General features: G+C 66.4%; 43 protein-coding genes (1 of these 43 running past the window's edge). 24 read left to right on the plus strand and 19 right to left on the minus strand.

Annotated features, from left to right (window positions below):
* Positions 1-193: 193 nt before the first annotated feature.
* Positions 194-6,217: an MG2 domain-containing protein gene (locus KYG_RS21180; RefSeq protein WP_050813914.1), complete on the plus strand. Its 6,024-nt coding sequence runs from the start codon at positions 194-196 to the stop codon at positions 6,215-6,217.
* 58 nt (positions 6,218-6,275) lie between these two features.
* On the opposite strand, the gene KYG_RS21185 is transcribed toward KYG_RS21180, so the two are convergent.
* Entirely contained in the window at positions 6,276-6,959 is a 684-nt protein-coding gene (locus tag KYG_RS21185; RefSeq protein ID WP_008906984.1) for a hypothetical protein, read from the minus strand.
* A gap of 201 nt (positions 6,960-7,160) precedes the next feature.
* On the opposite strand from KYG_RS21185, the gene KYG_RS21190 reads away from it, so the two are divergent.
* From KYG_RS21190 to KYG_RS21205, 4 genes are all read left to right on the plus strand, one after another.
* The gene (locus tag KYG_RS21190) at positions 7,161-7,799 is read left to right on the plus strand and encodes a DUF937 domain-containing protein (RefSeq protein ID WP_008906985.1); all 639 of its coding nucleotides are present in this window, start codon (positions 7,161-7,163) and stop codon (positions 7,797-7,799) included.
* A gap of 42 nt (positions 7,800-7,841) precedes the next feature.
* A complete protein-coding gene (pbpC, locus tag KYG_RS21195) occupies positions 7,842-10,088 on the plus strand; it encodes a penicillin-binding protein 1C (protein ID WP_034695776.1) in 2,247 nt (748 codons plus the stop codon).
* Positions 10,089-10,174: 86 nt separating this feature from the next.
* Positions 10,175-12,448, plus strand: a complete 2,274-nt coding sequence (locus tag KYG_RS21200; RefSeq protein WP_008906987.1) for a diguanylate cyclase domain-containing protein — start codon at positions 10,175-10,177, stop codon at positions 12,446-12,448.
* Between the two features lie 226 nt (positions 12,449-12,674).
* Positions 12,675-13,838 (plus strand): alpha-hydroxy acid oxidase, encoded by a 1,164-nt coding sequence (locus tag KYG_RS21205; RefSeq protein ID WP_008906988.1) that lies wholly within the window; start codon positions 12,675-12,677, stop codon positions 13,836-13,838.
* Between the two features lie 226 nt (positions 13,839-14,064).
* Here KYG_RS21205 and KYG_RS21210 read toward each other — a convergent pair whose 3' ends face one another.
* The 5 genes from KYG_RS21210 to KYG_RS25310 form a co-directional block, all read right to left on the minus strand.
* Positions 14,065-15,270, minus strand: coding sequence for an ABC transporter permease (locus tag KYG_RS21210; protein WP_008906989.1), 1,206 nt, complete (start codon positions 15,268-15,270; stop codon positions 14,065-14,067).
* Positions 15,270-16,046: an ABC transporter ATP-binding protein gene (locus KYG_RS21215; RefSeq protein WP_008906990.1), complete on the minus strand. Its 777-nt coding sequence runs from the start codon at positions 16,044-16,046 to the stop codon at positions 15,270-15,272. Before KYG_RS21215 ends, KYG_RS21210 begins: the two co-directional genes overlap by 1 nt.
* Entirely contained in the window at positions 16,043-17,404 is a 1,362-nt protein-coding gene (locus KYG_RS21220) for an efflux RND transporter periplasmic adaptor subunit (RefSeq protein ID WP_034695754.1), read from the minus strand. The genes KYG_RS21215 and KYG_RS21220 overlap by 4 nt, the downstream gene beginning before the upstream one ends.
* Before the next feature lie 155 nt (positions 17,405-17,559).
* Positions 17,560-18,912: an efflux transporter outer membrane subunit gene (locus KYG_RS21225; protein WP_008906992.1), complete on the minus strand. Its 1,353-nt coding sequence runs from the start codon at positions 18,910-18,912 to the stop codon at positions 17,560-17,562.
* A 166-nt stretch (positions 18,913-19,078) separates the two neighbouring features.
* A complete protein-coding gene (locus KYG_RS25310) occupies positions 19,079-19,375 on the minus strand; it encodes a hypothetical protein (protein WP_008906993.1) in 297 nt (98 codons plus the stop codon).
* Between the two features lie 138 nt (positions 19,376-19,513).
* On the opposite strand from KYG_RS25310, the gene KYG_RS21235 reads away from it, so the two are divergent.
* From KYG_RS21235 to KYG_RS21255, 5 genes are all read left to right on the plus strand, one after another.
* Positions 19,514-20,089 (plus strand): RNA polymerase sigma factor, encoded by a 576-nt coding sequence (locus KYG_RS21235; protein WP_008906994.1) that lies wholly within the window; start codon positions 19,514-19,516, stop codon positions 20,087-20,089.
* Between the two features lie 7 nt (positions 20,090-20,096).
* Complete coding sequence (locus tag KYG_RS21240) at positions 20,097-20,888, plus strand: anti-sigma factor domain-containing protein (RefSeq protein WP_008906995.1); 792 nt, start codon at positions 20,097-20,099, stop codon at positions 20,886-20,888.
* Between the two features lie 157 nt (positions 20,889-21,045).
* Positions 21,046-21,990 carry a DUF3034 family protein gene (locus KYG_RS21245; RefSeq protein WP_008906996.1) on the plus strand — a complete coding sequence of 315 codons (945 nt, stop codon included), beginning with the start codon at positions 21,046-21,048 and terminating at the stop codon, positions 21,988-21,990.
* A gap of 10 nt (positions 21,991-22,000) precedes the next feature.
* Entirely contained in the window at positions 22,001-22,471 is a 471-nt protein-coding gene (locus KYG_RS21250; RefSeq protein ID WP_008906997.1) for a group 1 truncated hemoglobin, read from the plus strand.
* Positions 22,472-22,481: 10 nt separating this feature from the next.
* On the plus strand, positions 22,482-23,150 hold the full coding sequence (locus KYG_RS21255; protein ID WP_139019441.1) for a plastocyanin: 669 nt from the start codon (positions 22,482-22,484) through the stop codon (positions 23,148-23,150).
* On the opposite strand, the gene tsaD is transcribed toward KYG_RS21255, so the two are convergent.
* A complete protein-coding gene (tsaD, locus tag KYG_RS21260) occupies positions 23,147-24,193 on the minus strand; it encodes a tRNA (adenosine(37)-N6)-threonylcarbamoyltransferase complex transferase subunit TsaD (protein ID WP_008906999.1) in 1,047 nt (348 codons plus the stop codon). The genes KYG_RS21255 and tsaD overlap by 4 nt on opposite strands.
* A 60-nt stretch (positions 24,194-24,253) precedes the next feature.
* On the minus strand, positions 24,254-25,420 hold the full coding sequence (locus KYG_RS21265; RefSeq protein ID WP_008907000.1) for a branched-chain amino acid ABC transporter substrate-binding protein: 1,167 nt from the start codon (positions 25,418-25,420) through the stop codon (positions 24,254-24,256).
* 203 nt (positions 25,421-25,623) lie between these two features.
* Here KYG_RS21265 and KYG_RS21270 point away from each other — a divergent pair, with 203 nt between their 5' ends.
* From KYG_RS21270 to KYG_RS21285, 4 genes are all read left to right on the plus strand, one after another.
* Positions 25,624-26,250 (plus strand): ANTAR domain-containing response regulator, encoded by a 627-nt coding sequence (locus tag KYG_RS21270; protein WP_008907001.1) that lies wholly within the window; start codon positions 25,624-25,626, stop codon positions 26,248-26,250.
* Positions 26,251-26,656: 406 nt separating this feature from the next.
* Positions 26,657-27,901 carry a CmpA/NrtA family ABC transporter substrate-binding protein gene (locus KYG_RS21275; protein WP_008907002.1) on the plus strand — a complete coding sequence of 415 codons (1,245 nt, stop codon included), beginning with the start codon at positions 26,657-26,659 and terminating at the stop codon, positions 27,899-27,901.
* 62 nt (positions 27,902-27,963) lie between these two features.
* A complete protein-coding gene (gene ntrB, locus KYG_RS21280) occupies positions 27,964-28,926 on the plus strand; it encodes a nitrate ABC transporter permease (protein WP_034695759.1) in 963 nt (320 codons plus the stop codon).
* On the plus strand, positions 28,923-29,759 hold the full coding sequence (locus KYG_RS21285) for an ABC transporter ATP-binding protein (protein ID WP_008907004.1): 837 nt from the start codon (positions 28,923-28,925) through the stop codon (positions 29,757-29,759). Before ntrB ends, KYG_RS21285 begins: the two co-directional genes overlap by 4 nt.
* Before the next feature lie 225 nt (positions 29,760-29,984).
* Here the strand turns inward: KYG_RS21285 and KYG_RS21290 are convergent, their stop codons facing one another.
* The 5 genes from KYG_RS21290 to KYG_RS21310 all read right to left on the minus strand — a co-directional run bounded on the left by KYG_RS21290 (position 29,985) and on the right by KYG_RS21310 (position 34,063).
* Positions 29,985-30,422, minus strand: a complete 438-nt coding sequence (locus KYG_RS21290; protein WP_008907005.1) for a CBS domain-containing protein — start codon at positions 30,420-30,422, stop codon at positions 29,985-29,987.
* A 200-nt stretch (positions 30,423-30,622) separates the two neighbouring features.
* A complete protein-coding gene (locus KYG_RS21295; protein ID WP_008907006.1) occupies positions 30,623-31,642 on the minus strand; it encodes a TRAP transporter substrate-binding protein in 1,020 nt (339 codons plus the stop codon).
* Between the two features lie 74 nt (positions 31,643-31,716).
* Positions 31,717-32,994, minus strand: coding sequence for a TRAP transporter large permease (locus tag KYG_RS21300; RefSeq protein ID WP_008907007.1), 1,278 nt, complete (start codon positions 32,992-32,994; stop codon positions 31,717-31,719).
* Between the two features lie 7 nt (positions 32,995-33,001).
* Positions 33,002-33,499, minus strand: a complete 498-nt coding sequence (locus KYG_RS21305) for a TRAP transporter small permease (RefSeq protein ID WP_008907008.1) — start codon at positions 33,497-33,499, stop codon at positions 33,002-33,004.
* Between the two features lie 3 nt (positions 33,500-33,502).
* Positions 33,503-34,063, minus strand: a complete 561-nt coding sequence (locus KYG_RS21310) for a gluconokinase (RefSeq protein ID WP_008907009.1) — start codon at positions 34,061-34,063, stop codon at positions 33,503-33,505.
* Positions 34,064-34,232: 169 nt separating this feature from the next.
* On the opposite strand from KYG_RS21310, the gene KYG_RS21315 reads away from it, so the two are divergent.
* Positions 34,233-35,276: a LacI family DNA-binding transcriptional regulator gene (locus tag KYG_RS21315; protein ID WP_008907010.1), complete on the plus strand. Its 1,044-nt coding sequence runs from the start codon at positions 34,233-34,235 to the stop codon at positions 35,274-35,276.
* A gap of 693 nt (positions 35,277-35,969) precedes the next feature.
* Here KYG_RS21315 and KYG_RS21320 read toward each other — a convergent pair.
* Entirely contained in the window at positions 35,970-37,628 is a 1,659-nt protein-coding gene (locus KYG_RS21320) for a methyl-accepting chemotaxis protein (RefSeq protein ID WP_008907011.1), read from the minus strand.
* Between the two features lie 501 nt (positions 37,629-38,129).
* Here KYG_RS21320 and KYG_RS21325 point away from each other — a divergent pair.
* Complete coding sequence (locus KYG_RS21325; RefSeq protein WP_008907012.1) at positions 38,130-39,344, plus strand: nitrate/nitrite transporter; 1,215 nt, start codon at positions 38,130-38,132, stop codon at positions 39,342-39,344.
* Between the two features lie 166 nt (positions 39,345-39,510).
* Here the strand turns inward: KYG_RS21325 and KYG_RS21330 are convergent, their stop codons facing one another.
* Positions 39,511-41,262, minus strand: a complete 1,752-nt coding sequence (locus KYG_RS21330) for a bifunctional protein-serine/threonine kinase/phosphatase (protein WP_008907013.1) — start codon at positions 41,260-41,262, stop codon at positions 39,511-39,513.
* 332 nt (positions 41,263-41,594) lie between these two features.
* Between KYG_RS21330 and nirB the strand changes: the two genes are divergently transcribed.
* From nirB to cobA, 5 genes are all read left to right on the plus strand, one after another.
* On the plus strand, positions 41,595-44,042 hold the full coding sequence (nirB, locus tag KYG_RS21335; protein WP_008907014.1) for a nitrite reductase large subunit NirB: 2,448 nt from the start codon (positions 41,595-41,597) through the stop codon (positions 44,040-44,042).
* Positions 44,043-44,111: 69 nt separating this feature from the next.
* Complete coding sequence (gene nirD, locus KYG_RS21340; protein WP_008907015.1) at positions 44,112-44,495, plus strand: nitrite reductase small subunit NirD; 384 nt, start codon at positions 44,112-44,114, stop codon at positions 44,493-44,495.
* A gap of 925 nt (positions 44,496-45,420) precedes the next feature.
* On the plus strand, positions 45,421-48,258 hold the full coding sequence (locus tag KYG_RS21345; protein WP_008907016.1) for a nitrate reductase: 2,838 nt from the start codon (positions 45,421-45,423) through the stop codon (positions 48,256-48,258).
* 329 nt (positions 48,259-48,587) lie between these two features.
* Complete coding sequence (ybiB, locus tag KYG_RS21350) at positions 48,588-49,511, plus strand: DNA-binding protein YbiB (protein ID WP_008907017.1); 924 nt, start codon at positions 48,588-48,590, stop codon at positions 49,509-49,511.
* Positions 49,508-50,338, plus strand: coding sequence for a uroporphyrinogen-III C-methyltransferase (gene cobA / locus KYG_RS21355; protein ID WP_008907018.1), 831 nt, complete (start codon positions 49,508-49,510; stop codon positions 50,336-50,338). The genes ybiB and cobA overlap by 4 nt, the downstream gene beginning before the upstream one ends.
* A gap of 21 nt (positions 50,339-50,359) precedes the next feature.
* On the opposite strand, the gene KYG_RS21360 is transcribed toward cobA, so the two are convergent.
* Complete coding sequence (locus KYG_RS21360) at positions 50,360-50,848, minus strand: acyl-CoA thioesterase (RefSeq protein WP_008907019.1); 489 nt, start codon at positions 50,846-50,848, stop codon at positions 50,360-50,362.
* Positions 50,849-50,972: 124 nt separating this feature from the next.
* On the opposite strand from KYG_RS21360, the gene KYG_RS21365 reads away from it, so the two are divergent.
* Both KYG_RS21365 and KYG_RS21370 read left to right on the plus strand, forming a co-directional pair.
* Positions 50,973-52,106, plus strand: coding sequence for a sterol desaturase family protein (locus KYG_RS21365; RefSeq protein WP_008907020.1), 1,134 nt, complete (start codon positions 50,973-50,975; stop codon positions 52,104-52,106).
* 122 nt (positions 52,107-52,228) lie between these two features.
* Positions 52,229-53,404 carry an ABC transporter substrate-binding protein gene (locus tag KYG_RS21370; RefSeq protein WP_008907021.1) on the plus strand — a complete coding sequence of 392 codons (1,176 nt, stop codon included), beginning with the start codon at positions 52,229-52,231 and terminating at the stop codon, positions 53,402-53,404.
* 23 nt (positions 53,405-53,427) lie between these two features.
* On the opposite strand, the gene KYG_RS21375 is transcribed toward KYG_RS21370, so the two are convergent.
* Both KYG_RS21375 and KYG_RS21380 read right to left on the minus strand, forming a co-directional pair.
* The gene (locus tag KYG_RS21375; RefSeq protein WP_008907022.1) at positions 53,428-53,907 is read right to left on the minus strand and encodes a DUF4124 domain-containing protein; all 480 of its coding nucleotides are present in this window, start codon (positions 53,905-53,907) and stop codon (positions 53,428-53,430) included.
* Positions 53,908-54,115: 208 nt separating this feature from the next.
* Positions 54,116-55,816, minus strand: a complete 1,701-nt coding sequence (locus tag KYG_RS21380; protein WP_008907023.1) for a cation:proton antiporter — start codon at positions 55,814-55,816, stop codon at positions 54,116-54,118.
* A 264-nt stretch (positions 55,817-56,080) separates the two neighbouring features.
* On the opposite strand from KYG_RS21380, the gene KYG_RS21385 reads away from it, so the two are divergent.
* Positions 56,081-57,328: an NAD(P)/FAD-dependent oxidoreductase gene (locus tag KYG_RS21385; protein WP_008907024.1), complete on the plus strand. Its 1,248-nt coding sequence runs from the start codon at positions 56,081-56,083 to the stop codon at positions 57,326-57,328.
* Positions 57,329-57,449: 121 nt separating this feature from the next.
* Here the strand turns inward: KYG_RS21385 and KYG_RS21390 are convergent, their stop codons facing one another.
* Positions 57,450-57,671: the end of an EAL domain-containing protein gene (locus tag KYG_RS21390; RefSeq protein ID WP_008907025.1), read on the minus strand. 3,021 nt of this gene lie beyond the right edge of the window; the window shows 222 of its 3,243 coding nt (coding positions 3,022-3,243); the start codon falls outside the window, past its right edge; the stop codon is at positions 57,450-57,452.

Here is a 57,671-nt window from a genome sequence, read left to right on the forward strand (position 1 = left end):
TGAAAATGGCCTCCAGCGCTTACCCATAAAGCGCTGATAGCTATTATTTTTGCAGCATCTGATTCACATGGCCTGCAGCGGGGCAGCTGCAGCAATTTTTCACACTTTCGCCCTGTGGGCCGGCGGCGCGCGGTGGCCCCTGGGCGGGGGTATCAGCTACGCTCACACCCCTTGCAGGCAAGAGCAACACACAATGAAAACGATATCTTGGAGGAACGCCCCGGCGCGCATGGCCACGCTGCTGTGGGGCGGATTGCTGCTGGCCACCCCGGCGCAGGCATTGCAGATCGTCAGCTTCAGCCCCCAGGGCGAAGTGGCACGGGTGCGGCAGGTGGTGGCCAAGTTCGATGCCGCAGCGGTCAACTTTGGTGACCCCAAGGCGCCCGCGCCCTTCACCCTGAGCTGCAGCGACGCCGAGGCCACCAAGGGCACAGCCCGGTGGACGGGCGAGCGCGAATGGGTGTTTGACTTCGAGCGTGACCTGCCGCCCGGCGTGCGCTGCACCGCCACGGCCAGGCCAGGGTTCAAATCGGCCTCTGGCGCCGATCTGACGGGCGCCAAGAGCTATCAGTTCAATAGCGGCGGCCCGTTTGTGCAACACATCCGCCCGGGCACCTACCAGGCCATCGACGAGGAGCAGTTCTTTGTGCTGCAGCTCAATGGCCCGGCCACGCTGGCCAGCGTGCAGGCCAACATGTGGTGCACGGCCGATGGCGTTGGCGAGCGCATCCCCGTGCGCCTGATCGACGGCACCGAGCGGACCGACGTGCTCAAGGCACTGGGCCTCGACAAGCGGGCGGCGCAAAGTCCCCTGCAGTACCTTACGGTGGCCTGCAACCGCAGGCTGACCTCGGGCTCGCGCATGCAGCTGGTGTATGGCAAGGGCGTCGCCACGCCCAGCGGCGTGCCCAACGCCATCGAAAAACGCTACGACTACCAGGTGCGCGAGCCGTTTGCCGCCGAGTTCAGCTGCGAGCGCGAGAACGCCCAGGCCGCGTGCTGGCCCATCCTGCCGATGACGCTGTCGTTCAACGCCCCGGTGCCGCGCACGCTGGCCGAGGGCATACGCCTGAAGTCCGCCAAGGAAACGCTGAAACCCCGCCTGGACGGCGACACCCCCGGCCGCAAGGTGGACCCGGATGCGCTGTTGAGCAGCGTGCAGTTCGGCCCCGGCCTGGCCGAGAACACGGCGTTCAGCATCGAGCTGCCCAAGGACTTCCAGGACGCCTCGGGCCGCAAGCTGCGCAACGCCGACAACTTCCCGCTGAAAGTGTCCACAGGCGGCACGCCGCCGCTGGCCAAGTTTGCCGCCGCGCCCTTCGGCATCGTCGAGCGGTTTGCCGAAGGCCCGGCCGCCGACAAGCCACCCGCGCTGCTGCCCGTCACGCTGCGCAATGTGGAAGCCGCGCTGCGCGTGCAGGGCCTGCAGCCGGGCGCTGCGCCCGCTGGCAAGGTCAGCACGCTCAAGCCCCGCACCGACGCCGACATCATTGCCTGGTTCAAGAAGGTGCAGCGCTATGACAACCACACCGTGAGCCGCAAGCAGGCGCGCCAGGACGTGACCGGCCCGCTGCCCCGCGTGATCGACGACGAGCGCGAGCATGTGCAGTCGCGCACCGTCTCGCTGCTGGCCGGTAAGAGCGGCGTGAAGACGCTGGATTTGCCCCAACCTGCCAGCAACGATGTGCGGCCCTTCGAGGTGGTGGGCATCCCGCTCACGCCGGGCTTTCATGTGGTGGAGATCGCATCGCAAAAGCTCGGCGCGTCGCTGCTGGACGAGCGCCTGGGCGACAGCCGCACGATGTATGTGCGCACCTCGGCCCTGGTCACCAACCTGGGCGTGCACTTCAAGCTGGGCCGCGAGAACGCCATGGCCTGGGTGACCACACTGGACAAGGGCCAGCCCGTGCAGGGCGCCACGGTGCGCGTGAGCGACTGCAAGGGCAACGAGCTGACCAACGCCACCACCGATGCCAACGGCGTGGCCCGCATCGAGGGGCTGTCGTCCGACCCCACCCGCTGCAGCGAAGAGGGCTACTACGGCGACGGTGGCAACGCCTACTTTGTGAGCGCGCGGCACAACGGCGCCGATGGCGTGGAGGACATGGCCTTCACCTGGAGCGACTGGCAGCGCGGTATCGAGCCCTGGCGCTTCAACGTACCCACCAGCAGCGACCCACGCCCCGACGAGCGTGCCCACACCATCTTTGACCGCACCCTGTTCCGCGCGGGTGAGACCGTGTCGATGAAGCACCTGGTGCGCGCACAGACCCGCCAGGGCTTTGCGTTGCCGCAGGCCGTGCCCGAAACCCTTGTCATCACCCACGTGGGCAGCGGCCAGCAGTTCACACAGCCGCTGGTCTGGCGTGGCACCGCCACCGGCGGCCAGAGCGCGCAGAGCACCTTCGCCATACCCCCCGCGGCCAAGCTGGGCGTGTACCAGGTGGAGCTGCGCAGCGACACCGAGCGCGGCCGCAGCTTCAGCTCGGGCGAATTCCGCGTGGAGGAGTTCCGCCTGCCCGTGCTGGAAGGGCGCATCACGCCGGTAGACAAGAAGGCGCTGGTGCGCGTGCGCTCGGTGCCCACCGATGTGCAGGTCAACTACGTGGCGGGCGGCGCCGCGGCCAACCTGCCGGTGCGCGTGTCGGCCCTGGTGCGCGGCAAGTACCTGCAGTACGACGACTACGACACCTTCAGCTTCAACCCGCCGCGCAAGCGCGAGCAGAGCAACGCCAGCAGCGACGATGAAGAAGCCACGGCCAGCCAGGACGCCCGCGTGATCGCCGACAAGCTGCCGCTGACGCTGGACCGCAATGGCGCGGGCAAGGTCACCATCGAGAACGTGCCCCAGATACGCCAGCCGCAGGAGCTGGTGCTGGAGGCCACCTACGCCGACCCCAATGGCGAGGTGCAGACGATCCGCAGCACGCAGAACCTGTGGCCCGCGGGCGTCGTGGCCGGCATCAAGACCGAAGGCTGGGTGTCGGCGCGCCAGAAGATCCGCTTCCAGGCCCTGGCGCTGCAGCACAGCGGCAAGCCGGCGGCCGACACCTCGCTGCAGGTGCAAGCGATGGCCCGCATCACCACCAGCACGCGCAAGCGCATGGTGGGCGGCTTCTACAGCTACGACAACCAGACCGAGACCAAAGACCTGGGCACGCTGTGCAGCGGCAAGAGCGACGCGCGCGGCCTGCTGCTGTGCGAATCCAAGCTCGACGAACCCGGCGAGGTGGAACTGGTGGTGACGGCCACCGACAAGGACGGCAATACCAGCGTGGCCGCGTCGTCGGTATGGGTCACGCGCCAGGGCGAGCTGTGGTTTGGTGGCGAAGACCACGACCGCATCGACCTGCTGGCCGAGAAGAAAAGCTACCAGCCCGGCGAAACCGCCAGGTTCCAGGTGCGCATGCCGTTCCGCTTTGCCACCGCGCTGGTGGCGGTGGAGCGCGAGGGCATCATCGACACCCAAGTGGTGCAGCTCAACGGGCAGGACCCCACGGTGAGCCTGAAAGTGCAGCCCGACTGGGGCCCCAACGTGTACGTGAGCGTGCTGGCCCTGCGCGGCCGCCTGCGCGAGGTGCCGTGGTACAGCTTCTTCACCTGGGGCTTCAAGGCACCGCGCGAGTGGTGGACGTCCTTCTGGTACGAGGGCAAGGAATACCAGGCGCCCACCGCGCTGGTGGATCTTTCCAAACCCGCATTCCGCCTCGGCGTGGCCGAGATCCGCGTGGGCACGCAGGCCCACCAGATCGACGTGAAGGTGCAGGCCGACAAGGAAAGCTACGCCGTGCGCGGCAAGGCCCAGGTCACCATCACCGCCACCCTGCCCGGCGGCAAACCCGCCGCCAACGCCGAGGTGGCCCTGGCCGCCGTGGACCAGGCCCTGCTGGAACTGATGCCCAACACCAGCTGGAACCTGCTCGAAGCCATGCTGCAGCGGCGCAGCTGGGGCGTGGAGACCGCCACCGCGCAGATGGAAATCATCGGCCGCCGCCACTATGGCAAGAAGGCGGTGCCCGCGGGCGGCGGCGGCGGCAAGGCGCAGACGCGCGAACTGCTCGACACCCTGCTGCTGTGGGAGCCCGCCATCAAGCTGGACGCCAACGGCCAGGCCAGGGTGACGGTGCCGCTCAACGATGCACTGACCACGTTCAAGATCGTGGCTGTGGCCGATGCCGCCACCGGCCTCTTCGGCACGGGCAGCACCAGCATCCGCGCCACGCAGGACCTGCAGATCATCAGCGGCCTGCCGCCGCTGGTGCGCGAGGACGACCAGTTCCGCGCGCAGATCACGCTGCGCAACACCACCAAGACGGCGATGAAGGTGGAGGTGGCACCGCGCGCCACGCTGCTTCAGCTTTCGCCGCAGACCATCGACATCCCGCCCGAGGAGGCTCGTGAGGTGGCCTGGACGGTGACCGCGCCAGCGCAGCTGGCGCAGACCCGCGCCCAGGCCATCCTGTGGGAGATCGAGGCCAAGGACACTGTGGGCGGCGCGCGCGATGCGCTCAAGGCCAGCCAGAAGCTGATCCCGGCCGTTCCGCTCACGGTGCAGCAGGCCACGCTGGTGCAGGTGGACGGCAGCTTCAACCTGGACGTGAACCCGCCGGCGGACGCCATCCCCGGCCGGGGCGGCCTCAAGATGTCGCTGCAGCCCAAGCTGGGAGGATCAGGTGATGGGGGCCTGCCCGGCGTGCGCGACTGGTGGGCGCGCTACCCGTTTGCCTGCCTGGAGCAAAAAATCAGCAAGGCCGTGGGCCTGCGCGATGGCGCGTTGTGGCAGACCGTGGTGGCGCAACTGCCCACGTACCTCGACAGCGACGGCCTGGCCAATTACTTTCCGCCGCGCGATGGCGATGCCAATCGGGGCAGCGACACGCTCACCGCCTACCTGCTGGCCGCCACGCACGAAGCCGCCAGCATCAACCCCGCGTTTGCCTTGCCCGACGCCGCCCGCGCGCCCATGGAGCGTGGCCTGATCGCGTTTGTGGAAGGCCGCATCCAGCGCAGCTTCTGGAGCCCCCGCAAGGACCTGGACATGCGCAAGGTGGCCGCGCTCGAAGCGCTGTCGCGCTATGGCAAGGCCCAGGGCCGCATGGTCAGCAGCATCACCATCGCGCCCAACCAGTGGCCCACCCACACAGTGATCGACTGGGTGAATGTGCTCAAACGCGTGGCCGATGTGCCGCAGCGCGACCAGCGCTTGGCCGAGGCCATGCAGATACTGCGTGCGCGCCTGTCGTTCCAGGGCACCAAACTCATTTTCAGCACCGAGCAGGACGACTACTGGTGGTGGCTGATGCAAAACGGCGACGTGAACACCGCGCGCCTGATGCTGGCGGTGATGGACGACCCGGCATGGAAGGACGACATGGGGCGCCTGGCCAACGGCTTCATCAGCCGCCAGCAGGCGGGCGCCTGGCACACCACCACGGCCAACCTGTGGGGCGCTCTGGCGCTGGAAAAATTCAGCGCCAGGTTCGAGGCCACGCCGGTTTCGGGCACCACCCGCGCTGCGATGGGCGGCAACACCGCCAGCGTGGACTGGAACAAGGTTGAACGCGTAAAGGCAAGCGACGCCACGGGCGCCGCGCACCAGACCACCTGGTTCGGCGCGCCCGCGTCGCCCGGCAACTTGCGCAACAACGACATGTTCCTGGCCTGGGGCAAGGCGAGCGGCAAGGAGAACCTGGCGGTCACGCACCAGGGCCCGGGCAAGCCGTGGCTCACGCTGCAGTCGGTGGCGGCCGTCCAGCTCAAGGCGCCGTTCTCGGCCGGGTACACCATCACCAAGACCGTGACGCCCGTGGAGCAGGCCAACAAGTCGCTGCCCGCCGGCCAGCACACGCGCGGCGACGTGCTGCGCGTGCAGCTCACGGTCAACGCCAGCGCCGACATGACCTGGGTGGCCATCACCGACCCGATCCCGGGCGGCGCCACCATCCTGGGCAGTGGGCTGGGCCGCGACTCGCAGATCGCCACGCAGGGCGAGCGGCGCAGCGGCGCGGGCTGGCCCGCGTTCGAAGAGCGCAGCTTCGAGTCCTTCCGCAGCTACTACGAGTACCTGCCCAAGGGCACGGTCACCATGGAATACACCGTGCGGCTGAACAACGTGGGCGACTTCGCTCTGCCCCCCAGCCGCGTGGAGGCGCTGTACGCGCCCGAGATGTTTGGCGAGGCGCCGAACGCGCGGGTGAAGGTAGAGCCGGTGAAGTGAGCAGGCACCGCTGCGCAGCCCAATCCCTCCGCCCTGCCTAAGCCGCGTTGCCGTGGCCTCAGGGCCTGGCGTGCAGGCGCACCAGGGTGAACAGGTGCCACTGCGCAGCCAGCAGCGCACCATAGGCCGCGCACTCCAGCCACTCCTCCAGCACCAGGGCCGCCGTCCCCAGGCCCGGGGCGGCGGCATCGCGGGGCAGCTGACCCTCGAAATACGAAGCCGCCATGGCCGCAACCGCTGCCAGCACGAGCTCTACCCAGACAAACGGGGTTGAGCGCGCCAGTCTGTACAACATGGAAAGTGCCTTGGAGCGCACCAGCGCCACCCCGGCCGCCACCAGCAAGGCCCCGATGGCGGGGTACACGAAGGGCTTGTACCAGAGCACGGAAGACGAATAGATTGGACCCGACCAGCCCATCCCCAGCGGCGCAGCCCACAGCGTGGCACCCCAGCTGAGCTCGCGGGCGGCCAGTACCAGCCACACCATGACCGCGGTGTAGCCCAGGGCCGCATGGCCGGTGCGCGCAAACCACCACGCCAGCCCGGCGCCGGCCAGCAGCTGCACCAGCTGCAGGTTCTCCAGCACCCCGTTTTCCCAGCCCATGGTCACGGGCAGCCACGGGGCCATGGGATAGCCCAGCAGGGCCCAGAGCACGCAGCCAGCCCACAGCAGGCGGCGCGTGCGGGCCACGCGGCAGGTGTCCGCAGCGGGAGGGACGGCAAAAATATCGGAAACAGGCATGAAGGGGAAAGGTGCTGGAACGGCGCCCTGGCAGGCGACGAAAAAAAGCCTCTATTGTCACCAAGGTTTCACAGTGCATCAGGCAGGGCGGCCGCGGGTAGTGCGGCAGCCGAGGGTGCCTGACTCCCGCCCCTCACCGTGGGCCGCCAGACACCGCCATCAGTTAACCTAGCGGCCCGCATTTCTTTCTGAAGGCACACCATGAACGCACCCGCCTCTCTCACCGATGAATTGCTGTCGCAGCTGCAGGGCGCGCCGCTGCAGCAGATAGCCAGCCAGTTGGGCACCAACCCCTCGCAGGCGCAGAGCGCGGTAGCGGCGGCGCTGCCCATGCTGCTGGGCGCCCTGGGGCGCAACGCAGCGCAGCCCCAGGGCGCGGCCGACCTGTTGGGCGCCCTGCAGCGCGACCACGTGGGCCGCGCCGCTGGCGGTGGCGGGCTCGGCGATCTGCTGGGCTCGGTGCTCGGCGGCATGGGAGGCGCCGGCGGTGCCGGGGGTGCCGCCGATGGCGCCAGCATACTGGGCCACATTTTTGGGGGCAACCAGCAGCGCGCCGAAGCGGGTCTGGGCCAGGCCACGGGCCTGGGGGCCAATGCGGGGCAGCTGCTGCAAATCCTTGCCCCCATCGTGATGGCGTTTCTGGCGCAGCGCACTCAGGCGGGCGGCATGGACGCCGGTGGCCTGGGCGCGGTGCTGGGCCGTGAGCACGCCCAGGTGCGCCAGCAGGGTGGCGTGGGCGGCGACCTGCTGGGCAGCCTGCTCGACCAGGACGGCGACGGCCAGGTCGGGCTGGGTGATCTGATCAAGATCGGTGGCGGCCTGCTGGGCGGGCGCCGCTGAGCCTCCCGGCACCCCGTGCAGGCCCTTGGCTTACGGCAGCGGCTGCGCGGGGCACTGCTACGCATTGCTTCATTTTTAATAGCTGCTTGCGCAGGCACAGCAAGCGCTCTGCCCACTTTTAATGAAGTTCGCGCAGATTTCCGCCCGTCGGACACCCTGATCCTCTCGCGCGAGGGCGAGGTGCTGCAGCGCCTGCGCACCGATGCCACCGTGCGGCGCGGCCAGTGGGTGCCGCTGGCCGACGTGTCGCCTGCGCTGCGCCAGGCACTGGTGCTCAGCGAGGACAAGCGCTTTTACGAACACAGCGGTGTGGACTGGCGCGCCGCGTCGGCGGCCGCCTGGGGCAACCTGTGGAACCAGCGCACGCGCGGCGCCAGCACCATCACCATGCAGCTGGCGGGCCTGCTGGACGGCGACTGGCGCCAGGGCCCTGGCGGGCGCACCGTGGTGCAAAAGCTCGGGCAGACGGTGGCCGCCCAGGTGCTCGACCGCCGCTGGCGCAAGGACCAGATCCTGGAGGCCTACCTCAACCTCGTGCCGTTTCGCAGCGAGCTGGTGGGCATCGACGCCTTGAGCCGCACGCTGTTTGGCAAGGCCGCCCACGGGCTGGACGACCGCGAGGCCGCGGTGGCCGCCGCCCTGGTGCGCGCACCCAACGCCCGGCCTGCGCTGGTGGCGCAGCGGGCCTGCGGCGTGCTGCGCGACATGCAGCAGCGCCCCCATGCACCCGCAGCGCGTGTGGACTGCGATGCGCTGGACCTCTTCACCACCGCCGCGCTGCAGCGCCGCGCCTTTGACACCAGCGAGGGCGTGGCCCCGCACTTTGCGCGCTACCTGCTGCGCCAGCAGTTCAAGGACGGTGCGGCCGTGCCCGAGCGCGTGCCCACCACCCTGCGCGCGCCACTGCAGCGTTTTGCCGCGCAGACCCTGCAGCAGCACCTGCGCGAGCTGCGCGGGCGCAATGTGGAAGACGGCGCCGTGCTGGTGCTGGACAACGCCACGGGCGCGGTGCTGGCGTGGGTGGGCTCGTCGGGCCAGCTCAGCCAGGCCAGCGAGGTGGATGCCGTGCTGGCGCTGCGCCAGCCGGGCTCCACGCTCAAGCCTTTTCTGTACGCGCATGCCATTGCCGAGCGGCGGCTCACGGCGGCGTCTCTGGTGGAGGACTCGCCCGCGCAGATCACCACGGCGGCGGGGCTCTACATCCCCCAGAACTACGACCGGCAGTTCAAGGGCTGGGTGTCGGTGCGCACGGCGCTGGCGGCCTCGCTCAACGTTCCGGCCGTGCGCACGCTGGTCATGGTCACGCCCGATGCGTTTCACCGCCAGCTCGTTGCAGCCGGTTTGCCGCTGCGCGAAAGCGGCGACTACTTTGGCTACAGCCTGGCGCTGGGCAGCCCCGAGGTGCCGCTGCTGCACCTGACCAATGCCTACCGCACGCTCGCCAACGGCGGGCGGCTGAGCCCCGTGGCGCTGCAGGAGGCCGCGAAGCAGCGTTTCACCCCGGCACTGGATGCGCGTGCCGCTTTCATCGTGGGCGACATCCTCTCGGACGGCAACGCCCGCGCCCGCACGTTTGGCACCGACAGCGTGCTCGCCACCCGCTTCTGGACCGCCGTGAAAACCGGCACCAGCAAGGACATGCGCGACAACTGGGCCGTGGGCTGGTCCGAGCGTTACACCGTGGGCGTGTGGGTGGGCAACGCCAGCGGCGCGGCCATGCACGATGTGAGCGGCACCAGCGGCGCGGCGCCCATCTGGTCGGCACTGATGGGCTTTTTGCACGCGCGCGCGCCCAGCCGTGCACCGAAGGCGCCTGCGGGGCTGGTGCAGGCCGCCGTGCGGTTTGGCGCCGTGGCTGCCGAGGGTGCACCCGCGCCCCAGCCACTGGAGGCCGCGCGGCAGGAGTGGTTTACCGCGGGTACCGAGCAAGCCGTTTTCGCTATTGATTCAGGAGCTGCCAGCGCTTATGGACAAAGCGCCAGAGGCCAAAATGACTCAAAATCATTCGCTGCCCGCATCACAAGCCCCGCGTCCGGCACGGTGATTGCGCTCGACCCGGACATCCCGCCCACGCGCCAGCGCCTGCAATTCACCGCCACAGGCGAGGGCCTTCGCTGGCGCATGGATGGCAAGCCCCTGGGCCAGGGCGCTCGCGTGGCCTGGCTGCCCTGGCCGGGGCGCCACGTGGTGCAGATCGTGAATGCGCGGGGGCAGGTACTGGACGAAGTTCGCATCGAGGTGCGGGGTGCTGGTGCCGTGACACCCCCACCGCCGCCGCGCAGAAACTGACGTGCGTCAATTTTCCGTGTGCGATGGGAAATACGAGTAGGCCCCAAGTCAGGCTGACTGTATAAACTGGTAACAAATTTTCTACCATGCCCCTGCTTCGTCAGTTTTTCTCCCACCGCCTGATCTGGCTGGCCTTGCTGGTCTCGCTGGGCATCGGGGTGCTGTTTGCCCGGTCGGTCTGGACCATTCGCAAGGACGAGTGGGACTACGCCACCCAGACCAACACCAACTTGGCCCAAACGCTGGAGCGCAGCCTGATCTGGGCGCTGGACTCCTACGACCGATCCCTGCAGGGTGTGGCCCGTGAGGCGGGCAACCCCGAAACATGGGCCATGCCCCCGGACCTGCGCGCGCGTGTGGTGTTTGACAACTCGCTGCGCATGGAAGGCGTCGGCAACGTCTTTGTGCTCGATACAAAGGGCGATTTGATACTGGACTCCGGCTCGCTGGAGCCGCGCAAGGCCAACTTTGCCGATCGCGATTACTTCCAGGCGTTCGAGTCCGGCACACACACAGGGCTCTTTGTGGGCAAGCCCGTGCCGTCGCGGATCAGAGGCATTTACATTCTGCCGCTGTCGCGGGCCTACCAGCACCCCGACGGCAGCTTTGCAGGCGTGGTGGTGGGTGCGCTGCGCCTGAGCTTTTTCAATGAAATGTTTCGCTCGCTCGACCTCGGGCCCAACAGCGGTGTGAACCTGTTTCGCAGTGACGGCGTCATCATTTCGCGCTTCCCGTATGGCGATGCGGATGTGGGCAAAACCATTGCCGGAACCCACAACTTCCTGCGGTTCCAGCGGGAGGGAAGCGGCTCGTTCGTCGGCCGTGCTGCGCTGGATAGCGTCGAACGCCTCTACACATATCGCAAGGTGGGCAACTACCCGCTGATCGTGAACGTGGCCCAGGCCACCCAAACCATTCTGGACAAGTGGTACCGCAGCGCGTGGATGCTGGGTGGCTTTGCGCTGCTGCTGATCGGGGGCTGCATGGCCCTGGGCCTGCTGTTTGTGCGCGAGCTGACGCTGCGCCAGTCCGTCAGCGGCCAGCTCAAGCAGGCCGAGCACGACCTGCGCACCATATTGAACAATCTGCCCTCCATGATCGGCTACTGGGACCGGCAGCTTCACAACCGCTTTGCCAACCATGCCTATGTCGAATGGTTTGGGCAGGCACCCGGCGAGATGCGGGGCAGGCACATCAGCCACCTGCTGGGGCCCGAGCTGTACGAAAAAAACCGCCCCTACCTGGAACAGGCGCTGCAGGGGCACGCACAGCTGTTCGAGCGCACCATCACGGACCCCAAGGGCGTCGCGCGGTTTGCGATCTTGTCGTACATCCCCGACTTCGACGGCGACGAAGTGCGCGGCATCTTCGTGCAGGCGACCGACATCACCGAGCGCAAGCGCATGGAAGACGCGCTGTTTGACGAGAAAGAGCGCATGCGCCTCACGTTGCGCGCCATCGGCGATGCGGTGGTCTGCACCGACGCGCAGGGCCAGGTCACCTATCTCAACCCCGTGGCGCAGCGCCTGACGGGCTGGCAGGCCTTTGACGCCGCGGGGCACAACGCCGATGAAGTGGTCAACCTGCGCAGCGCCGACAACGATGCGCTGCTGGACAGCCCCTTGCGCCAGGCCATCCAGCAGGCCTGTGCGGTGGATGCGGTGCGCGGCATTGTGGTGCACCGCAGCAGCGGCGCGCGTTTTCAGGTGGAAGGCAGCGCCAGCCCCATCACCGACCGCCATGGCGCCGTGACGGGCGCAGTGGCCGTGCTGCGCGACGTGACGGAAGCCGTGGCCATGGCCGAACGCATGGCGCACCTGGCGCAATACGACACGCTGACCGACCTGCCCAACCGCCTGCTGCTGCAAGACCGCGCGGAGGTGGCCATGGCCCAGGCGCGGCGCGAGGCGAACCTGCTGGCCGTGATGTTCCTGGACCTGGATGGTTTCAAGCAGGTCAATGACAACCTGGGCCACGCCGTGGGCGACCAGTTGCTGGTGCAGTTTGCCCGGCGCCTGCAGGCCGCCGTGCGTGCATCCGACACCGTGTGCCGCCAGGGTGGTGACGAGTTCGTGGTGCTGCTGCCGGGGCTCGATACCCCCGAAGCCGCCTGCGGCGTGGCGCGCAAGATTCTCGCTGCGTGCGACACGCCGTTCGAGCTGGCCGGGCGGCGTGTGCAGGTGGGGATCAGTGGCGGGATCGCACTGTTCCCGCAGCACGGCGACACCTTTGACGACCTCTCACGCCACGCCGACGACGCCATGTACGCCGCCAAACGGGGCGGGCGCATGCGCTTCATGCTCTACCGCGGCCCGGGCGCCGATCCAGAGCCCGTGCTGCCCGAGAGCGCCACGGCGTGAAGCGCTACTGTATTGATAGCTGATGGCGCTTGCTGCACAAGCGCTGCAGGCCAAAATGGCTTGAAATCTGGTTGCCACTGGCGTCCAGTGGTGCGTACGGCCATGGAAATTTGTTGCAGCGCGGCCCAAATAATTTTGATGGCCGGCCAGCGCGCAACTGCCTAACATTCGGCCCAGCCTCTCCATCCGCCAGCACCCTGGTGCAACCCCCTTCTGGAGCCTCCGCGTGCCCGATCTTTCCAAAATCACCTGCATCGAAGACCTGCGTGTCATTGCCGAGCGCCGCGTGCCGCGCATGTTTTATGACTACGCCGATTCGGGCTCGTACACCGAAGGCACCTACCGCGCCAACGAAAGCGACTTCCAGCACATCAAGCTGCGCCAGCGCGTGGCCGTGAACATGGAAGGCCGCAGCACCCGCACCACCATGGTGGGCCAGGACGTGGCCATGCCCGTGGCCATTGCGCCCACGGGCCTGACCGGCATGCAGCATGCCGACGGAGAAATCCTGGGCGCCAGGGCGGCCAAGGCGTTTGGCATTCCGTTCACGCTCTCGACCATGAGCATCTGCTCCATCGAAGACGTGGCCCAGCACACCGGCAACCACCCTTTCTGGTTCCAGGTGTACGTGATGCGCGACCGCGACTTCATCGAGCGCCTGATCGACCGCGCCCAGGCCGCCAACTGCTCGGCGCTGCAGCTCACGCTCGATCTGCAGATCCTGGGCCAGCGCCACAAGGACATCAAGAACGGCCTCTCGGCCCCGCCCAAGCCCACCATCGCCAACCTCATCAACCTGGCCACCAAGCCCCGCTGGTGCCTGGGCATGCTGGGCACCAAGCGCCGCAGCTTCGGCAACATCGTGGGCCATGCCAAGGGCGTGGGCGATCTGTCGTCGCTGTCGTCGTGGACGGCCGAGCAGTTTGACCCGCAGCTCAACTGGGGCGACGTGGAGTGGATCAAGAAGCGCTGGGGCGGCAAGCTGATCCTGAAGGGCATCATGGACGCCGAAGACGCGCGCCTGGCCGTGAACAGCGGCGCCGATGCGCTCATCGTCAGCAACCACGGCGGCCGCCAGCTCGATGGCGCCCCCTCGTCCATCGCTGCGCTGCCCGGCATTGCTGCTGCGGCGGGCAAAGATATCGAGGTGTGGATGGACGGCGGCATCCGCAGCGGGCAGGACGTGCTCAAGGCCCGCGCCCTGGGCGCACAAGGCACGCTGATCGGGCGCAGCTTTCTGTATGGCCTGGGCGCCTTTGGCGAGGCGGGCGTGACGCGCGCGCTGCAGATCATCCAGAAAGAGCTGGACATCACAATGGCGTTTTGCGGCCACACCAACATCAACACGGTGGACCGGTCCATCCTGCTGCCGGGCACGTACCCTACCTGAGTTGTGTAGACTCGCCCCCGGCAAAGGCCGCGCTGCGGCCTTTGCCGTTTCTGGCCCGGTGAATCCATCGCGCAGCAGAGCACAGTGCCGGCACCGCCGGCATTGGTGCGGCCACCTGCCACAGCGGTGCGTTGCAGGCCAGCACCCCTCTTGGCGCTTACCTGACAGCCGCCCATAGTTTCACCATGAACGGCAATGACAGAAAAAGTGCAGCGTCCGTCCCAGCTCACTCATGCCGCAGCGCATCGATCGGATCCATGCGCGCCGCGCGCCGCGCCGGGAAGTATCCAAACACCACACCAATCCCGGCCGAGAACACAAACGACAGCAGGTTCACGCCGGGGTTGAACAGATAGGGCACGCCCATCAGCCCCGACAGCGCGAGCGACGCGCCCGTGGCCAGCACGATGCCGATGAGCCCGCCCAAAGCGGCCAGCACCACGGCCTCGATCAGAAACTGCAGCAGCACCTCGCGCTCCAGCGCGCCAATCGCCAGACGCAGCCCGATCTCGCGCGTGCGCTCGGTCACGCTCACCAGCATGATGTTCATGATGCCGATGCCACCCACCAGCAGGCTCACGGCCGCCACGGCTCCCAGCAGCGTGGTCAACACCTTGGTGGTGCCCGAGAGCGTGTCGGCCAGCTGCTTGGTGTCGAGCACATTGAAGTTGTCTTCGTCCGAGTCCGACAGCTTGCGCAGCTCGCGCAGCAGTTGGGTGAGGCTGGCCTTCACCCGCTCGGGGTCGCTGCCGTCCTTCATGGACACCAGCAGCGTGTTCACCCGTGTGTTGCCCGTCACGCGGCGCTGCAGCGTGCGCAGCGGCACCAGCACGGTGTCGTCCTGGTCGTTGCCAAACGCACCCTGCCCTTTGGACGCCAGCACGCCCACCACCTCGCACGAAAACGCCTTCACGCGCAGCTGGCCGCCCACGGCATCGGCGGTGCCAAACAGCTCGCGCCGCACGGTTTCACCGATCAGGCAGACGGCGGCACCCGCACGCAGTTCAGCGTCGGTAAAGACGCGGCCGCTGCGCAGCGTCCAGTTGCCAGTTTCCAACCAGGCGTTGGTGCTGCCGATCACGCTGGTGGTCCAGTTGCGGCCACCCACCACTGCCGTTGCGGCCGCGCGCGCCTCGGGCGCCACGGCCAGGATGCCGCCGATCTGCTGGGCGATCATGTCGGCATCGGTGTCCTTGAAGGCCGGGGCACCCGAGCCGCCGCCGGGCCCCATGCGCTGGCCGGGGCGCACCTGCAGCAGGTTGGTGCCCAGGCCCGATATCTGGTTCTGAATGGCCAGCGTGGCGCCGTTGCCCAGCGTGACCATGGTGATCACCGCGCTCACGCCAATCACGATGCCCAGGATGGTGAGGAACGAGCGCATCAGGTTGCGCCGGATGGAACGCAGCGCCAGCAGCAGGGTGTTGAGCAGCATCAGTGGCCCCCTGAATCCGAGGAGACCACGGCCGGTGCGGTAGATACCGCAGCAGTGTCCAGGCCCTTGGGGTGCGGATTCGGCGCGTCGCTGTCCACCACCCCGTCCACGAACCGCACGATGCGCCGCGCGTACTGGGCCATGTCGGGCTCGTGCGTGACCATCAGCACGGTGATGCCGTGGTCCACATTCAGGCGCCACAGCAGCTCCATGATCTCGAAGCTGCGCTGGGTATCGAGGTTGCCGGTGGGCTCGTCGGCCAGCAGCACATCAGGCTCGGTGACGATGGCGCGTGCAATGGCCACGCGCTGCTGCTGCCCGCCCGACAACTCTGCGGGGGTATGGTGCTCCCAGCCCGTGAGGCCCACGGCCGCCAGCGCGCGCGCCGCCGCTGCGTGGCGCGCGGTGGACGACTCGCCCCGGTACAGCAGGGGCAGCTCCACGTTCTCTTGCGCCGAGGTGCGCGCCAGCAGGTTGAAGCCCTGGAACACAAAGCCAAAGTAGCGCCGCCGCAGCCGTGCCCGCTCGTCGCGCGAGAGCGACTCCACATGCACGCCCTTGAACAGGTATTCGCCCGTGGTGGGCCGGTCCAGGCAGCCCAGTGTGTTCATGGCGGTGGACTTGCCCGAGCCGCTGGGGCCCATGATGGCCACAAAGTCGCCCTGGGCAATGTCCAGGTCTACGCCCTTCAGGGCCTGGAAGGCCAGCGCACCTTCGCCATAGAACTTGGTCACACCGCGCAGGCGGATGATGGGGATGTCGCCCGCCACGCTCATGGCTTGGCCCCTGCCGCGCGCTGGTCGGTGATCACGGCCATGCCGGGCGTGAGGCCTTCGCCCGTCACCTCGGTATGGCGGCCATCGCTGATGCCCACCTGAACGTCGATGGGTTTGGCCGCACCGTCCTGCAGCACCCACACCTGCCGCGTCTTGCCCGCGCCATCGCCCGCCTCAGCACCAGCACCTGGTTTGCGTGGGCCGGAGCCAGACCGTGGCATGCGTGGCATCAGCTGCGACATGATGCCGCCGCTGCTGCTACCCGATGCGGCAGGCTTGGCGCCACCCGCGCCGGGCTTGGCCTCTGCACCCGCAGCCTGCGCGGGCGTGAAGCGCAGCGCCGTGTTGGGCACCAGCAGCACATCCTTGCGCTCGGTGGAGGTGATGGTGGCCGCCGCCGTCATGCCGGGGCGCAGGCTCATGTCGCTGTTGTTCACTTCCAGCCAGGTGATGTAGGTGACCACGTTGTCCGTCTTGGTGGAGCCAAACGACACCCGCGTGACCTGGGCCGGGTAGCGGCGCGAGGGATAGGCGCTGACCGTGAAGCTCGCGTCTTGACCCACCTTGACCGAACCCACATCGGCTTCGTCCACACTCACATCCAGCCGCAGCCGCGTGAGGTCTTCGGCCACGGTGAACAGCGTGACGGCCTGCAGCGATGCAGCCACCGCGTTGCCAGGCTCCACCGTGCGGGTCAGCACCACGCCGTCGATGGGCGAGCGGATGGAGGCCTTGGACAGGTTGGTTTCGTCGGTGGACAGCGCTGCGCGTGCGTCCTCTACCGTGGCGCGGGCGCTGGTTTCGTCGGCGCGGGCACGGTCGAGCGTGGCGCGGCCTGCGTCCAGCTCGGCGGCCGATGGCACCTTGCCGCCCGACAGCCGAGCCACTTCTTCGAGCCGGCCAAAGTTGGCAATGGCCTCCTTGGTGGTGGCCACGGCCTGGGCCAGGCGGGCCTGCGCCGACGCCAGCGAGGCGCGCGAGCGCAGCACCTGCGATTCAAGCTTGGCGGTGTCCAGCTCTACCAGCAGCTGCCCTTTCTTGACCTTGTCGTTCACATCCACCAACACGTTGCGCACGGTGCCTGACAACTCGCTGCCAATGGTGACCGAGCGCGTGGGCTGCAGCGTTCCGTTGGCCGACACGGTGAGCGTGAGGTTGCCCCGGCGCAGCTCTTCGGTGACATAGGTGGGTGCAGCGCTGGCGCTCTGGCGCGATTGCCAGGCATACAAGCCACCGCCCACCACCACGAGCGCGGCCACCCCCAGCCACACGGTAGTGCGCTGCCACCAGCGGCGCGGACGGTCGGCACCCAGGAGTGCTTCGAGGCTGGACGGGGGAGAGGAAGGTTTATCAGTCATAAGATCAAATCAGTTACTCATAGCGCATGAAACTGGCGCGGCCAAAGTGCAGGCAGCCGAGCAAGGGCCGCCCCGCAGTGAGGGCTGCGTCCCCCAGCCCGCATTGCGCAGCAATGCGAGAGCGGGGGGAAGGCGCGCAGCGACTCAGGGGGGCTTCATGTCTTCCAGCCGCCGCCCAGCGCCTTATAGAGGCGCACATGGTCTGCCGCGACGGCAGCGGTGGTGATGGCCACGCTCTCCTGCGTGGACAGCAGCGTGCGTTGCGTCTCCAGCACCGCCTGAAAGTCAATCAATCCGCTGCTATAGCGCTGCTGCGCCAGCAGCGCGGCGTTGCGGGCGGCGTCTGCGGCGGCCGTCAGTCGCTCCAGCTTTTCCCTATCGCCACGCAAGGACACCAGCGCGTTCTCCACATCCTGCAGGGCCGTGAGCACGGTGGCTTCGTAGGCCACGCGGGCCTGCTCCAGCGCCGCGGACTGCACACGCACCTGGGCGCGGGCGGCGCCCCCATCCAGCAGCGGGATGGACACGCTGCCCAGCAAGGCGCTGGTTACCGCACTGCCCCCCGACAACGCGCCCAGCGTGAGGGCACGCAGGCCCAGCGAGCCGCCGAGGGAGAAGCTGGGGTAGCGCGCCGCATCGGCCTGCGACACGCGCGCCAGGGCGGCTGCAATGCGTTGCTCGGCCGCACGCACATCGGGCCGCTGGCGCAAGGTCTCGGCAGGGATCGCCAAGGCGAGCTCTGCGGTCGGCTGAGGCACGGGGGCACTGGCGGCCAGGGTAGCGTCGAGCGCGCCGGGCACCTGGCCTGTCAGCACTGCCAGGCTGTAGCGCGACTGCGCCAGGCTGGCTTCCAGGCTGGGAATCTGCGCTGCGGTTTGCTCGGCCGCTGCACGGGCCTGCTCGGTGACTAGCGAGGTGGTGAGCCCTGCCTGCAGGCGCCACTGGGTGATCTGCAAGGTCTCTTGCTGGCTGGCCAGGTTGCTGCGCGCAATGGCCAGGCGCTGCTGCAGCCCGCGTAGCTCGATGTAGTTGACGGCCACTTCGGCCGCCAGCGACACCTGCACATCGGCCAGGCTGGCCTCTGCCGCACGCGCATCGGCCTCGCTGGCGCTCACGCCGCTGCGCACGCGGCCAAACACATCGGGCTCCCAGCTCGCATCAAAACCGGCCTGGAAGGTGTTGCCAGTGTTGTTGTTCGCCCGGCTGCGCTGTGCCGATGCCGATGCACCCACGCTGGGCAGCAAACCGGCGGACTGCACATCCACCTGGGCACGCGCTTGCTGCAAGGCGGCCTGGGCGGTGCGCACACTGGTGTTGGCACGCAAGGCTTGCTCGACCAGCGTGGTGAGCACAGCATCGTCCAACCGCTGCCACCACTGGGCCAACGATGTGGCCGCAGCCCCTTGCGCGGTGGCGTTGCTCCCCGCTGACCAAACCGCGGGAACGGCCACCTTCGGCCAGGCGTCGTCGGTGGGTGCCAAGCTGGCACAACCAGCGGTGACCAGCACGCACAAAGTCAAGGCCGTTTGCCGCCACGGCGCAGCTCGCAACGATCGCGCTGCGCGGGCGGTGAGAGCGCGTGGAGAGGCAGGTGGGAGAAAACGCATGAGCAATGGCAACGCAAGGGAAAGCCCCATTGTGAGCAGCGATTGCGCACACCGGGCAGAGACTGGGTCAAGCCCACGTAAAGAATTGATGCAAGTCAACGATCGCTGGGCGACCGTGCCGAGGCACCGTGTACTTAAAACCATGAGCCTGCGGCCCCGCACAACCGGCCCAGCACGCCTGTTGGCCAGGGTGCCGCTTGCTGCAGTTGAGCGCCGGGGTCATGCGGTCGATGGTGAATTCGGGATCGCCAAGGCGCCTGTCGATGTACTGGCTGATGTGGTCGCGCAAGGCTTCGCGCTGCGACAGCAGCCTCTGCTGGCCGTTGCGCTCCAGCAGCGACAGCTGCACCAAGGGTGTGATCATCGGCCACGCCATCGGTATGCCGCGCTGCGGCCTTTGCCGTTTCTGGCCTGGTGAATCCATCGCCCCGTATTGCGCGTACTTACCTGCAGCAATTCCCTGCAACCCCGTGAGAACCAGCCAATCCCAGAGAATGGGCGCATGAGCACCCTCCAACCAGACCGTGAACTGATGGACCTCCTTGACCGCATCGCCGCGCAGGACGCCTGTGCGCTCAAAAAGCTGTACGAGCGCACCTCGTCACCGCTTTTTGGCCTGGCCTTGCGCATTGTTCGCAACCGCGATGTGGCCGAGGACGTGCTGCAGGAGGCGTTTTTGAGCATCTGGCGCGGAGCGGGCAACTACCGCGCATCGCTGAGCCCGCCCATGGCGTGGATGGGGCTCATCGTGCGCAGCCGGGCGCTGGATGCGCTGCGCAAGCGCAGCAGCGACCGGGCCGACCTGATGAACGAGCTGGACGACGAGCTGGCCCAGACGCTGGAAGGCGATTCGCCCAACCCCATGGACACGGCCGATGCCAGCGAGCAGTCGTTTGCGCTGCATCACTGCCTGGGCAAGCTCGACCACAAGCAGCGCGAGGTGGTGAGCCTGGCCTATCTGCGCGACCAGAGCCATGGGGAGCTGGCCGAGCAGCTCAAGCTGCCGCTGGGCACCGTCAAGACCTGGATTCGCCGGGGGCTGGAGCAGTTGCGCACCTGCATGGCGCGTTTTGCGTGAGGCGGCCATGAACATCATTCAACACCCCGAACTCATCGACCGCCTGGCCGCCAGCTACGCCCTGGGCACGCTGCGCGGCGGCGCCCGCCGCCGTTTTGAAACCCTGGCGCGCGAGCACGCCACCGTGCGCGCCGCCGCCCTGGTGTGGCAGACCCGCTGGTCGGGCCTGACCGAGCTGCAGCCCGCCATCGACCCCGGCCCCGCCGTGTGGACCCGCATCGACAACCTCGTTCAGGCCGACAAGGCTGCGGCGGCCCTGCAGGCTGCGCGTGTGCCCCAGGTTGTTGCGGCCCCGGGTGGCTGGTGGCGCAACCTGCTGGTGTGGCGCGGTGCCGCCGCTGCGGGTGCCATCGCCACGTTGGCAGCCGTGGTGGTGGGTGTGCAGGTCAATGGTGGCCTGCGGGCCACCACCGGCGCGCAGATTGCCGCGTTGCAGCAGCAGCTGCAGGCCACCCCGCAGATCCAGTACGTGGCCGTGCTGGCCGATGACAAGGCGGCCGCCTCGATGCTGGTCACGTTCGACCCCCGGAACAACCAGCTGGTGCTGCAGCGCGTGGGCGACTTTCAGGAGGGTTCAGACAAATCGCTGCAGCTGTGGGCGCTGCCGCCCGCCGGTGGCCCGCGTTCGCTGGGCGTGCTGGGGCAGGACAAGCTGCTCACGCTGGCAGCCGGCGAAGCCGATGTGCGCCAGGTGCCCACGCTGGCCATCAGCCTGGAGCCCAAGGGCGGCGTGCCGAGCGAGACCGGGCCCACCGGGCCAGTGCTATTCAAGGGCGCGCTGATCCAGCGCCAGTTGTAAACGGCTGAGGGGCTGGGGAGCTGAGGGGCTGGGACGGGGCCCGTCGGCCGTTTCGGCAGAAATTTTCGGAATCCGTGAATCTGGTGGGGATCCGTGGTCGTATGTAGGACGTGGCAACAACTTCTTACACCCCAGCTTCTTCCTTCCGGAGACCACGATGACACACAGACCCCCCTTTACCCGGCTGGCATGCGCCGCCGCGCTGGCCCTTGCCGCCACCAGCCTCGCCCACGCCGACACCGGCAAGCTGCTGCTGACCGGTGGGGTCAGCACCATCGCGGGATCGGCGGGTGGCGGGCTGACCCCGTGGGCGGTGATCGGCAGCAACGCCACCGAGGGCGAGGTGGGCTTTACAGGCTACGCCACCCGCGCAGCCACGCAGGACTACGGCCTCACCGGCTACGGCGTGGCCGTGGGTTGGAACGACAGGGTGGAGCTGTCGCTGGCGCGCCAGGACTTTGATGCCTCGCCCGCCGTCGCCCTCAATGGCATCGCGCCGTTTGGTGTCACGCCGGGCCAGCACATCAAGATGGACGTGCTGGGCGTCAAGCTCAAAGTGGCGGGCGACGCCGTACTCGACAGCGACCGCTGGATGCCGCAGATTGCGGTGGGCCTGGAGCACAAGCGTGTGCGCCCCGGCTCCCTCGGATCGGTGCTGGACTTTCTGGGCGCCCGAACCAGCGGCACCGATGTGTACGTGAGCGCCACCAAGCTGCTGCTGGCGCAAAGCCTGCTGGTCAACGGCACGCTGCGCTACACCAACGCCAACCAGAACGGCCTGCTGGGCTTCGGCTCTGCCTCACCCGGCAAAAACAGCCGCAGCCTGAGGCCCGAGTTCTCGGTGGCGTACCTCATCAACAAAAACCTGGCGGTGGGCGCCGAAGTCCGCTTCAAGCCCAACAACCTGCAGACGCTGGGCGCAGCGGCCGGCCTTGGCACCGCGCTGCGCGAGGACGACTGGAAAGACATCTTCATCGCCTGGGCGCCCAGCAAGAACGTGTCGCTCACGCTGGCCTACGTGGACCTGGGCCGCATCGTGCCCGGCATCACCAATAACCGCCGCCAGACCGGCTACTACCTGTCCGCACAGGTCGCTTTTTGAGGAAATTGTCATGACGCACCCCAAAACCCTCATCACCCTGGCCATCGCACTGGGCAGCCTGCTGGTTGCCCCCGCCTATGCGCAGACCGCTGCAGCGCCATCGGCAAACCCTGCCGCCGCCCCGGCAGGCCTGTACCAGGCGCTGGGGGAAAAGCCCGGTATCACCCGGCTGATGGACGACTTTGTGAACCGTCTGGCTCAGGACCCGCGCATCGGCGGCCATTTCAAGGAGGTAAAGCCCTCCGCCCTCAAGGAAAGCCTGACCGACCAGATCTGCCAGCTCAGCGGCGGCCCTTGCCAATACGAAGGCGCTGACATGAAATCGGCCCATGCCGACATGGACATCAACAAGGGCCATTTCAACGCCCTTGTGGAGGTGCTGCAAACCGCCATGGATGCCCAGGGCATACCATTCGCCCAGCAAAACCGCCTGCTCGCCCTGCTGGCGCCCATGCACCGGGACGTGATCACCGTCCGCTAAGGCCATCCAGATGAAAAACACTATTATTTTTGTAGCTGCCTGCGCTTTATGGACGGGCGCTAGCGCCGGAAACGTTCAGATCCAGGTGCTGGACCGCGACGGCAAGCCCGTGCCCGAGGCCGTGGTGGTTTTGTACCCGGCCGCCACAGGCAGCGCAGCGCCCAGCCTGCTGCAGGCCACCCCCACCATAGAGCAGGAACGCATGCGCTTTGTGCCGGCGGTCACCGTGGTCGAGCCCGGCGCCACCGTGCGGTTTACCAACCAGGACCGCTGGGACCACCACGTGCGCGGCGCTCCGGCGGGCCTGTCGGCAGCAGCAGCGCCCGCCGCTGCGGGTTTTGAACTGCGCCTGGCGGGCAAGGCCGACGACAAACCTGCCAGCTCGACCGAGGTCCGGCTCGACACACCGGGCGTGGTGCTGCTGTCGTGCCACCTGCACGGCTCCATGCGCGGCCATGTGTTTGTGACCGATTCGGGCTGGACACTGAAAACCGATGCCGACGGGATTGCACGCTTCCCGGGGGTGCCAGACGGCGCCACGCAGGTACGGGTGTGGCACGCCGAGCAGCTGGTGGATGTGCCCCGCAAGGCGCTCAACGTGGTGCCGGGGCCGGTGCTGGAGACTGTGCAGCTGAGCGTGGTGCCCCGGGTGCGCAGGGCACCACGGGTTGCCTCCTAACCTGCAAGCCCGATCGCATCCAGCGGCCAGCGCGGCTTCACGTCAAACGCGTAGTCGGTGTTGGCCTGCTGCTGCCCGGCCTGCAGCCGCATGGCAGCTGCCATGGCAATCATGGCGCCGTTGTCGGTGCACAGGTGCAGTTCGGGGTAATGCACGCGCACCTTGGCAGCGGCGCAGGCGGCATTGAGCTGGGCCCGCAGATGGCGGTTGGCCCCCACGCCACCCGCCACGACCACCCGTTTCATCCCGGTCTGCTTGAGCGCCGCCAGTGTCTTTTTCACCAGCACTTCGACGATGGCGGCCTCGGTGCTTGCGGCCAGGTCGGCCTTGCGCGCTTGCAGCCCGTCGCCCAGCTTTTTGGCCTGCGTCAGCACCGCCGTCTTGAGCCCCGCAAAAGAGAAGTCGAGATTGCCGCTGTGCAACAGCGGGCGCGGCAGCTTGAAGGCCGCAGGGTCGCCCTGCTCTGCCAGGCGCGACAGCGCGGGCCCGCCGGGGTAACCCAGGCCCATGAGTTTGGCGGATTTGTCGAATGCCTCGCCCGCCGCGTCGTCAATGGTTTCGCCCAGGATCTCGTAGCGGCCCACGCCGTCCACCCGCATCAGCTGGGTGTGGCCGCCCGATACCAGCAGCGCCACAAAGGGGAATTCGGGCGGATCGGCGCTGAGGAAGGGCGACAGCAGGTGCCCCTCAAGGTGGTGCACACCCAGCACCGGCTTGTTGAGGGCCGCCCCCAGGGCGCAGGCCACGCCAGCGCCCACCAGCAGCGCACCGGCCAGACCCGGCCCGCGGGTGTAGGCCACCACGTCCACGTCCGCCAGCGTCTGGCCGGACTCGGCCAGCACCTCTTTGGCCAGCGGCAGCACACGGCGGATGTGGTCGCGGCTGGCCAGTTCGGGCACCACGCCACCGTAGGCCTGGTGCATGTCGATCTGGCTGTGCAGTGCGTGCGAGAGCAACGTGGGCACGGCATTGCCCGTGGAACGGACCAGTGCCACGCCTGTTTCGTCGCACGAAGATTCAATACCCAGGATCAGCAAGCTCATGCCCCGAGTGTAAGAGCCAGCTCACGGTCTCCCCGGCGGCTGGCCCCCTGGCTACGCTGCTTACCAGCGGTCCGAGCGCATGCGCAGTTCCCAGTTGCCGGCACGCAGTTCATACACGCCCACGGCGCCGTAGCGCTGCTCGCCCTTGTCGTCCCAGGTCATGGTGCCAATCACCGGCGCATAGCCATTGATGCTGTGCAGGGCCTTGGTGATGTCCTTGGGGTCCGCCGACTTGGCTTTCTGGATGGCGGCCGAAAGCACGTAGGTGCTGTCGTAGCTGTAGTGGCCGCCATAAGCGGGCGGCTTCTTGAAGGCATCCATGTACTTTTCAAGGAACGGCTTGCCCGCGGTGAATTCCTTGGCCTCGAGCACCGGCGAGGTGGCGTAGATGCCTTCCACCATGCCCATGGCCTTGGTCATGTCGGTGGTCTTGATCGTGTCGCCCCCCAGCAGGCTGACCTTGGTGTGGTCCACCTTGCGCAGGGCTTCGAGCAGCGCCAGCGCCTGGAAGTCGTTGAGGGTGGACACGATGACATCGACGTTGGCTGCCTTGAGCTCGCCAGCCAGCTCGTCAAAAGCCGTGGTCTTGTCGTCAAACGACTTGCGCACCACGACCTCTTTCTTCTCGGCCTTGAGCTGCTCGGCAGCACCATCGGCCAGGCCCTTGCCGTAGGGTGTGCCATCGTCGAGCGCAGCGTAGCGGGCAGCGCCCAGCTGCGTGGCGGCAAACGAGCCAATGGCACGCGCCTGCAGGGTGTCGTTGGCCACCATGCGGAAGGTGGTGGAAAAGCCCAGTTGCGTGAACCGGGGGTTGGTGGAAATGGCGATCTGCGCGATGTCCTTGGCGGCATAGATGGGCGCGGTCTCAATGCTCACGCCCGAGTTGAGGTGGCCAACCACGGCGACCACCCCGGCATCCACCAGCTGCTGCGCCACGGTCTTGCCGGTGGCGGCATCGGCCTTGTCGTCCACCGAGACGATTTCCAGCGTCACGCGCTTGCCGTCCACGGTGTAGCCGCCCTTGTTGAGCTCGTCCACCGCCAGCTGCACGCCGTTGAGCAGATCCTGCCCCAGGGCACCCAGCGGCCCGCTCAGCGGCTGGGCCACACCGATCTTGATGGTGTCTGGCACCTTGCTGCAGCCCGAGAGCACCAGCAGCGCCGAAGCGGCCACCGTGGTCAACGCCATACCGGCAGCAAAGCGCCGCCGATCCATGTGCTTGTTCATGCAAATCCTCTTTGTATAGATCAATGTGACCAGATGTATATGCGACATGATGGCAAAGACGCTATCGGGTATGCCCTGCCCATCAGCAAACTATTAGCAAGTTTCAGGCCCTGCAAGCAAGCGCCGTTGAGGCGGGTCACATCTCTGTGCTGCACCGGTTTGATGCACCAACTTGTGGCGTAAAAATTGCTTGCCTCATGCCCATGAAAGAGACTCTGCGCATCGTGGTGGTAGCCCCGGACCTGGCCGTGACCGAAGCCGGCGACGAGCACGCCGTGTTGCAGGCGGAGCGCTCCCGGGCATTGCGCATCGGGCTGCTGGAGAACAACTTCAACCTGGTGGCCACGCTGCCTGCCGACGTGTTTCTGAGCGAGCGCATCGCGCAGCTGCAGCCCGACCTGATCATTGTGGACGCCGAGAGCGAAGCCCGCGACGCGCTGGAGCATGTGGTGATGGCCACGCGCGACGCGCGCCGTCCCATCGTGATGTTCACCAACGACGATGACACCTCGCATGTAAAGGACGCGGTGGCGGCCGGAGTGTCTGCTTACATCGTGGCGGGGCTGGCACCCCAGCGCATCCGCCCCATTCTGGACGTGGCCATGGCCCGCTTCCAGCACGAACAGGCCCTGCGGGCCGAGCTGGCCGACGCCAGGACCGAGCTCAAAGACCGCAAGACCATCGACCGCGCCAAGGGCCTACTCATGCAGCGCCAGGGCCTGACCGAACAGGCCGCCTACGAAAAGCTGCGCAAGACGGCCATGGACAAGGGCCTGAAGCTGGGCGATGTGGCGCAGCGCATGCTGGATGTGATGGAGCTGCTGGGCTGAGACAGACCGCGGCCCGTTCCGGCGGCCCATCCCAAATGGTGCACCGCACAAAGGCAGTGCGACCACTTGCATCACAACAAGAACATTCCTGCTGCAAGTCCTGCAGGCTTCCAGCGCTTTCTGATCAAGCGCAGACAGCTATTCATTCCATAGCACCCAACGTTCCAACATGGCCCAGTGCGGGCTGGCACGCGCTTTGCATCACACAGCACAAGACCAATGCAGGTCTGACCACTGACAGCACTGACCCAACGGCGGGCCGGTGCTGGCAAGGAGCCCCGGACCCGTTCCAGGCTCCACCCAGGACAAAGGCGTCCCCACCCGCACCCGGCGTTGCTTTGATGCAGCCCGCCAGGCGCGGTGTGAGGACGCCTTTTTTGTTTTTTCACGCCACCAGGGATGCACCATGACCGATCTGCTCAAAACCAGCCTCAACCGCCGCACCGTGCTGCAGGCCGCCACCGTGGGCGCTGTGGGTGTGAGCCCCGCGCTGCGCGCACTCGTCCACGCAGCGGGCTCCGACGCCCCCGAGAAGAAGGAAGTCAAGATCGGCTTCATCCCGCTGACCGACTGCGCCAGCGTGGTCATGGCCTCGGTGCTGGGTTTTGACAAGAAATACGGCGTGACCATCATCCCCAACAAGGAAGCCAGTTGGGCCGGTGTGCGCGACAAGCTGGTGAACGGCGAACTCGACTTTGCCCATGTGCTGTATGGCCTGATCTATGGCGTGCACCTGGGCACTGCCGGCCCCAAGAAGGACATGGCCGTGCTGATGAGCCTGAACCACAACGGCCAGGCGATCACGCTGTCGAAAGCACTGGCAGACAAGGGCGCGGTGGACGGCCCCAGCCTCGCGGCGCTGATGGCGAAGGAAAAGCGCGAGTACACCTTCGCGGGCACCTTCCCCACGGGCACGCACGCGATGTGGATGCACTACTGGCTGGCAGCGGCGGGCATCAACCCGCTGTCGGGCGCCAAGCTCATCACCGTGCCGCCGCCTCAGATGGTGGCCAACATGCGCGTGGGCAACATGGACGGTTTTTGCGTGGGCGAGCCCTGGAACCACCGCGCCATCATGGATGGCATCGGCATCACGGCCAACACCACGCAGGACCTCTGGAAGGACCACCCCGAAAAGGTGCTGGGCACCACAGCCGAGTTCGTCAAAAAGTACCCCAACACCACGCGCGCCGTGATGATGGCCGTGCTGGAGGCCAGCCAGTGGATTGACGCCAGCCTGTCCAACAAGATGAAGATGGCCGAGACGGTGGCCGGCAAGGCCTACGTCAACACCAGCGTGGATGCCATCAACCAGCGCATCCTGGGCCGCTACCAGAACGGCATGGGCAAGACCTGGGACGACCCCAACCACATGAAGTTTTTCAACGACGGTGCGGTGAACTTCCCCTACCTGTCCGACGGCATGTGGTTCCTCACGCAGCACAAGCGCTGGGGCCTGCTCAAGAGCCACCCCGACTACCTGGCCGTGGCCAAGGAGGTCAACCAGGTGGAGCTGTACAAGTCGGTGGCCAGCGCCATGAAGATCAATGTGCCCAAGGACGTGATGCGCACCAGCAAGCTCATTGACGGCGTGGTGTGGGACGGCAAGGAACCCGCCAGGTACGCCGACGGTTTCAAGATCAAGGCCTGATCCTTCGGCCCCGCCGCACCCCGCACCCGCCCCGCACACCCGGCCCCTCACAGGAGAACACCATGGTCAGTGCCGTTTTTCACACCCCATTGGATGCTGCCCCCGTGGCGTCACAGAATGCTATGAATAATGTAGCTATTGGCGCAATACCCACAAGCGCCAGAGGCCAAAAACACTCAAAATCTGCATCCGCAGGCACCGTCGCCACCGCCCCGGCAGCCCCCGTCCGCGACTGGGCCGCGTGGTCGCGCAGCTTCTGGATGGCAGTGCTGCCGCCGCTGTGCGGCCTGGGTCTGCTCATCGGCCTGTGGGCGGTGGTCTCCACCACCACGGGTGGCAGCATTCCCAGCCCCAAGGACACCTGGCTGCAGGCGCTGGAAGTGTTCAGCAACCCGTTCTACAGCAACGGCCCCAACGACCAGGGCGTGGGCTGGAACGTGCTGATGAGCCTGCAGCGCGTGGCCATCGGCTTTGGCATGGCGGCGCTGGTTGGCATTCCGGCGGGCTTCGTCATCGGGCGCTTCGCGTTTCTCTCGCGCATGTTCAACCCGCTCATCAGCCTGCTGCGGCCGGTGTCGCCGCTGGCCTGGCTGCCGATTGGCCTGCTGGTGTTCAAGGGTGCCAACCCGGCCGCCATCTGGACGATCTTCATCTGCTCCATCTGGCCCATGATCATCAACACGGCCGTGGGCGTGCAGCGCGTGCCGCAGGACTACATGAACGTGGCCCGCGTGCTGAACCTGTCGGAATGGAAGATCGCCACCAAGATTCTCTTCCCTGCCGTGCTGCCCTACATGCTGACCGGTGTGCGCCTGGCCGTGGGCACCGCGTGGCTGGTGATCGTGGCCGCCGAGATGCTGACGGGCGGCGTGGGCATCGGCTTTTGGGTGTGGGACGAGTGGAACAACCTGAACGTCAAGAACATCATCATCGCGATCTTCGTGATCGGCATCGTGGGGCTGGTGCTGGAGTTTGCGCTCATCAAACTCGCTACCGCATTTACGTTTGAAGAGGTGAAAGCATGAACACGAATACGAACCCCTCGACACATCCCTCGCTGTCCACCAAGTTCATCGAGGTGCATGGCGTCGAGCAGACCTTCAAGACGGCCAAGGGCCTGTTCCCGGCACTGCGGGACATCAACCTGACCATCGCCAAAGGCGAGTTCGTGGCGCTGATCGGCCACTCAGGATGCGGCAAGTCCACGCTCCTGAACCTGATCGCGGGCCTGACCACGCCCACCAACGGCGCACTGCTCTGCGCCAACAAGGAAATCAAGGGCCCCGGCCCCGAGCGCGCCGTCGTCTTCCAGAACCACTCGCTGCTGCCCTGGCTCACCTGCTTTGACAACATCTACCTCGCGGTGGAGCGGGTGTTTGGGGCCAAGGAAAGCAAGGCGCAACTGCGCGCACGCACCGACGCCGCGCTGGCACTGGTGGGCCTCACGCCTGCTGGGCAAAAAAGACCCGGCGAAATATCTGGCGGCATGAAGCAGCGCGTGGGCATTGCCCGGGCCCTGAGCATGGAGCCCCAGGTGCTGCTGATGGACGAGCCCTTCGGCGCGCTCGACGCCCTCACGCGCGCCAAGCTGCAGGACGAACTGCTGGAGATCGTGGCACGCACGCACAGCACCGTCGTGATGGTGACCCACGACGTGGACGAGGCCGTGTTGCTGTCCGACAAGATCGTGATGATGACCAACGGCCCTGCTGCCACGATTGGCGAGGTGCTCTCCGTTGACCTCCCCCGCCCCCGCAAACGCGTGGAGCTGGCCGAAGACCCGCAGTACGTTCACTACCGCAAGGCGGTGATCGACTTCCTGTACACCCGCCAGGGGCACGTCGAAAAGGCCGCGTGAGCGCCCGGGTCGGCCGCGACCCGGACCCCCATGACAAAAGGGCCCCGACCAGATCGGTCAGAGCCCTTTTCGTTGTGTTCCATGGCGGGGCCGCCGCACGCGCGCAGCTCCAGACCAGTGCACCCGCGCAAGGGCCGCCCGCCGCGCCGGGTGTGTCCCCCTTCCCGAATGGCGCAGCCATTCGAGAGAAGGGGGAAGGCGCGAAGCGCCACAGGGGGTTGCCCCTTAATGCGTTCCGGTGATGTAGTTCTCAAGCTGCTCGATGATGAATTTCTGCTCGGAGATGATGTCCTTGACCAGGTCGCCGATGGAAATCATGCCCACGAGCTTGCCGTTGCTCAGCACCGGCAGGTGGCGCAGGCGGTTGTTGCTCATGATCTGCATGCATTGCTCGCTGGTTTGGTCGGGCCGCACAAACATCACGGCCGAGGTCATCACATCCTTCACCTGTGTCACCGCAGAAGTGCGCCCCATCAGCGCGATCTTGCGGGCGTAGTCGCGCTCGGTAAAGATGCCGACGATGGCCTCGCCCTCGGTGACGATGAGCGCGCCAATGCTCTTGTCGGCCATGAGCCGCAGGGCATCCAGCACCGAGGCTGCGGGGGTGATGGTGTGGACGGAGGCGTCGGGTTTGGACTGCAGGATCTTGGCGACGATGGTCATGGAACTCTCCCTCTTGAAGCCTGGAACAGGTACAGGGAGATTTCAGCCCATCCGCCCGCGCAGCGCAAGCCGCACAAGCACCAATCGCCGCAATTCGCAGCTCGCGGCACCCAAATTCTGGGCAGGCATCCTGACTGGAGCGGCATTACAGGCCGACACGAAACAATGCGTAACGCGCCTGCGGGCCACCGCCCCGGCCGTTATTTGGCCGCGCGTGCCTGGGCCACAGCGGCCTGCACTTCCTTCCACAGGCCCTCACCCACGTTGGCCGCAATGCTGGCGTTTACCGCGCCCAGCTTTTCGCGCATGCGGTTGGCTTCGGCGGGCGAAAGTTCGTTGATCTGCATGCCCTTGGCCTTCAGGTCCGCCAGCGCCTTGTCGGCCTCGTCGCGCGTGTCCTTGCGTTCGAAGTCACGGCTCTTCCGGGCGGCGTCCAGCAGCACTTTCTGCTCGGCTTTCGACAAACCATCCCAGTACTTCTTGCTCACCAGCACGATCCAGGGGCTGTAGACGTGGTTCGTTACCGTGAGGTACTTCTGCACCTCGTAGAACTTGCTCGACAGGATGGTGTTGTAGGGGTTCTCCTGGCCGTCCACCGTCTTGGTTTCCAGCGCGGTGAAGAGCTCGGAGAACGGCAGCGGCACGGCATTGGCGCCCAGGGTCTTGAAGCTGTCCAGGAACACGTTGTTCTGCATCACGCGCAGCTTGATGCCTTCCATGTCTTCCAGCTTGGTCACCGCACGCTTGTTGTTGGTGAGGTTGCGAAACCCGTTCTCCCAGTACACCAGGCCCACCAGGCCTTTTTCCTGCAGCTTGTCCATCACCTTCTGGCCCACCGGGCCGTCCAGAACTGCATCAGCTTCCTGGGCGTTGTTGAAGAGGAACGGCGTGTCCCAGATGGCCATCTCCTTGGTGATACCCACCAGGGTGGCCGTGGAGCCGACCATCATCTCCTGTGCGCCGCCGATCAATGCCTGCTGCATCTGCACGTCAGAGCCCAGCGCGGCGGCGCCAATGGCGCGGATCTTCATCTTGCCGCCCGAGGCTTTTTCCACCTCTTCAGCAAACACCTTGGCGGCGCGGCCCTGGTTGGACACTTCATTGAGGCCATAGCCAAAGCGGATGAGGCGCGGCTTGAAGTCTTGGGCAGCCACCTGGAACGAGCAGGTGACGGCGGCCACCGACAGGGCAGCCAGCAGGGTACGGCGGAAAGTTTTCATGGGTTGTCTCCTTGGTGAAAAAGGCTGGGTGAAAGAAAGAGAAAGGTCGGCGAAAAGGTGCTGTGAGAAGCGCGTCAGAACATCAGCTTGAGCGGCCACAGCACGATGGCGGGGAACAGGATGAGCAGCGCCAGCATGGTGATGTAGATGAGCAGGAACGGCATGACCCCGCGGATGACGGGCTCCATGCGCAGCCGCCCGATGCCGGCCACCACGTTCAGCACCGTGCCCACCGGCGGCGTCAGCAGGCCCAGGCAGCCCACAAAGATGAACACGAAGCCGAAGTACACCGGGTCGATGCCCGCCTTGGCCGCCAGGGGCGCCAGCACCGGCGCCAGGATGAGGATGGTGGGCGTGAGGTCCATCACCATGCCCACGGCCAGCAAGAAGGTGCAGACCACCGCCATGAACAGTACCGGGCTTTGCAGCAGCGGGCCCATGCTTTGCGCCAGTTGGCTGGGCAGGTCGGCCAGCGTCACCATGTACGAGGCCGCCGTGGCCGCGCCGCACAGGAACATCACCACACCGGTGGTCTTGGCTGCCGCCACAAACACCTTGTAGATGCCTGCCAGATTGAGCTCTCGGTAGATCAGCGTGGCCACCAGCAGCGCATACACCGCAGCCACGACGGCCGCCTCGGTGGGCGTGAACACGCCCATGCGCAGGCCGCCGATGATGATGACCGGCATCATCATCGCCCACACGCTGCTGGCCAGCGCACGGCGCCGCTCTGGCCAGGTGGTCTTGGTGGCCACCGACAGGTTCTTGTCCTTGGCCACCCAGCGCCACACCAGCACCAGCGCTACGGCCATCATGATGCCGGGCACGATGCCCGCCAGAAACAGCTTGCTGATGGAGGTGTTGGTCGTCACGCCATAGATCACCATGGGCATGGACGGCGGCACGATGGGCGCGATGATGCCGCCCGCCGCAATGAGGCCGGCGCTGGAGCCGTCGGGGTAGTTCTGGCGCCGCATCATGGGCAGCAGCAAGGTGGCCAGCGCGGCAGTGTCGGCAATGGCCGAGCCGCTCATGGACGCGAGCATCAGCGATGCAGCAATCGCCACGTAGCCCAGGCCGCCGGGAATGTGGCCGACAAAGGTGCGGGCCAGGTCGATGATGCGGCGGCTCAGGCCCCCGGCGTTCATCAGTTCGCCGGCCAGGATGAAGAACGGTACCGCCAGCAGCGGAAAGCTGTCAAACCCGGCCTGCATGTTCTGCGCCAGCAGCTGCGCGTCAAAAAAGTCGAGGTGCACCATCAGCGCCAGCGCGGTGAGCATCAGCGCAAACGCAATGGGCACGCCCAGCGTCATGGTGGCAAACAGCACGAAGAGAAACAATGCAATCGTCATGGCGGCCTCAGACTTCGGTGGCGTGGTGTGAGGCAGCGGGTGGCGTGGTGCCGCGCAGGTCGTGCCAGGCCTGCAGCAGCAAGATGGCCGCCATGCACACGCCCATCAGCAGGATGCCGCCCGCACCCAGGGCCAGCGGGTAGTTCATGACGGGGCTGCGGCTGTCCATGCCCACCACCACCTGCTGCCATGCGCCAACAATCAGGTGATACAGCGCCAGCGCCATCAAGCCACGCGACAGCCAGCGGAACACCACCGCGGGTGCGCCGCGCAGCCGCGCCGTGACCAGGTCAAACCCCAGGTGCTGGCCCTCGCCAAACGCCAGGGTGGCCGCCAGGCAGACCAGCCATACAAACAGCAGGCGCGACAGCTCTTCAGACACCACCCAGCCGGTGCCCCACAGGTAGCGCTGCACCACGTTGCCAAACACGGCAATCACCATGCCCAGCAGGCTCAGCGCCATCAGCGCTTCGACCAGGTGCTTCAGGATTTTGCGGATCGCCATGGTTCAGACCTCCAGGCTGGGGTGGGATACAGACGCGGCCATCGGAGCCGCACCAGGCGGAACCTCAAGCCACTGCTGCACCTGCGCGCCCAGCTCGGCCAGGGGGCGGGTGGCGTCCACGCGCAGCACGCCGGGTTCATGGCTGGGGTCTTCCAGCGTTTCAAACTGGCTGGCGACCAGGCTGACCGGGAACAGATGGCCAGGGCGCGCTGCCACACGCTCGCGCGCCTCGTCCTGTGTGAGGCTCAGAAACACGAACCGCAAACCCGGCACGGCAGCCCGCAAGCGGTCACGGTAGCGCTGTCTCAGGGCCGAGCAGGTGAGAACTACGCCCGCCGGGTGGGCCTGAAGCTGGGCGGCCAGCGTGTCGAGCCAGGTCTGCCGGTCGTCGTCGCTCAAGGGCACTCCGCTGCGCATCTTGTTGACATTGTTGGCGGAATGGAAGTCATCGCCTTCCAGCAGCGGCAACCGCAGGTGCGCCGCGCACACCTGGCCGAGGCTGGACTTGCCGCAGCCCGCCACGCCCATGACCACCAAAAACACCTTTGAAGGCACAAAATTCATATTGGTAGCGCTATCCAATGGAATCCAAAAAAACATCCCGCTGGATGCCTGAGAAAAATCGTTGGTATCTTATCCAACCCTGGATCCGCGCATTTCGGTGCGGCTTGCCGGGCAGCTAGGACAGCGCTATCCTAGCCAACTCAGCGCATCCTTTACCGAGGGAAAACCCTTGCCCACCTCTTCCCACCCTGGCAAATCCGAATCCCGGCGCCGCTCCAGCGGCCGCACCACCCTGAGCGATGTGGCCAAGGCCGCGGGCGTGAGCCCCATCACCGCGTCACGCGCACTGCGGGGCGAGCGGGGCGTGGCGCAAGAACTGGTGCAGCGCGTGAAAGATGCCGCCCGGCAACTGGGCTACGTGCCCGACCCAGCAGCCCGCGCGCTGGCATCACAGCGCAGCGTACAGGTGCCCGTGCTGGTGCCGCTGCTGTCCAACGCGCTGTTTGTGGACGTGCTCGAATCCGTTCACCGCACCCTCTTCCCCCACGGCTATCAGGCGCTGATCGGCGTGACGCACTACAACCCGGAGGAAGAAGAGCAACTGCTGCGAACCTACCTGGCGCACCGCCCCGCAGGCCTGCTGGTGACGGGCTTTGACCGCACCGAGGCTTCGCGCCAGATGATTGCCGCCAGCGGCGTGCCCTGCGTGCACCTGATGGAGATGACCCCTGCGCCCGGCGTGTTCTGCGTGGGCTTTTCGCAGCACGACGCGGGCCACCGCATGACGGCCCACCTGCTGGAGCGCGGCTACCGGCACATCGCCTTTGTGGCTGCCCAGCTCGACCCGCGCACCATGCAGCGCGCCGAAGGCTACCGCCGCTGCCTGGGGGAGGCCGGGGTGTACGACCCGCGGCTGGAGTTGCTCAGCCCCCAGCCCTCCTCCATCCGCCTGGGGGCCGAACTGCTGGAAGAAGTGCTGCGCACCCGCCCCGGCGTGGATGCCGTGTTCTTCTGCAACGACGACCTGGCCCAGGGCGGCTTGCTGGCCGCCCAGCGCCTGGGCCTGGCCGTACCGGGCCGCGTGGCCATTGCCGGGTTCAATGACCTGGCGGGCAGCGACCAGATGCTGCCGCCGCTGACCACCGTGCGCACCCCGCGCTCTGCCGTGGGCGAAGCCAGTGCGCAGATGCTGCTGGCGCTGATGCGGGGCGAGGTTCCGCCCAATAACTCGGTAGATCTGGGGTTTGAGCTGACGGTGCGCGAAAGCACGTAATTGCGAGCGTGACACCCTCGCGCATCGGAAGTCTCATGGGCGCCAAAAGATACGCCCAGACTTGGAAGTCATTGCCACCTTGCACAGCTCTGGGCAAATCTGTTGGGTAGCACCCCAGAACGCGGACCTCATCCATCCAATTGGTCTCTTCAACGCGTGGATTCCAATACCGCCATCCACCGTCCTTTCGAGCCGCGCTGGGCACCCTGCCCTTTGCCGCCGCAACGATGTATAGGACGTAGACATCAGAAGCCCCACAAGCTTTGGCATACGACCGTGCTTGATCACAAGCAGCTTTGGGCCGCCACCGAAGGTCAGCTTGCCCAAGGTAATTGGTTTTCACCTCCAACACAGTGTCAACACGGAGTACTGCCTCTCCAACGCTGCTGGCGCTGACCAATGCGTAGTCGATGCGGCCTCCTCCAAAGAGTTGATCGGCAGCTTTAACAAGTGGTTTGTCTGTGGTTTCGTCAACGGGCCGCACCGGACTAAGTCGGTACTCAGGCAAGATTAAGAGATCACGATCCTGAGCGAAGGTATCTAGCCACTTTTCGAGAGCCAGAAGAATGCGGCTGGCCCCCCTCGATTCAATGCCTCCTACTTGTAGCAATGCTGGAAAAGTCCGCCATTGCGTGAGGCTCTGCACCACCTCCCGGCAAAGGGCAGTCGCACTAGCTTCAGAGATTGGCATTTCTAAGCTACTGCTATTGCGCGGCTGGAAGAGGATGCACCTTGCCCCTTCATCTCCTTGCGCAGCGCCACCGCATCACGCGACTGCGCAGGCGCCGAGGCGTCGATGCGGAACACCTGCACGGTCTCGGTCATGGTCTGCGCCTGGCCGTTGAGCTGCATGGCCGAAGCCGCGTTCTCCTCCACCAGCGCGGCGTTCTGCTGCGTGATGGTGTCCAGCTGCGCCACGGCCGAGTTGACCTGCGAGATGCCACTGAGCTGCTCGTTGGAGGCGCTGTGGATTTCGCCAATCAGCGTGTTGACCCGGCGCACAAGCTCCAGCGATTCGGTCATGGTTTTTTGCGCAGCATCGGTTTTCTCGTGGCCCTCGGTCACCTTGGTGGCCGAGTCGTCGATGAGCTGCCGGATCTCCTTGGCGGCCGAGAGCGTGCGGTGCGACAGGCTGCGCACCTCAGAGGCCACCACAGCAAACCCCCGCCCCTGATCGCCAGCGCGCGCGGCCTCAACCGCCGCGTTGAGCGCGAGGATATTGGTCTGAAACGCGATCGAGTCGATCAGCTGCGTGATCTCGCTGATGCGGCCGGATGCGGCCTGGATCTGCTTCATGGTGCTGGCCACACTGTCCACAGCGGCACTGCTGCGTTCTGTGACCTGGGTGGCCTGGGTCGCCAGCACCGTCGCCTGGCGTGCGGACTCGGCGGTTTGCTTGACGGTGCCGGTGATCTCTTCCATCGACGCGGCGGTCTGCTGCAGGTTGCTGGCCTGCGCCTCGGTGCGCGACGACAGGTCGTGGTTGCCCTGGGCGATCTCCCGGGTGGAGACCTGCATGTGCTCGCTCTCCTGCCGGGCGTCGCGCACGATGGACAGCAGGTTCACATTCAGCTGCGCCAGCGCCTTCTGCAGCTGGCCCACGGTGTCGCTGCGCGTGGCCGCTATCTTCTGGGTGAGGTCGCCCGCCGCCATGCGGTTGGCCCACAGCAGCATCTGCGACAACGGCGCCACCGTGACCTGGTGCAGGTACACCGCCATGCCCAGCGCCAGTAGCACCACAGCCAGCCATGCGGCGCCCGATGCCAGCGACAGCGTGTGCCCACCGACCAAGGCGGCGCACCACGAGCCCACCACCAGCAGCAGGGTACACACCATCATCTTGCCCATCGGGCCCAGCGCCAGGGCCCGGGCCACGCGGCCCCACAGGGTGTCTTTGACCAGTTGCCCGGCCGACAGCCGGTGCACCAGCGTGCCCGCCTGCTTTTCGGCCTGCATCTGCTTGTACAGCGACTCGGCCGCCTGGATCTGTTCGCGCGTGGCTTCGGTGCGCACCGACATGTAGCCGGTGGGCTGGTCGCCCTGCATCAGCGGGGTGACGTTGGCCATCACCCAGTAAAACGTGCCGTCCTTGCGCCGGTTCTTGACGGGCGCCGACCAGGGGATGCCTTTGGCGATGGTCTCCCACATGTCGCGGTAGGCCTCCTCGGGCATGTCGGGGTGTCGCACGATGTTGTGGGGCTGGCCCAGAAGCTCTTCCTTTTCGTAGCCGCTGACCTCGATGAACATCGGGTTGCAATACAAGATGCGGCCTTTGAGGTCTGTGGTGGAGACCAGGGTCTGCCCCTTGGGGAACGCATATTCGTGCTGGCTGACCGGCAGATTGACGCGCATAAAACCTCTTCGGGGGATTGCTCGCTCCGTTCTTGAGAGCAAAGCTACAGTGGAAGATGCCGGTCTCATCGTACGCGCGATTTGCCTGGGTTGAAACAATTTGTTAGGGCCACTGCAAACCCTTTCCAACTTGGTGCACAACACCAACAGGCCGCACGTTGCCGCGCTGCATGGCACCAAGATGAGTACTGAGCAGGCGAATTCGCTCCAATTTCGATAGCTGCTTGCGCAATATCTGCCTGCAGATATCCTGATTTCTTGCATAAACAGCTGCCTGCACCGGCACTGGCATAGCCATTGCTTGCCACAGGGTGCGGCCAATGGAGGCCGTGTGGCAGCCCGGTGCAATGGCGGATTGGGCGAACAGGACGTTGGCGTCTTCATGGAATGCGGTGTGGCTGCAAAAAAGGCCGGCGCATCCCGTGCAGGCGCTTTTTTCTTGGTTGTCTGGCCCGGCCCGGGGTGTACCTCCCCGGGGGCCCTTTTGCACTGCATCGCTCCATGCTTCGATTTCGCGAATTCCTCCAGTCCGGCCATGCGCCCACGCTCTGGTCGTCGTTTCTCTACTTTGGTTTTTCGTGCGCGGTCTGGGTGATCAATGGCGCCATGGCGCCGTTCATCCAGGAGAGTTTTCGGCTCACGCCCACGCAGATGGGGATGATGCTGTCGATCCCCATCTTTGCGGGCGCGCTGATGCGGTTTCCGCTGGGCATCCTGGCGCAGTACATCGGGCGCAAGAACGCCACGCTGGTGGAGATGGCGGGCATCTTTGCCGCCATGGCCTATGGCTACCTGTTTGTACACACCTATCACGAGCTGCTGGCGCTGGGCGTGTTGCTGGGCGTGGCGGGGGCCAGTTTTGGCGTGGCGCTGTCGCTGGGCTCGGGCTCGTTTCCGCCGCGCTACAAGGGCCTGGCCATGGGCATTGTGGGTGCGGGCAATGTGGGCACGGCGGTGGCAGCGCTGCTGGCGCCCGCGCTGGCGCAAAAGTTTGGCTGGCAGGCGGTGTATGGCTTTGCGGCCATCAGCGTGGCCGTGCCCGCGCTGGTGATGGTGATCTACGCCAAAGAGCCGCCCGACCTGGCCCCGCACGCCACGTTTCGCGAGCACATTGCCTGCCTGTTTGAAAAGGACGGCTGGGCGTTCAGCCTGATTTACGCCGTGACGTTTGGCGGCTTCATTGGCCTGACCACCTTCATGCCCAGCTACTTTTACGACCAGTTCGGCGTGAGCAAGGTGCAGGCGGGGCAGCTGACCATGCTGGCCGCCTTTCTGGGTGCGGCGCTGCGGGTGGTGGGCGGCTGGCTGTCGGACCACTGGGGCGGTGTGAACACGCTGACGGGTGTGCTGGCCATCACCACCGTGAGCCTGGTGCTGTGTGGCCTGGCCGAAAATTCATTGCCCGTCACCATGCTGCTGTTTCTGGTGTGTTTTGCGGCGCTGGGCGCAGGCAATGGCGCGCTGTTCCAGCTGGTGCCGCTGCGCTGGCCACTGTCTACCGCCGTGGCGGGCTCGATGATCGGCGAGATCGGCGCGCTGGGCGGCGGGCTCATCCCCAACGCCATGGGTATCTCGCGCCAGTTCAGCGGCACCTACCTGTGGGGGTTCGTGGCCATTGCGGCCTGCGCTGCGGCGATGCTGGTGCTGCTGCGGGTGATGCAGATCCGGTGGACGCGCACCTGGGCGGAGAAAGGTGGGCGCGCGCGCAGCGCTTGAATGACACCTGCCGGGGCGCTTTGGCGACAGCCTCAACGCGCTCGGCTCCGACAGGCTCAGCCCGAACGGAAGGGGTGAACGACGGGAAATTTCGAGCAAAAACAGGCTCTAGCGCTTATCCATCAAGCGCTGGCAGCTATCATTTTTATTTACCCGCTGCAACGCCCTAATGCGGCAAGAACACAAGCCAGTACACCAACAGCAGGTTGACCAGCACACTCACCCCCAGCGCGATCTTCCACACCGCCGTGGCATCGCGCTGCACCAGCGGCTGCGGGCCGCGCGCGGACAAGGGGCGGGATGCGCCGCGCTCCAGGGCAAGCAGCAACTCCTCGGCAGTTTCAAAACGCTGACTGCGATTGCGGGCCACGGCCTTCAGGGCGATCTGGTCGAGCCAGATGGGCACACCGGGGTTGTGGCGGCTGGGGGGCACCGGGTCGCGGTGGTAGCGGCCGAGCTGGTAGGGCACCACCTCGCCATACGGCAGGCGGCCGTGGCTGAGCAGCTGGTACAGCGTGACACCCAGGGCAAACAGGTCGCTGCCCGCATCGGGCAGCTGGCCAGCGGGGTCGCCGTTCTTTTCGTAGCCCGGCCACTGCTCGGGGTTCATGTAGCTGGGGGTGCCGGCGTGCAGGCGGCGCGTGGCCTCGGGCTCGCGGCCGGACAGGGCCACGCCCAGGTCCAGCACGCGCAGCACGCCGTCATCGCCCAGGTGCAGGTTGTCGGGCTTGATGTCGCGGTGCACCACCCCTTGCCGGTGCAGCCAGCCGAGCACCTGGGCGGCCTGCATCACCACCGAGATCGCCTGCGGCAGGGCCAGCGTGTGGTGGCGGCGCAGGCGCTGACCCAGGGTTTCGCCCGCGTGCCACTCGTACAGCAGATAGAACGCACTGGCCCCGCCGCCCTCCCCGGCAGGCCAGTTGTGCAGGCGCGCCAGGTGCACGGCCGCGTGGCCGGACTGCATGCGGCGGGCCACCCACGCCTCGTGCGCGAGCGTGGCGCGCTCGTGGGCATCGTGGGCGCGCGCGGGCACCAGCGTCTTGAGGGCAAAGAGGCGCTGGGTGGCCGCATCGCGCACCTGGTAGATGCGGTGCACACCGGTGTCGGCCACCAGGGCTGTGACCGCGAGGCCATCCACCGTCTCTCCCACCTTCAGCAGCGGCAGCACGGGCAGGTGCTGTGCGCGGAGGGACTCGTCCTGCAGCGTGGCCTCCAGCGCGCCCTGCACACGCACCACCAGGGCCGTGAGGTTGTCGGTGCTGCCCCGGCGCAGTGCGGCCTGGGTCAGCGATTCGCTCAGCGCCTGGGCGGTCAGCGTGTCTTGGCGCAGCAGCTGCCGCAGCTCCCGCTCGGGCAGGCTGCCGTGCACGCCGTCAGACAGCAGCACCAGCAGATCGCCGCTGTGCAGCTCGCCCTGGCTGTAGTCCACCACCACGTGGTCATCCAGCCCCAAGGCGCGGGTGAGCTGGTGCGCCAGGTCGCGCTGCGCCATCACATGGTCGGTGGTCAGCAGCTGCAGCCGGCCGCCGCGCAGCAGGTAGGCGCGCGTGTCGCCCACATGCGCCAGCGTGTACGACTGGCCGCGCAGCACGATGGCGGTGAGTGTGGTCAGCCCCACGGCGGGCTGGCGGCGCCGGTTCATCGACGCGAGCCAGCCGTTGTGGGCGAACAGGATGCGGTCCAGCGCCACGGTGGTGTCCCAGGTGTCGGGCGTGGCGAAGTAGTCGCTCACCAGCGTGTGCACCGTGGTCTGGGCGGCTTCGCGGCCGTTGCCTCCGGTGCTCACGCCGTCGGCAATGGCGGCCACGGTGCCCCGGTCGCGGTCACGCCCCTGGCCCACCACCAGCGCGGCAAAGTCCTCGTTCACGTCTTTGCGCCCGGCCAGCGAGGTCTGCCCGTAGTCCAGTTCAAAACTCATGCACCAGCTCCATGCAGGTTCCGTGCCCAAGGTGGTGCGTTCAACCGCACAGTGCGCGCCCGCCCCGTGCCGGACGCCATCAGCAGCCCCCATGGGCAGCCCCGGCGGCTGCCTGCGCCCCACGCCGGTGCACCTGCTCTGGCACGGCCATTGCTAGAACCTGCATAACGGCCCGCAAGGGCCCTGCAACCCCCCGTGCAACGGCGCATGGAGGGGCTGCAAGGACGAAGGCGTCCCCACATGCGTTTCGAAATCACATCGAAGCCGCATCGTGTGGACGCCTTTTTTGTTTTTCGCATCGCCCCGGCGATGGACCGACGGAGTTAGCCACGATGAAAAAGCTCAAACTGGTGATGGTGGGGAACGGCATGGCCGGTGTGCGTACGCTGGAAGAGCTGCTCAAGATTGCCCCCGATCTGTATGACATCACGGTGTTCGGCGCCGAGCCGCACCCCAACTACAACCGCATTCTGCTGTCGCCCGTGCTGGCGGGCGAGCAGACGATTGACGAGATCATCCTCAACGACTGGCAGTGGTACGCCGACAACCACATCACGCTGCACACCGGCTTTACCGTGACCGACGTGGACCGTGTGCGCCGCACCGTTCACGCCACCAATGCAGCGGGTGAGACCATTACCGCCGAATACGACCGCCTCATCATGGCCACGGGCTCCAACCCGTTCATCCTGCCCATCCCGGGCAAAGACCTGAAAGGTGTGCTCGCCTACCGCGACATCGCCGACACCCAGGCCATGATCGACGCTGCGGCCACCTACAAACATGCCGTGGTCATCGGCGGCGGCCTGCTGGGTCTGGAGGCCGCCAACGGCCTCATGAAGCGCGGCATGCAGGTGAGCGTGGTGCATGTGGGCGACTGGCTGATGGAGCGCCAGCTGGACGATGTGGCCGGCAAGATGCTGCAGAAGTCGCTGCAAGAGCGCGGCATGCAGTTCCTGATGAAGGCGCAGACGCAGGAGCTGGTCGGCAACGCCGAAGGCCGGGTGGCCGCGGTCAAGTTCAAGGACGGCACCGAGGTGCCCGCCGACCTGGTGGTGATGGCCGTGGGCATCCGCCCCAACACGCAGTTGGCTGAAAAGATGCGCCTGCATGTAAACCGCGGCATCGTGGTGAGCGACACGCTGCAGACCACCACCGACGCGCGCATCTACGCAGTGGGCGAGTGCGCCGTGCACCGGGGCATAGCGTACGGCCTAGTGGCGCCGCTGTTCGAGCAGGGCAAGGTGCTGGCCAACCACCTGGCCGAGTTCGGCATCGGCCGCTACCAGGGCTCGCTCACGTCCACCAAGCTCAAGGTGACGGGCATCGACCTGTTCTCGGCCGGTGACTTTCAGGGCGGGGAGGACACCGAAGAAATCGTGATGAGCGACCCCTTCGGCGGCGTGTACAAAAAGCTCGTCATCAAGGGCGACAAGCTGGTGGGCGCCTGCCTGTATGGCGACACGGTGGACGGCAGCTGGTACTTCAAACTGCTGCGCGACGGCCGCACAGTGAACGACATCCGTGACAAACTCATGTTTGGCGAATCCAACATGGGCGACACCGGGCACCAGGGCCAGAGCAAGGCCGCCGCCATGGCCGACACCGACGAGGTCTGCGGCTGCAACGGCGTGACCAAGGGCGCCATCTGCAAGGCCATCAAGGACAAGGGCCTGTTCACGCTGGATGAAGTGCGCAAGCACACCAAGGCCAGCGCATCGTGCGGCTCGTGCACGGGCCTGGTCGAGCAGATCATCATGTTCACGGCCGGTGGCGACTACAGCGCCACGCCCAAGACCAAGGCCATGTGCGGCTGCACCGACCATGGGCACCAGGCGGTGCGCGACGCGATCCGTGCCAACAAGCTGCTGAGCATTGGCGACGTTTTCCAATTCATGGAGTGGAAGACGCCCAACGGGTGTGCCTCCTGCCGCCCCGCCGTGAACTACTACCTCATCAGCACCTGGCCCAAGGACGCCAAGGACGACCCGCAAAGCCGCGCCATCAACGAGCGCAGCCACGCCAACATCCAGAAGGATGGCACCTACAGCGTGATCCCCCGCATGTGGGGCGGTGAGACCACGGCCGACGAGCTGCGCCGCATTGCCGATGCGGCGGACAAGTACAACATCCCCACCATCAAGGTCACGGGCGGCCAGCGCATCGATTTGCTGGGCGTGAAGAAGGAAGACCTGGTCAACGTGTGGAAGGACATCGGCATGCCCAGCGGCCACGCGTATGCCAAGGCGCTGCGCACGGTGAAGACATGCGTGGGCAGCGAGTGGTGCCGCATGGGCACGCAGGACAGCACGCAGATGGGCAAGGACCTGGAGCGCGCCATGTGGCGCATGTACGCACCGCACAAGGTCAAGTTCGCCGTGTCGGGCTGCCCGCGCAACTGCGCAGAAGCCGGCATCAAGGACGTAGGCATCATCGGCGTGGACAGCGGCTGGGAGATGTACGTGGCCGGCAACGGCGGCATCAAGACCGAGGTGGCGCACTTCTTCACCAAGCTGAAAACCGCCGAGGAAGTGCTGGAGTACACCGGCGCGTTCTGCGAGCTGTACCGCCAGGAAGGCTGGTACCTGGAGCGCACCGTGCACTACGTGAACCGCGTGGGCCTGGACTATGTGAAAAAACGCATTCTGGAAGACCACGCAGGCCGCAAAGCCCTGTGGGAGCAGCTGCAGTTCGCGCTCGACGGCGAGCCCGACCCCTGGTTCGAGTTTGACAAGGCGGCGGTAGACCAGCGCCAGTTCATCCCGATAGCCGTGGCCTGACCCGTTTATTGAACAAATATGCCTTCAGCGCTTGATGGATAAGCGCCAGCAGCTACCAAAGGAATAGCAATGACCGAATGGAAACTGATTTGCCGCGTGGACGACATCCCCGTGCTGGGCTCGCGCCGCGTGGCCCGCGAAAAAGGCCTGGATGTGGCGGTGTTCCGCAACGACGCGGGCGGTGTATTTGCGCTGCTGGACCGCTGCCCGCACAAGGGTGGTCCGCTATCGCAGGGCATTGTGTTTGGCACACAGGTGGCGTGCCCCATGCACAACTGGACCATTGGGTTGTGTGATGGACAGGCGTCGGCGCCGGATGAGGGGTGTACGCCGAAGTTTGCGGTGAAGGTGGAGGATGGGGCGGTGTATCTGGATGCAGGGGAGCTGGCAACGGTGGCTACGGATCTGACTCGGCCTGTGGCTGGGCCTGCGCGCAGGGCTGTTGGGGTCTGAGGTGCCTGTCTTCGCGCTTCCTTTTAGTGACATGCCTGTGCAAAGGGCGGGAGCCGGGGTGTGCGCCCGGCGGCGCAGTAACTTTCTCTTGTCTCGCCAAGAGAAAGTCACCAAAGAGAAAGCGACCCTACTGCGCGCGTCCCCTTCGCTGCGCTACGGGGCAACCTGCGATGCTCGGTCAGGGAGTGCCACCGCAGAACTCGCTGCGCGCCTGCGGCGCTCCGCTCGAACAACTGCGGTGAGTCAGTTCACGAAATGCGTGTGTCCTGCGGCACACGCATGCACCCCCTGCCCTGCGCTTCTCGGCACGCACAGAAGGGAACCCGAAAAGCGGACATCCACACGGGCCATCGCTGCGCTCGGCCCAGTCTGCGCAGCGCGTGGCGCTTGCGCCCGCAAGGTGGGGCCGAGCGCAGCGATGGCCCGTGTGGATGTTCGGCTGCTGGATGTTCGGCTGTCCACCCCCCTGCTGGATGCGCCTGCGGCGGGGCGGTTGCGGGGTGAGCATGGGCGTCGGAGCGCCCATGCCTCGTTAACTGACTCGCCGTGGTTGTCCGAGCGGCGCGCGCCAGCGCAAAGCGAGTTCCACGGCGCACCCCGCAACCGCCCCGGCGCAGGTTTGCCCCTTCGCACAGCGAAGGGGTCGCAGACTGGGGGTCGCCTTTTCTTTGGTGACTTTCTTTTGGCGAAGCAAAAGAAAGTTACTCGCACGCCGGGCGACTCCCGGCCTCCGCCCGCAACCCAAGCATGCTTTTCAAACCAGCACGCCAGGTTTCGACAAGCTCAACCCGAACGGGTCGTGGAGTGCACCGGCTTTGACGGGCTCAGCCCGAACGGATAGCGGGAACATCGCACACTACAAAAACAATAGCTACTAGCGCTTTATAGACAAGCGCTATAGCCCAAAAACACCCAAAACCACGCCATGCAAGAAACCAAATCCACCTGCCCCTACTGCGGCGTAGGCTGCGGCGTGATCATCGAAAGCACAGGCCCCCAAATCACCGGCGTGCGCGGCGACCCCACCCACCCCGCCAACTTCGGCCGCCTGTGCACCAAGGGCTCCACCCTGCACCTCACCGCCACCAGCCCGGTCACCCTGCAAACCCGCCTGCTCCAACCCCTGCACCGTGCACAACGCGGCGATACGCCCCAGCCACTGCCGTGGGACGCAGCGCTGACCCTGGCCACCGAAAAATTCGCCAACACCATCCAGCAGCACGGCCCCGACGCCGTGGGCTTCTACGTCAGCGGCCAGTTGCTCACCGAGGACTACTACGTCTTCAACAAACTGGCCAAGGGCCTGATCGGCACCAACAACATCGACACCAACTCGCGCCTGTGCATGAGCAGCGCCGTGGCCGGCTACAAGCAAACGCTGGGTGCCGACGCGCCGCCCGCCTGCTATGACGACGTGAACCACGCGCAGTGCCTTTTCATCGTGGGCAGCAACGCGGCCTGGGCGCATCCCATCCTGTTTCGCCGCATCGAAGACGCACGCGCCGCCAACCCGGGCATGAAGGTCATCGTGGCCGACCCGCGCCGCACCGACACGGCCGGCATGGCCGACCTGTTCCTGCCCATTCAACCGGGCAGCGACGTGATGCTGTTCAACGGCATGCTGCACATCATGTTGTGGGAAGGCTGGATCGACGCGGGCTACATCGGCGCGCACACCACGGGCTTTGACGAGCTCAAGGCCCTGGTGCGTGAAGCAACGCCCGATCGCGCGGCACAGGTGTGCGGCATCTCCGTGGCCGACCTCACCACTGCAGCAAAGTGGTTTGCCACCTCGAATGCCACGCTCAGCCTGTACTGCCAGGGCCTGAACCAAAGCAGCAGCGGCACCGCCAAAAACGCCACGCTCATCAATCTGCACCTGGCCACCGGCCAGATCGGCAAACCCGGCGCAGGCCCCTTCAGCCTGACCGGCCAGCCCAACGCCATGGGCGGGCGCGAAGTGGGTGGCCTGGCCAATCTGCTCAGCGCCCACCGTGATCTGGCCAACCCGCAGCACCGCGCCGAAGTGGCCGCGCTGTGGGGCGTGGCCGATGTGCCCAGCAAGCCGGGCAAGACGGCCGTGGAGATGTTCCAGGCCGCTGCCGACGGCGAGATCAAGGCCCTGTGGATTGCCTGCACCAACCCCGCGCAAAGCATGCCCGACCAGGCCACCGTGCGCCGCGCACTGCAGCGCGCCGAGTTTGTGGTGGTGCAGGAGGCCTTTGCCACCGCCGCCACCTGTGCCTATGCCGACGTGCTGCTACCTGCCACCACCTGGGGCGAAAAAACCGGCACGGTGACCAACAGCGAGCGCCGCATCTCGCGCGTGCGCTCTGCCGTGCCCGCACCCGGCCTGGCGCGGCACGACTGGGCCATTGCGGTGCAGTTTGCGCACCAGCTGGAGGCACGCCTGCGGCCCGGCCAACCCACGCTGTTCCCCTACGCCACAGACGTTGCCGATGCAGGTGCCGAAGCGGTCTGGAACGAACACCGCGAAAGCACACGCGGGCGCGACCTGGACATCACCGGGCTGTCCTGGGCCCTGCTCGAATCAGCGGGCCCGCAACAGTGGCCGTTCGTTGCCGATGCGACCACGGGCAAGGCCCGCCTGTACGAAGACGGCATCTTCCCCACCACCGATGGCCGCGCGCGTTTTGCCGCCCACGCATGGCAGCCCACCGCAGAGCCCCGCGAGTCGCGCTACCCCTTCAGCCTGACCACCGGCCGGCTGCGCGACCAATGGCACGGCATGACCCGCACCGGCACGCTGGGCCGCTTGTTTGGCCATGTGGCCGAACCCAGCCTGCAGATGCACCCGCAGGACATGGAGCGGCGCAAGCTCGCCAGCGGCGACCTGGTGCACGTGACCAGCAAGCGCGGCTCCATCGTGGTGCCCGTGTTGGCCGACACCACGCTGGGCCTGTCGCAGGTGTTCATGGCCATGCACTGGGGCAGCGAGTTTTTGAGCGGCGTGTCGTCCACCGGCGAACGGCTGGCGGGCGTGAATGCGCTCACCACCTCGGCGTTCTGCCCCACCTCCAAACAGCCCGAGCTGAAACACGCCGCCGTCAAGGTGCTCAAGGCCGAACTGCCGTGGACGCTGCTGGCCATGGCTTGGCTGCCCGCCGACAAAAACCAGGCCACACGCGAAGCGCTGTCTGCCCTGATGGCGCAGTTCCCGTTCGCGAGCTGCGTGCCCTTCAGCAACAACACCCCGCTGGATGAGCCCGGCCGCGAGCGCACCGGGGTGCTGCTGCGCGCCGCCGCCCACGAGGCACCGCCCGACGCGCTGATCGCACAGATCGAAGCCCTGCTGGGCATGGCAGGCGCCGACACGCTGCGCTACGCCGACAAAAAACGCGGCCAGCGCCGGGCCGCACGGCTGGCGCGCCAGGGCGACAACACCACGCTCGAGGGCATCGTGCTCGCTGGCGACACCAGCGCCGAAGGCTGGCTCAAGACCCTGCTGCAGGAAGAGCTGCCCGCACAGACCTACGGCCGCCTGCTGCTGGTACCCGGCGCCAAGGCCCCTGTGGCCGTGCAGTCGCGCGGCAAGCCGGTGTGCACCTGCTTCAACGTGACAGACGCCGCCATCACCGCTCAACTGGCGCACTGCCACGGCACCGACGATGACCGGCTGGCACAGCTACAGGGCCAACTGCGCTGCGGCACCAACTGCGGCTCGTGTGTGCCCGAACTCAAACGGATGGTGCGGGCCACGGGGCCACTGGCATCCAAGTCGCTCGCGCAGGCCGCCATATAACCAAAAGTTCTCTTGCTTGCAGGAAAATAGACCTCAGACCAACAAACCCCACTAGGACTTGTGCAACAGGGCTCCAGCTAGGCGCTTTCGGCGCAGACAGTACGCCTGTACGGCAAGCCGAGATAACGACGCCAGTGTGGTGTTGCACGCTAACTGGCACATGAAAACCGATGGATTTTTGGTCAGGGCAAGGCGCAAACCACAGCGATACCCGGAGGTATCGCGAGGATTTGCAACGCAGCCCTGGTAGAAAAGACACGGTTTGCAGTGCCAGATAGCGTGCAACACCACACTAGAGCCCTGTTTCACAAGTCCCGCCACCAAGAACCATGGCCATCGCCCAGTACATCAAGGAAATCGGACGCGGCGCGCGCGGCGCCAAGCCGCTGTCGCGCGAGCAGGCTGCCGACCTGTTCGGCCAGGTGCTGGACGGTGCCGTGACCGACCTGGAGATCGGCGCCTTCTGCTTGGCCATGCGCATCAAGGGCGAAACGTCCGAAGAGATGTGCGGCTTTCTAGATGCCACCCACCAGCGCCTGGCGCTGCTGCCCGTCACCGACCGCCCGCTCATCGTGCTGCCCAGCTACAACGGCGCCCGCAAGCTGCCGGTGCTGACGCCACTGCTGGCGCTGCTGCTGGCGCGCGAAGGGCTGCCCGTGCTGCTGCACGGCATGCGCACCGAGGCGCGGCGGGTTTTGGCATCGGATGTGCTTGATGCGCTAGAAGTACCTGCCCTGATAGCTCCTGAAAAGATAGCAAACGGCACGGTGCGCCATATCCATACCCAGCACCTGCACGCGGGGCTGGCGCGCCTGCTGGCCGTGCGCGAGGTGGTGGGTCTGCGCAACCCGGGGCACAGCGTGGTCAAGCTGATGAGCCCTTGCGCGGGGCCGTCGGTGGTGGTCACCGCATACACCCACCCCGAATATTTCGAGATGCTGCAGAGCACCTTTCGCACGCTGGGCATGAACGCCTTGCTTTCGCGCGGGCTGGAGGGCGAAGTCGCGACCGACCCACGCCGCACGCCGCGCTACGACGGCTTTGTGCGCGGCGAACACACGGTGCTGGAGGCACAGCAACCGGGCACGGCCAGCGAGGTGCCCGGCCTGCCTGCCGAGATCGACGTGGCCACTACGGCCACCTACACACGCCAGGTGCTGGCGGGCAATTTGCCGATTCCACCTGCCATCAAGCGGCAGGTGGAACACATCTTGCACGTTGCTGGTCAAACTGCTTCGGAGACATCCCCATGACCCGCCCCACGCCTTCCACCACGCCGCCCACGACCCCACCGCACCTGGGCACCGGCGGCCGTTGCACGCTGGTGGGCGCAGGCCCGGGTGACCCGGAGCTGCTCACCCTCAAGGCGCTCAAGGCCATCCAGGCGGCCACGGTGCTGCTGGTGGATGACCTGGTCAGCGATGCCATCGTGGCCCATGCCTCGCCCACGGCGCGCATCGTCTATGTGGGCAAGCGCGGCGGCTGCAAGAGCACACCCCAGGCCTTCATCGAAAAGCTCATGCTGATGGCCGTGAACGAAGGCGAGAACGTGGTGCGCCTCAAGGGCGGCGACCCGTTCATCTTTGGCCGGGGCGGCGAAGAGGTGGAGCACCTGCGTGCCGCAGGCGTGCAGGTCACCGTCATCAACGGCATCACCGCAGGGCTCGCAGGGCTGACTTCGCTGGGCGCACCGCTCACCCACCGCGAGCACGCGCATGGCGTGGTGTTTGTCACCGGCCACGCCAAGCCCGGCGACGCGGGCACTGACTGGCGCCAGCTGGCCGCCACGGCGCGCGACGCCAAGCTCACGCTGGTCATCTACATGGGCGTGAGTGGCGCCGCCACCATCGAGCAAGAGCTGCTCACGGGCCTGCCCTCCGACACGCCTGTGGCCGTCATCCAGCACGCCAGCCTGCCGCACCAGCGGCATGCCATCACCACCCTGGGTGACCTGCACGGCACCATCACCCGCGAAGGCCTTGCCAGTCCGTCTGTGATCGTGGTGGGCGACGTGGTGCGGGGTGTTGCGGCGGCGGCGCACCCGATGGAGGCACCCCAGCAGGCAGTGCGCAGGGGCTGAGATCGAGAGCGCGGGGTGTTCTTACGGCCCAGGCGTCTCGCGCACCTGCGCAAAACGCTGCGCCAGCTCCTTGCGCAAGGCCTTTCGAAGCAGCGCCGCATCCCAGCGGCGGCGTTCGTCGGGCGTGGCCGGGTGAAGCGGCGGAACCTGCACAGGCTTGCGCGCTTCGTCCACCGCCACCATCGTGAAGAAGCAGCTGTTCACGTGCCGCACCACCTGCGATCGGATGTCTTCGGCCACCACCTTGATGCCCACTTCCATGGACGACGTACCGGTGTAGTTCACGCTGGCCAGGAAGGTCACGAGTTCGCCCACATGGATGGGCTGCAGGAACATCACCTGGTCCACGCTCAGCGTCACCACATAGCACGCGGAGTAGCGGCTTGCGCAGGAATAGGCCACCTGGTCCAGCAGCTTGAGGATGGCGCCGCCATGCACATTGCCTGAAAAGTTGGCCATGTCGGGGGACATCAGCACCGTCATGCTGAGTTGGTGGGCAGGGATGTTCATGCTGCAATTTTAGGGGTCGGCCCGCCGGACGGACGCCACGGGCAGGCCCGCTACACTCCCGCGACCAGGGCCGGTACAAGGTCTTTTTCATAAAAATGCAGCGGTGGAGGCCGCAGGAGAAACCATGCTCGAAATCGACAAGCTCAATGAGTTCACCGAAAGCCATGGCGCGCTGCGGCGCGGGCGAGGCCTGGTGTCTGGGGTGATTGCGCTCACGCTGGCCGTGCTGTGCTTTCTGGGTGTACTGGCATTTCATTTTCCGGAATACCTGACCACGCCGCAGCTGCGCAAGAGCTATGACGTGGCGGTGATCCGCAACATTTTGCTGGTGGCCATGGCCGTAGCCGGAGGCATTTCGCTGGTCAACATCCTGTTCAACCGGTCGCGCTGGCTGGCAAGCTTTGCCTTCGCGATGGTGGTGCTGGCGGCGCTGCTGGGGGGCCACAAGGTGGAGGTGGACCCAAACTTTCCGGATGACACGCTGTACATCGGCCTGGACTGGTTCATCCTGGACCTGCTGGGCAGCTCGCTGATCTTCATCTTCATCGAGAAGCTGTGGGCACTGCGCAAGGACCAGCCCGTGTTCCGCGCCGAGTGGCAGACCGACTTTCACCACTTCATCGTCAACCACATGGTGGTGGGCTTTGTGCTGTTGGCCACCAACCTCATCGTGCACAAGTTCTTTGGCTGGGCCGCCAGCGACGGCATTCGCGGCTGGGTGCAGGGGCTGAACTTCTGGGTGGCGCTGTTCCTCATCGTGCTGGTGGCCGACCTGGTGCAGTACTGGACGCACCGCGCCTACCACGAGGTGCCGCTGCTGTGGCGTTTGCACGCGGTGCACCACAGCGTCAAAAGCATGGACTGGATGGCCGGCTCCCGCCAGCACATCCTGGAACTCATCATCACCCGCACGCTGGTGCTGGCGCCCATCTACGTGCTGGGCTTCAGCAAGGAAGTGATCGACGCGTACATCGTGATCGTGGGCTTTCAGGCCGTGTTCAACCACGCCAACGTGAGCGTGCGACTGGGGCCGCTGCGCTACGTGCTGGTCACGCCCAACTTTCACCACTGGCACCACAGCCAGGACCAGGAAGCGCTGGACAAGAACTACGCCGCGCATTTCGCCTTCCTGGACTACCTGTTTGGCACGGCCGTCCAGAGCACCAAGCTCTGGCCCGAAAAATATGGCGTGCTGGGCGACTACGTGCCCAACGGGTTCATCCGGCAGTTCAAGTTCCCGTTCACGTGGAAGGGGTAGAGAAGGGGTAGGCGTAGGCGTCTGTCTCTAACTTGACGCATCCCCGGTGTTAACCCTCAGGGACGTGGGACGATGCGCTCCTACCATCGCGCCAAGCCGATACCCCCTCCAGGAGCTGACTGATGACGAAACACAATGCCCAACCCAGCGGCTCACACCCCGCACTGACACGCCGCCGAAGCCTGGTGCAGGCGATGGCGGGCCTCGCGGTCTTTGGCGCGCTGCCTGCGGGCGCCCAGACCGCTGTCGGCAAGAACGACATCCTCATCGGCCGCTCCACCGCCTTGTCGGGTGGCATGGCGCCCTTTCTCGCGCCCGTGCACGAAGGTCAGGAGGCCGCCATCGAGGACGCCAACGCCAAAGGGGGCATTGGCGGGCGCAAGATCCGCATCGTGTCGCTGGATGACGGATTCGACCCCCGCCGCACCCTGGAAAACGCCCGGCAACTGAGCGAGAAAGACGGCGTGGTGGCCCTGCTGGGTGTGTCAGGCACCTCGCAGGTCATGGCGTTGCTGCCCTACCTGGTCGAGGCCAAGTTGCCGCTGATCGGCGTGTACACCGGCAGCCCGGCGATACGCGCGCAGCAGCATCCCTATCTGTTCACCACCCGCGCAAGCTATGCGGACGAGCTGGTGAAGATCGTGCGCAACCTGGTGGCAGTCCAGACCTCGCGCATCGCGGTGGTCTATGAGAACAACGATTTCGGCAAGCTGTTGCTGCCGCTGGTGGAGAAAACCATCACGGCCGAAGGCGCGTCGCTGGCTGGCTCCCACGCCCTGGCCCCCACCGGAGAGGACGCCGCCGCAGCCGCCAAAACGCTCGCGGCGCAAAAACCGCAGGCCGTGCTGCTGGTGGCAGCGGGCCCACCGGTGGTTGCCTATGTGAAGGCCAACCGCGCCCACCTTGGTGTCCCGGTGTACACGCTGTCGCTGGGCGCAGGCTCGGCCGTGCTCAAGGCGCTGGGCGAAGAAGCGCGCGGACTGGCCGTGGCGCGCACCGGGCCATCGCCCACCAAGCCCACCATCCAGCTGACCCGCGATTTCCAGGCGTCCATGAAGCGCCATGGCAAACCTGCGGACTACGACCGCTACACCGGCTACATGGACGCACGCGTGCTGATCGAAGGCCTGCGCGCTGCAGGCCCCGGCGTGACACGCGCAAGCCTGGTACAGGCCATGGAAGGCCTGGGCACGCTCGACCTGGGCGGCTACACCTACCAGTTCAGCCCGCAGAACCACCACGGCTCCAACTTTGTGGACATTGCGGTGGTGGGCTCGGGGGGCGTCTACCTGCAATAGGCGCCCACGCCGCGCGGGGCCGTTTACAGAGAGCTCAACTCCTCTTCCAGCGCCTTGAGCTGGTTGCGCAGCTCCTGCGTGCGGGCATCGCACGCGGCCTTGTCCTTGTTGGCATCGGCCGCGCGTTCCTGCGCGAACTGGGATCCGGACGGCAGCGTGCGCCGCAGCGGGCCCGCCTGGGCGACCGCCTCGGCAGGCGGCCCGGTACATTCGCGCTCGCTGCGCTGCACGGCCGCGCGTGCCTGGGGCACGCCCTGGCTCTCCAGATAGTGCTTGCGCTGCCACGATGGGCCAAAGGCGCCCTCCTTCGCGGTGGAAGCGGGGGGCGGCACGGGGGTAGCACCCTGCATGGCAGGGCGCACATCCACTTTCTCGCCCTGGCCCGGGCATGGAGCATCCTGGAACGAGACCTTGCCCTGGGCGTCGGTGCATTTGTGGACGGCCCAGGCCGGGGCCAGGCAGCCCCACAGCACAGCGAAAACGGCACAGCGGATCGGGTTCATGAGCGGGTTTCCTCAGACAGGCGGATGGCGCATGCTACCGCGCCCCACTCCCCTGGGCCAGCAGGCTGCGAACGGATCGGCGCTGTGGCGTATGCGTCCGGCTCCCAGTCAAAACTACACACTTTTCTGGCACCTGGCGCTTATCCATAAAGCGCAAGCAGCTATTATTTTGATAGCAATCTGCCACACACTGCCGGCCCGATGGCAGTCACCCCTTTTCGCCGGGCTCCAGCACGGGCCGGTAGCCCATGTCCCTCACCCCTTGCAGCACCTCGTCAATCTCGGGGGTCGGCTTGTTCAACAGGTGCAACGCTGCCGCACCCAGGCGCAGGCTGGCCTCGATGGTCTCGGGGTAGGCGTGCACGGCACCGGCCTGCAGCAGCCGGCTGCTGCTCTCCAGGTCGCGGGCACGGGCGATGACGGGCACCTGGGGGCAGGCGCGCCGCAGGTAGTCGATGGCCTTCAGGGCCGCTTCCGGACGGTCCACCGTGATCACCAGCAACGCGGCGCGTTCCACATGGATGGCCGCCAGCAGTTCCGGGTCGGAAATGTCGCCATACGCCACCGCATGGCCATCCGCGCGGCCCTGGGCCAGCCGTTTGGGGTCGGTGTCGAGCGCAATGTAGGGCACGCCGCTGGCCTCCAGCAGCACCGCCACCGTGTGCCCCACACGCCCGTAGCCGCCAATGATGACCTGGGGCGTGGCCGAATCGGGCAAGCCTGCCGGGGGTGGCGCGTCGGAGCCCGAATCCGCGGCCAGGCGCGCGGCGATGGCCCCGTTGAACCGGATCAGCAGTGCGCCCAGCACCATGGAAATCAGCACGGAGGTGATGGCAATCTGCCCCAGCTGCTCGTCGAAAACACGCGCATCCAGCGCGATGGCCACCAGCGCCAGGCCGAACTCGCCGCCCACGCTCAGCAGCAGCCCCGTGCGCCACGCCACCTGCGGCTCCACCCCCATGCGGCGCACCGTGGCCGCCACGATCAGGGTTTTGCTGGCCAGCAGCAGCAAGGCCCCCAGCACCGCCCACTGCCAGATCGGCACGATGGCGGCGGGATCAAACCGCATCCCGATGCCGATGAAGAACAGCCCCAACAGCACATCGCGAAACGGGCGCACGCTGGACTCCACCTGGTGGCGGAACTCTGTCTCGCCCAGCATCATTCCCGCCAGGAAAGCGCCAAACGCCAGCGACAGGCCCAGGCTTTGCGTGGTCCAGGCCGCAAACAGCGCCACCAGCAGCACAGCCAGGGTGAAGGCCTCCACCGACCTGCGCTCGGACACCCAATGAAAGAGCGGCCGCAGCAACCACCGCCCGGCAAAGAACACCAGGGCAAACGCCAGCACGGCCTTGGCCAGCGCCCAACCCAGCGTTGCGGCCAGGGCAGCCGCAGCCACCGAGGTGCCCAGCACCGGGATGATGACGAGAAAAGGCACGGCGGTGACATCCTGGAACACCGACATCGCCAGCCCCAGGCGCCCGTGCTGGGTGTTGTCCTCGCCCCGCTCGGCCAGCAGGCTGCCGATGATGGTGGTGGACGACTGGGCAAACACGGCGCCAAACACAAAGGCAGCCGGCGCTGGCAGGCCCGCCAGCCAGCAGATGCCCCCGACCAGCACGGTAGTCAGCACCACCTGCCCCGTTCCCAGGCCCAGCACCTGGTGCCGCAGGATCTGCAACTGGGGCAGCGAGTAATTGAGCCCGATGGTGAAGAGCAGGAACACCACGCCAAACTCGGCAATGGCGTCAAAGGCGGGTACCGACACCGTGGGGCCCAAGGTGTGCGGCCCGAGAATGAAGCCCACCAGCAGGTAGCCCAGGCTGGTGGGAACGTGCAGCCGCTGGAAAACCACCACCACGGCAATGGCAACGCCAAGCAGCAAGAGGATTTGGGTGAGGTTTTCCATGGGTCCGTGGGTCTGTGCGTTGTCGGGTGGGTGTTTGCAGGGCCGCTTGGCGGCGAGCTTTGGGCACGCTCCCGGCCCGGCCGGGGGGCTGATGTGCCCGCTGGGCCGCCGTGCAGGCTGCCAGGTCATTATGGTGTCCGCAACGGCAACGTCCGAACCCCAAGGTCTGCGCCCGTTGCGCACCGCCCTGCCCGGGGCCCGTCACCGGCAAGGCCCGTGAACGCGTCACAATCGGCGCCTTTGCCCTCTCGATGCGCCCTGCCCATGACTCCCCCATTCTTTGACGCCGTTGTCATCGGCGCCGGTGCGGCCGGCCTGTTCTGCGCGGGCCAGGCGGGCCAGCGCGGGCTGAAGGTCCTGCTTATCGACCACGCCGACAAGGTGGCCGAGAAGATCCGCATCTCGGGCGGCGGGCGCTGCAATTTCACCAACCGCGACCTGGACCCGGCCGCGCCACACAAGCACTTTGTGGGGCAGAACCCGCAGTTCTGCCGCTCGGCGCTGTCGCGCTACACGCCCGCCGACTTCATTGCGCTGGTGCAAAAGCACGGCATCCCGTTTCACGAAAAGCACAAGGGCCAGCTCTTTGCCGACCGCTCGGCCGAGGACATCATTGCCATGCTGCTGGCCGAGTGCGCGGCGGGCGGGGTGACGCACTGGCAGCCCTGCGGGGTCAAAAATATAGCCTTTTTGGCCTCTGGCGCTTATCCAGAAAGCGCCAACAGCTATCAAATTGATACTGAGCGCGGCACGGTGCAGGCCCGCTCGGTGGTCATTGCCACGGGTGGGCTGTCCATCCCCAAGATCGGCGCCACCGACTTTGGCTACCGGCTGGCACTACAGTTCAATATCCCGCTGGTCGAGCGGCGCCCGGGCCTGGTGCCGCTGACCTTTGATGGCACGGGTTGGGCGCCGTATGCGCAACTCGCGGGCTTGGCGCTTCCGGTGCAAATCAGCACCGGTGCCAAGAAAGCCCGTATGGCCTTCGACGAAGACCTGCTGTTCACCCACCGCGGCCTGTCGGGCCCGGCCGTTCTGCAGATTTCCAGCTACTGGCAGGAAGGCACGCCGCTGGCCATCAACCTCGCGCCCACGGCAGATCTGCCCGCCGCGCTGGCCCAGGCCAAGGCCCGCTCGCGCAAGCTGATCGCCAATGAGCTGGCCACGCTGGTCCCGAGCCGCCTGGCCGATGCCTGGGCCAGCCGCGAGGCGGATTGGCAGCGCCCCATCAACGAGGCATCGGACAAAGCCCTGGCGCGCTTGGCCGAGCAACTGGCGCGCTGGGAGCTCACACCTACGGGCACCGAGGGCTACAAAAAGGCCGAGGTCACGCTGGGCGGCGTGGACACCAAGGCGCTGTCGCAGCAAACCATGGAGTGCAAGACGCAGCCCGGCCTGTACTTCATTGGCGAGGTGGTGGATGTGACCGGGTGGCTGGGCGGCTACAACTTTCAGTGGGCCTGGGCCAGTGCGCATGCGTGTGCGCAGGCGTTGCAAGTGACGCCCCCCTGAGGCCCTGCAGGCCTTCCCCCCGCCGCTCTCGCAGCGCAAAGCGCCGCGGGCAGGGTGACGACGCCCTCACTGCGGGGCGGCCCTTGCTCGGCGCCCCGCCTGCGCAGCGCGTGTTTCGACCCTAAGCCGCGGCGACCACCCGACCCTGCAGCGCCCCGTGCTGCTCCGCCCACGCCAGCAGCGCCTGCGGCGGCAGCGGGCGGCTGAAGTGGTAGCCCTGCAGCTCCTCACAACCCAGTGCGCTCAGCACCTGTGCCGTGGCCAGGTCCTCCACGCCTTCGGCCACGATCTTGAGGCCCAGGGTGTGGCCGAGCGCAATGATGGCGCGGGTGATGGCCAGGTC

Origin of the sequence: Acidovorax sp. NO-1 (genome assembly GCF_000238595.1) — a bacterium.
Lineage (GTDB): Bacteria > Pseudomonadota > Gammaproteobacteria > Burkholderiales > Burkholderiaceae_C > Acidovorax.

Bases quoted from the DNA above. Each gene is read 5' to 3' on its own strand.
- KYG_RS21200 (WP_008906987.1), top strand. From the start codon at position 10,175: ATGCCCCTGCTTCGTCAGTTTTTCTCCCACCGCCTGATCTGGCTGGCC.
- KYG_RS21285 (WP_008907004.1), top strand. From the start codon at position 28,923: ATGAACACGAATACGAACCCCTCGACACATCCCTCGCTGTCCACCAAG.
- KYG_RS21360 (WP_008907019.1), bottom strand. From the start codon at position 50,848: ATGAACATCCCTGCCCACCAACTCAGCATGACGGTGCTGATGTCCCCC.
- KYG_RS21380 (WP_008907023.1), bottom strand. From the start codon at position 55,816: ATGGAAAACCTCACCCAAATCCTCTTGCTGCTTGGCGTTGCCATTGCC.
- KYG_RS21235 (WP_008906994.1), top strand. From the start codon at position 19,514: ATGAGCACCCTCCAACCAGACCGTGAACTGATGGACCTCCTTGACCGC.
- KYG_RS21290 (WP_008907005.1), bottom strand. From the start codon at position 30,422: ATGACCATCGTCGCCAAGATCCTGCAGTCCAAACCCGACGCCTCCGTC.
- KYG_RS21330 (WP_008907013.1), bottom strand. From the start codon at position 41,262: ATGAGTTTTGAACTGGACTACGGGCAGACCTCGCTGGCCGGGCGCAAA.
- KYG_RS21190 (WP_008906985.1), top strand. From the start codon at position 7,161: ATGAACGCACCCGCCTCTCTCACCGATGAATTGCTGTCGCAGCTGCAG.
- ntrB (WP_034695759.1), top strand. From the start codon at position 27,964: ATGGTCAGTGCCGTTTTTCACACCCCATTGGATGCTGCCCCCGTGGCG.
- KYG_RS21375 (WP_008907022.1), bottom strand. From the start codon at position 53,907: ATGAACCCGATCCGCTGTGCCGTTTTCGCTGTGCTGTGGGGCTGCCTG.
- KYG_RS21265 (WP_008907000.1), bottom strand. From the start codon at position 25,420: ATGAACAAGCACATGGATCGGCGGCGCTTTGCTGCCGGTATGGCGTTG.
- nirD (WP_008907015.1), top strand. From the start codon at position 44,112: ATGACCGAATGGAAACTGATTTGCCGCGTGGACGACATCCCCGTGCTG.
- KYG_RS21255 (WP_139019441.1), top strand. From the start codon at position 22,482: ATGAAAAACACTATTATTTTTGTAGCTGCCTGCGCTTTATGGACGGGC.
- KYG_RS21215 (WP_008906990.1), bottom strand. From the start codon at position 16,046: ATGAGCGTGGCGGGCGACATCCCCATCATCCGCCTGCGCGGTGTGACC.
- KYG_RS21310 (WP_008907009.1), bottom strand. From the start codon at position 34,063: ATGAATTTTGTGCCTTCAAAGGTGTTTTTGGTGGTCATGGGCGTGGCG.
- KYG_RS21305 (WP_008907008.1), bottom strand. From the start codon at position 33,499: ATGGCGATCCGCAAAATCCTGAAGCACCTGGTCGAAGCGCTGATGGCG.
- KYG_RS21370 (WP_008907021.1), top strand. From the start codon at position 52,229: ATGACGAAACACAATGCCCAACCCAGCGGCTCACACCCCGCACTGACA.
- nirB (WP_008907014.1), top strand. From the start codon at position 41,595: ATGAAAAAGCTCAAACTGGTGATGGTGGGGAACGGCATGGCCGGTGTG.
- tsaD (WP_008906999.1), bottom strand. From the start codon at position 24,193: ATGAGCTTGCTGATCCTGGGTATTGAATCTTCGTGCGACGAAACAGGC.
- KYG_RS25310 (WP_008906993.1), bottom strand. From the start codon at position 19,375: ATGATCACACCCTTGGTGCAGCTGTCGCTGCTGGAGCGCAACGGCCAG.
- KYG_RS21385 (WP_008907024.1), top strand. From the start codon at position 56,081: ATGACTCCCCCATTCTTTGACGCCGTTGTCATCGGCGCCGGTGCGGCC.
- ybiB (WP_008907017.1), top strand. From the start codon at position 48,588: ATGGCCATCGCCCAGTACATCAAGGAAATCGGACGCGGCGCGCGCGGC.
- KYG_RS21240 (WP_008906995.1), top strand. From the start codon at position 20,097: ATGAACATCATTCAACACCCCGAACTCATCGACCGCCTGGCCGCCAGC.
- KYG_RS21220 (WP_034695754.1), bottom strand. From the start codon at position 17,404: ATGACTGATAAACCTTCCTCTCCCCCGTCCAGCCTCGAAGCACTCCTG.
- KYG_RS21365 (WP_008907020.1), top strand. From the start codon at position 50,973: ATGCTCGAAATCGACAAGCTCAATGAGTTCACCGAAAGCCATGGCGCG.
- KYG_RS21295 (WP_008907006.1), bottom strand. From the start codon at position 31,642: ATGAAAACTTTCCGCCGTACCCTGCTGGCTGCCCTGTCGGTGGCCGCC.
- KYG_RS21245 (WP_008906996.1), top strand. From the start codon at position 21,046: ATGACACACAGACCCCCCTTTACCCGGCTGGCATGCGCCGCCGCGCTG.
- KYG_RS21275 (WP_008907002.1), top strand. From the start codon at position 26,657: ATGACCGATCTGCTCAAAACCAGCCTCAACCGCCGCACCGTGCTGCAG.
- KYG_RS21325 (WP_008907012.1), top strand. From the start codon at position 38,130: ATGCTTCGATTTCGCGAATTCCTCCAGTCCGGCCATGCGCCCACGCTC.
- cobA (WP_008907018.1), top strand. From the start codon at position 49,508: ATGACCCGCCCCACGCCTTCCACCACGCCGCCCACGACCCCACCGCAC.
- KYG_RS21320 (WP_008907011.1), bottom strand. From the start codon at position 37,628: ATGCGCGTCAATCTGCCGGTCAGCCAGCACGAATATGCGTTCCCCAAG.
- KYG_RS21270 (WP_008907001.1), top strand. From the start codon at position 25,624: ATGAAAGAGACTCTGCGCATCGTGGTGGTAGCCCCGGACCTGGCCGTG.
- KYG_RS21345 (WP_008907016.1), top strand. From the start codon at position 45,421: ATGCAAGAAACCAAATCCACCTGCCCCTACTGCGGCGTAGGCTGCGGC.
- KYG_RS21180 (WP_050813914.1), top strand. From the start codon at position 194: ATGAAAACGATATCTTGGAGGAACGCCCCGGCGCGCATGGCCACGCTG.
- KYG_RS21210 (WP_008906989.1), bottom strand. From the start codon at position 15,270: ATGCTGCTCAACACCCTGCTGCTGGCGCTGCGTTCCATCCGGCGCAAC.
- KYG_RS21250 (WP_008906997.1), top strand. From the start codon at position 22,001: ATGACGCACCCCAAAACCCTCATCACCCTGGCCATCGCACTGGGCAGC.
- KYG_RS21185 (WP_008906984.1), bottom strand. From the start codon at position 6,959: ATGCCTGTTTCCGATATTTTTGCCGTCCCTCCCGCTGCGGACACCTGC.
- KYG_RS21300 (WP_008907007.1), bottom strand. From the start codon at position 32,994: ATGACGATTGCATTGTTTCTCTTCGTGCTGTTTGCCACCATGACGCTG.